At 44.4% G+C, this 57,671-nt stretch carries 50 protein-coding genes (1 of these 50 running past the window's edge); 28 read left to right on the top strand and 22 right to left on the bottom strand.

What is annotated here, in order from left to right; translation table 11 throughout:
* Window positions 1–457 (bottom strand): thioredoxin-dependent thiol peroxidase (bcp, locus tag M9194_RS13890; RefSeq protein WP_250613281.1); only part of this gene is annotated, 457 nt, incomplete at its 3' end.
* A 13-nt stretch (window positions 458–470) separates the two neighbouring features.
* A complete protein-coding gene (locus tag M9194_RS13895; RefSeq protein ID WP_250613282.1) occupies window positions 471–1,013 on the bottom strand; it encodes a glycine cleavage system transcriptional repressor in 543 nt (180 codons plus the stop codon).
* 288 nt (window positions 1,014–1,301) lie between these two features.
* Here M9194_RS13895 and dapA point away from each other — a divergent pair, with 288 nt between their 5' ends.
* Together dapA and bamC are read left to right on the top strand one after the other, a co-directional pair.
* A complete protein-coding gene (dapA, locus tag M9194_RS13900) occupies window positions 1,302–2,180 on the top strand; it encodes a 4-hydroxy-tetrahydrodipicolinate synthase (RefSeq protein ID WP_250613283.1) in 879 nt (292 codons plus the stop codon).
* A gap of 47 nt (window positions 2,181–2,227) precedes the next feature.
* A complete protein-coding gene (bamC, locus tag M9194_RS13905) occupies window positions 2,228–3,265 on the top strand; it encodes an outer membrane protein assembly factor BamC (RefSeq protein ID WP_250613284.1) in 1,038 nt (345 codons plus the stop codon).
* A 33-nt stretch (window positions 3,266–3,298) separates the two neighbouring features.
* Here the strand turns inward: bamC and M9194_RS13910 are convergent, their stop codons facing one another.
* The 4 genes from M9194_RS13910 to M9194_RS13925 are packed head-to-tail and all read right to left on the bottom strand — an operon-like array spanning window position 3,299 to window position 5,706.
* A complete protein-coding gene (locus M9194_RS13910) occupies window positions 3,299–3,523 on the bottom strand; it encodes a DUF2897 family protein (protein ID WP_250613413.1) in 225 nt (74 codons plus the stop codon).
* Window positions 3,524–3,525: 2 nt separating this feature from the next.
* Window positions 3,526–4,212, bottom strand: coding sequence for a M15 family metallopeptidase (locus M9194_RS13915; protein ID WP_250613285.1), 687 nt, complete (start codon window positions 4,210–4,212; stop codon window positions 3,526–3,528).
* 2 nt (window positions 4,213–4,214) lie between these two features.
* Window positions 4,215–5,348: a succinyl-diaminopimelate desuccinylase gene (gene dapE, locus M9194_RS13920; RefSeq protein ID WP_250613286.1), complete on the bottom strand. Its 1,134-nt coding sequence runs from the start codon at window positions 5,346–5,348 to the stop codon at window positions 4,215–4,217.
* A gap of 10 nt (window positions 5,349–5,358) precedes the next feature.
* Window positions 5,359–5,706, bottom strand: a complete 348-nt coding sequence (locus tag M9194_RS13925; RefSeq protein ID WP_250613287.1) for an ArsC family reductase — start codon at window positions 5,704–5,706, stop codon at window positions 5,359–5,361.
* A gap of 220 nt (window positions 5,707–5,926) precedes the next feature.
* Between M9194_RS13925 and M9194_RS13930 the strand changes: the two genes are divergently transcribed.
* The gene (locus M9194_RS13930) at window positions 5,927–6,214 is read left to right on the top strand and encodes a winged helix-turn-helix domain-containing protein (RefSeq protein WP_250613288.1); all 288 of its coding nucleotides are present in this window, start codon (window positions 5,927–5,929) and stop codon (window positions 6,212–6,214) included.
* A 16-nt stretch (window positions 6,215–6,230) separates the two neighbouring features.
* On the opposite strand, the gene M9194_RS13935 is transcribed toward M9194_RS13930, so the two are convergent.
* Complete coding sequence (locus tag M9194_RS13935) at window positions 6,231–6,578, bottom strand: DUF2956 domain-containing protein (RefSeq protein ID WP_250613289.1); 348 nt, start codon at window positions 6,576–6,578, stop codon at window positions 6,231–6,233.
* Window positions 6,579–6,829: 251 nt separating this feature from the next.
* Here M9194_RS13935 and M9194_RS13940 point away from each other — a divergent pair, with 251 nt between their 5' ends.
* Together M9194_RS13940 and M9194_RS13945 are read left to right on the top strand one after the other, a co-directional pair.
* On the top strand, window positions 6,830–8,155 hold the full coding sequence (locus M9194_RS13940) for a GGDEF domain-containing protein (RefSeq protein WP_250613290.1): 1,326 nt from the start codon (window positions 6,830–6,832) through the stop codon (window positions 8,153–8,155).
* A gap of 203 nt (window positions 8,156–8,358) precedes the next feature.
* Window positions 8,359–9,654 (top strand): hypothetical protein, encoded by a 1,296-nt coding sequence (locus tag M9194_RS13945; protein ID WP_250613291.1) that lies wholly within the window; start codon window positions 8,359–8,361, stop codon window positions 9,652–9,654.
* A 174-nt stretch (window positions 9,655–9,828) separates the two neighbouring features.
* Here M9194_RS13945 and M9194_RS13950 read toward each other — a convergent pair whose 3' ends face one another.
* Complete coding sequence (locus M9194_RS13950) at window positions 9,829–10,179, bottom strand: hypothetical protein (protein WP_250613292.1); 351 nt, start codon at window positions 10,177–10,179, stop codon at window positions 9,829–9,831.
* A gap of 501 nt (window positions 10,180–10,680) precedes the next feature.
* Between M9194_RS13950 and M9194_RS13955 the strand changes: the two genes are divergently transcribed.
* Together M9194_RS13955 and M9194_RS13960 are read left to right on the top strand one after the other, a co-directional pair.
* Window positions 10,681–15,525: an RHS repeat domain-containing protein gene (locus M9194_RS13955; RefSeq protein WP_250613293.1), complete on the top strand. Its 4,845-nt coding sequence runs from the start codon at window positions 10,681–10,683 to the stop codon at window positions 15,523–15,525.
* A gap of 354 nt (window positions 15,526–15,879) precedes the next feature.
* A complete protein-coding gene (locus M9194_RS13960) occupies window positions 15,880–16,110 on the top strand; it encodes a hypothetical protein (RefSeq protein WP_250613294.1) in 231 nt (76 codons plus the stop codon).
* A 170-nt stretch (window positions 16,111–16,280) separates the two neighbouring features.
* Here the strand turns inward: M9194_RS13960 and M9194_RS13965 are convergent, their stop codons facing one another.
* From M9194_RS13965 to cobA, 5 genes are all read right to left on the bottom strand, one after another.
* Entirely contained in the window at window positions 16,281–18,032 is a 1,752-nt protein-coding gene (locus tag M9194_RS13965; protein ID WP_250613295.1) for a bifunctional protein-serine/threonine kinase/phosphatase, read from the bottom strand.
* A gap of 133 nt (window positions 18,033–18,165) precedes the next feature.
* Window positions 18,166–19,635 (bottom strand): NarK family nitrate/nitrite MFS transporter, encoded by a 1,470-nt coding sequence (locus M9194_RS13970; protein WP_250613296.1) that lies wholly within the window; start codon window positions 19,633–19,635, stop codon window positions 18,166–18,168.
* A 12-nt stretch (window positions 19,636–19,647) separates the two neighbouring features.
* On the bottom strand, window positions 19,648–19,980 hold the full coding sequence (nirD, locus tag M9194_RS13975) for a nitrite reductase small subunit NirD (protein ID WP_250613297.1): 333 nt from the start codon (window positions 19,978–19,980) through the stop codon (window positions 19,648–19,650).
* Between the two features lie 43 nt (window positions 19,981–20,023).
* The gene (nirB, locus tag M9194_RS13980; RefSeq protein ID WP_250613298.1) at window positions 20,024–22,600 is read right to left on the bottom strand and encodes a nitrite reductase large subunit NirB; all 2,577 of its coding nucleotides are present in this window, start codon (window positions 22,598–22,600) and stop codon (window positions 20,024–20,026) included.
* Between the two features lie 30 nt (window positions 22,601–22,630).
* The gene (gene cobA, locus M9194_RS13985) at window positions 22,631–23,488 is read right to left on the bottom strand and encodes a uroporphyrinogen-III C-methyltransferase (RefSeq protein WP_250613299.1); all 858 of its coding nucleotides are present in this window, start codon (window positions 23,486–23,488) and stop codon (window positions 22,631–22,633) included.
* 408 nt (window positions 23,489–23,896) lie between these two features.
* On the opposite strand from cobA, the gene M9194_RS13990 reads away from it, so the two are divergent.
* The 4 genes from M9194_RS13990 to M9194_RS14005 all read left to right on the top strand — a co-directional run bounded on the left by M9194_RS13990 (window position 23,897) and on the right by M9194_RS14005 (window position 30,162).
* Window positions 23,897–26,404 carry a molybdopterin oxidoreductase family protein gene (locus M9194_RS13990; RefSeq protein ID WP_250613300.1) on the top strand — a complete coding sequence of 836 codons (2,508 nt, stop codon included), beginning with the start codon at window positions 23,897–23,899 and terminating at the stop codon, window positions 26,402–26,404.
* Between the two features lie 201 nt (window positions 26,405–26,605).
* Window positions 26,606–27,511 carry a Dyp-type peroxidase gene (locus M9194_RS13995; RefSeq protein ID WP_250613301.1) on the top strand — a complete coding sequence of 302 codons (906 nt, stop codon included), beginning with the start codon at window positions 26,606–26,608 and terminating at the stop codon, window positions 27,509–27,511.
* Window positions 27,512–27,659: 148 nt separating this feature from the next.
* The gene (locus tag M9194_RS14000; protein ID WP_250613302.1) at window positions 27,660–28,793 is read left to right on the top strand and encodes a flagellin; all 1,134 of its coding nucleotides are present in this window, start codon (window positions 27,660–27,662) and stop codon (window positions 28,791–28,793) included.
* Window positions 28,794–29,028: 235 nt separating this feature from the next.
* Window positions 29,029–30,162, top strand: coding sequence for a flagellin (locus tag M9194_RS14005; protein WP_250613303.1), 1,134 nt, complete (start codon window positions 29,029–29,031; stop codon window positions 30,160–30,162).
* Between the two features lie 76 nt (window positions 30,163–30,238).
* Here the strand turns inward: M9194_RS14005 and M9194_RS14010 are convergent, their stop codons facing one another.
* Complete coding sequence (locus tag M9194_RS14010) at window positions 30,239–30,613, bottom strand: hypothetical protein (RefSeq protein ID WP_250613304.1); 375 nt, start codon at window positions 30,611–30,613, stop codon at window positions 30,239–30,241.
* Between the two features lie 369 nt (window positions 30,614–30,982).
* On the opposite strand from M9194_RS14010, the gene M9194_RS14015 reads away from it, so the two are divergent.
* The 7 genes from M9194_RS14015 to M9194_RS14045 all read left to right on the top strand — a co-directional run bounded on the left by M9194_RS14015 (window position 30,983) and on the right by M9194_RS14045 (window position 38,548).
* Window positions 30,983–32,113, top strand: a complete 1,131-nt coding sequence (locus tag M9194_RS14015) for a flagellin (RefSeq protein WP_250613305.1) — start codon at window positions 30,983–30,985, stop codon at window positions 32,111–32,113.
* A 76-nt stretch (window positions 32,114–32,189) separates the two neighbouring features.
* Window positions 32,190–32,621, top strand: a complete 432-nt coding sequence (gene flaG / locus M9194_RS14020; RefSeq protein WP_250613306.1) for a flagellar protein FlaG — start codon at window positions 32,190–32,192, stop codon at window positions 32,619–32,621.
* 23 nt (window positions 32,622–32,644) lie between these two features.
* Window positions 32,645–34,645, top strand: coding sequence for a flagellar filament capping protein FliD (fliD, locus tag M9194_RS14025; RefSeq protein WP_250613307.1), 2,001 nt, complete (start codon window positions 32,645–32,647; stop codon window positions 34,643–34,645).
* 3 nt (window positions 34,646–34,648) lie between these two features.
* Window positions 34,649–34,954, top strand: coding sequence for a flagellar protein FliT (fliT, locus tag M9194_RS14030; protein ID WP_250613308.1), 306 nt, complete (start codon window positions 34,649–34,651; stop codon window positions 34,952–34,954).
* A 13-nt stretch (window positions 34,955–34,967) separates the two neighbouring features.
* Window positions 34,968–35,378 carry a flagellar export chaperone FliS gene (gene fliS / locus M9194_RS14035; RefSeq protein WP_250613309.1) on the top strand — a complete coding sequence of 137 codons (411 nt, stop codon included), beginning with the start codon at window positions 34,968–34,970 and terminating at the stop codon, window positions 35,376–35,378.
* Between the two features lie 177 nt (window positions 35,379–35,555).
* Window positions 35,556–37,028, top strand: a complete 1,473-nt coding sequence (locus M9194_RS14040) for a sigma-54 dependent transcriptional regulator (protein ID WP_250613310.1) — start codon at window positions 35,556–35,558, stop codon at window positions 37,026–37,028.
* 245 nt (window positions 37,029–37,273) lie between these two features.
* Window positions 37,274–38,548: a DUF2066 domain-containing protein gene (locus tag M9194_RS14045; protein WP_250613311.1), complete on the top strand. Its 1,275-nt coding sequence runs from the start codon at window positions 37,274–37,276 to the stop codon at window positions 38,546–38,548.
* Between the two features lie 85 nt (window positions 38,549–38,633).
* Here the strand turns inward: M9194_RS14045 and M9194_RS14050 are convergent, their stop codons facing one another.
* From M9194_RS14050 to bepA, 4 genes are read right to left on the bottom strand one after another with little or no spacing between them, the layout of a single operon-like run.
* Window positions 38,634–39,053, bottom strand: coding sequence for a DUF2069 domain-containing protein (locus tag M9194_RS14050; protein ID WP_250613312.1), 420 nt, complete (start codon window positions 39,051–39,053; stop codon window positions 38,634–38,636).
* A gap of 8 nt (window positions 39,054–39,061) precedes the next feature.
* On the bottom strand, window positions 39,062–39,631 hold the full coding sequence (gene wrbA / locus M9194_RS14055; RefSeq protein ID WP_250613313.1) for an NAD(P)H:quinone oxidoreductase: 570 nt from the start codon (window positions 39,629–39,631) through the stop codon (window positions 39,062–39,064).
* Window positions 39,628–39,972, bottom strand: a complete 345-nt coding sequence (gene arsC, locus M9194_RS14060) for an arsenate reductase (glutaredoxin) (protein WP_250613314.1) — start codon at window positions 39,970–39,972, stop codon at window positions 39,628–39,630. Before arsC ends, wrbA begins: the two co-directional genes overlap by 4 nt.
* Before the next feature lie 19 nt (window positions 39,973–39,991).
* A complete protein-coding gene (bepA, locus tag M9194_RS14065; RefSeq protein ID WP_250613315.1) occupies window positions 39,992–41,446 on the bottom strand; it encodes a beta-barrel assembly-enhancing protease in 1,455 nt (484 codons plus the stop codon).
* Window positions 41,447–41,684: 238 nt separating this feature from the next.
* Here bepA and M9194_RS14070 point away from each other — a divergent pair, with 238 nt between their 5' ends.
* From M9194_RS14070 to rsgA, 7 genes are all read left to right on the top strand, one after another.
* A complete protein-coding gene (locus M9194_RS14070; RefSeq protein WP_250613316.1) occupies window positions 41,685–41,921 on the top strand; it encodes a sulfurtransferase TusA family protein in 237 nt (78 codons plus the stop codon).
* 27 nt (window positions 41,922–41,948) lie between these two features.
* Window positions 41,949–43,013: an AI-2E family transporter gene (locus tag M9194_RS14075; RefSeq protein WP_250613317.1), complete on the top strand. Its 1,065-nt coding sequence runs from the start codon at window positions 41,949–41,951 to the stop codon at window positions 43,011–43,013.
* A gap of 232 nt (window positions 43,014–43,245) precedes the next feature.
* A complete protein-coding gene (locus tag M9194_RS14080; RefSeq protein ID WP_250613318.1) occupies window positions 43,246–45,117 on the top strand; it encodes a methyl-accepting chemotaxis protein in 1,872 nt (623 codons plus the stop codon).
* Window positions 45,118–45,278: 161 nt separating this feature from the next.
* Window positions 45,279–45,905 (top strand): NUDIX hydrolase, encoded by a 627-nt coding sequence (locus M9194_RS14085; protein ID WP_250613319.1) that lies wholly within the window; start codon window positions 45,279–45,281, stop codon window positions 45,903–45,905.
* A 168-nt stretch (window positions 45,906–46,073) separates the two neighbouring features.
* Window positions 46,074–47,399 (top strand): sphingomyelin phosphodiesterase, encoded by a 1,326-nt coding sequence (locus M9194_RS14090; RefSeq protein ID WP_250613320.1) that lies wholly within the window; start codon window positions 46,074–46,076, stop codon window positions 47,397–47,399.
* The gene (locus tag M9194_RS14095) at window positions 47,396–48,337 is read left to right on the top strand and encodes a chromosome segregation ATPase (RefSeq protein ID WP_250613321.1); all 942 of its coding nucleotides are present in this window, start codon (window positions 47,396–47,398) and stop codon (window positions 48,335–48,337) included. The genes M9194_RS14090 and M9194_RS14095 overlap by 4 nt, the downstream gene beginning before the upstream one ends.
* A 178-nt stretch (window positions 48,338–48,515) precedes the next feature.
* Complete coding sequence (gene rsgA, locus M9194_RS14100; RefSeq protein WP_250613322.1) at window positions 48,516–49,559, top strand: ribosome small subunit-dependent GTPase A; 1,044 nt, start codon at window positions 48,516–48,518, stop codon at window positions 49,557–49,559.
* 79 nt (window positions 49,560–49,638) lie between these two features.
* Here the strand turns inward: rsgA and yegD are convergent, their stop codons facing one another.
* Entirely contained in the window at window positions 49,639–50,991 is a 1,353-nt protein-coding gene (gene yegD, locus M9194_RS14105; protein WP_250613323.1) for a molecular chaperone, read from the bottom strand.
* An 87-nt stretch (window positions 50,992–51,078) separates the two neighbouring features.
* Entirely contained in the window at window positions 51,079–52,044 is a 966-nt protein-coding gene (locus M9194_RS14110; protein ID WP_250613324.1) for a D-2-hydroxyacid dehydrogenase, read from the bottom strand.
* Between the two features lie 103 nt (window positions 52,045–52,147).
* Here M9194_RS14110 and M9194_RS14115 point away from each other — a divergent pair, with 103 nt between their 5' ends.
* From M9194_RS14115 to M9194_RS14125, 3 genes are all read left to right on the top strand, one after another.
* A complete protein-coding gene (locus tag M9194_RS14115) occupies window positions 52,148–53,299 on the top strand; it encodes a glycerate kinase (protein WP_250613325.1) in 1,152 nt (383 codons plus the stop codon).
* Between the two features lie 165 nt (window positions 53,300–53,464).
* Window positions 53,465–54,787: an ATP-binding protein gene (locus tag M9194_RS14120; protein WP_250613326.1), complete on the top strand. Its 1,323-nt coding sequence runs from the start codon at window positions 53,465–53,467 to the stop codon at window positions 54,785–54,787.
* Between the two features lie 63 nt (window positions 54,788–54,850).
* Window positions 54,851–55,492: a MarC family protein gene (locus tag M9194_RS14125; RefSeq protein WP_250613327.1), complete on the top strand. Its 642-nt coding sequence runs from the start codon at window positions 54,851–54,853 to the stop codon at window positions 55,490–55,492.
* A gap of 89 nt (window positions 55,493–55,581) precedes the next feature.
* Here the strand turns inward: M9194_RS14125 and asnB are convergent, their stop codons facing one another.
* Together asnB and M9194_RS14135 are read right to left on the bottom strand one after the other, a co-directional pair.
* Window positions 55,582–57,246, bottom strand: a complete 1,665-nt coding sequence (gene asnB, locus M9194_RS14130; protein ID WP_250613328.1) for an asparagine synthase B — start codon at window positions 57,244–57,246, stop codon at window positions 55,582–55,584.
* Between the two features lie 189 nt (window positions 57,247–57,435).
* A protein-coding gene (locus tag M9194_RS14135) for a cation:proton antiporter family protein (RefSeq protein ID WP_250613329.1) crosses the window boundary here: on the bottom strand, window positions 57,436–57,671 show its end. 1,360 nt of this gene lie beyond the right edge of the window; 236 of the gene's 1,596 nt are visible here — the last part of the coding sequence; its start codon lies off the right edge, out of view; its stop codon occupies window positions 57,436–57,438.

The raw sequence follows: 57,671 nt of genomic DNA on the forward strand, positions 1-57,671 counted from the left end.
TTAAATAATCCAACACCACTTGGTGGTGATCTTTAGTTTTGAACTTATTGAACACATGCTCAATCGTGCCTTGTTCATTAATTAGGAAGCTGATCCGGTGCAGGCCATCGTATATCTTGCCCATAAACTTCTTCTCGCCCCACACGCCGTATTGTTCAGCCACGGTATGATCTTCATCCGATAGCAGGGTAAAGTTTAGGTTATCTCTCTCAATAAACTTGCCAAGACGCTTCACTGGGTCGATGCTGACACCTAGTACAGCTACATTAAGTGCATCTAGTTCAGCCTTAATATCCCTTAAGCCTTGAGCTTGAACAGTGCAACCCGGCGTCATTGCTTTGGGATAAAAGTAAAGCAGTACTTTTTGCCCCTTAAAGTCTGACAAGGTAACAGGCTGATCGTGTTCATTTTGCAGAGAAAACTCTGGGGCAGCAGCGCCTGCGGTGAGTGTGTTCATTGATTGAATCCTTCTATGGGGTGTGTTTGGTAAAATTGATTGTGCCGTTGACCGACAGCGTTGCGCATTTATCTTCGAACGCGCTCTTTAATTGTTGTAGGTCAATTTCCTCACCCAGTTTTGCTTCGATGGATAGAAAGCATTGGTCTTGGTCTTTTTTAATTGCTGACTTATCTATTGTTTGCGCACTTAAAGCGGAAAGCCCAATGTTCTTATCGGCAAAGAATTGTGTGAATTGTTCAGTAAGTCCTACTTTATCATCCGCTTCTATATGTGCATCCATGACATATGGGGTCGTTTGAGTCGGATGTGGGGTGGTGCGTTTGGTCATGGTGATGATGTCATTATCTTGTCCATATAAAGGCAGCATGGCTTCAATGCGTGTAATTGCATTCACTGTTCCTGACACAAGCATAATGAGTGTGCACTCTCCACCGAAAATGGCGATTCGGCTGTCGACAATATTGCCTTCTGCGTTAGCGACCAAACTAACGATCTCATTGCACATTCCTGGGCGATCGGTTCCAATCGCGGTAATCACTAAATGTTGACTCATAGTCATCTCTGAGAGCTTCTCCGGTGGGCCGTTAGCTTAGCATAGCTTGATAAGAAGAAAATACGCATAACGCATATGTTAGAAGCAGAGCTGATGAGCCATCAGCATGACCACTATGACTTCTTATTGACATCTTGTTCATCGACTTGTCATATAACGTTAGATCTGGCATAGGTATGCTGGCCGAATGACCGTATTCAGCCCCCCACATTATCTATATTAATTTCTTGTGTTTAACAATCGGCATACAGTACCATTCGAACAAGGTATTCAATTTTGGAGAGAGACATGTTTTCAGGAAGTATAGTGGCGTTAATGACACCTTTTAATCATGATGGTGAGGTGGATTTCATTAGCCTGAAGAAGCTAGTAGATTTCCACGTTGACGCAGGAACAACCGGCATTGTTGCTGTGGGCACCACTGGCGAATCTGCGACGCTAACTGTTGAAGAGCATGTTAAAGTCGTTAATAAAACGGTGGAATTCGCTGCTGGCCGTGTCCCGGTGATTGCTGGAACGGGCGCGAATGCTACTCACGAATCTGTTACTTTCAGTCGTTTGTTAAAGGACTCAGGTGTAGCAGGTTGTTTAAGTGTTACTCCTTACTACAATAAACCTACTCAAGAAGGGCTTTACCAACACTATAAAGCCATTGCTGAAGTTAGTGATGTTCCTCAGATTCTCTATAACGTCCCTGGAAGAACTGCAGTCGATCTGTTACCAGAAACTGTCGCTCGTCTATCTGAAATCGACAATATCGTTGCCTTAAAGGACGCAACCGGTGATTTAAGCCGAATTCAAATTCACCGTGAACTTTGTGGTGAAGATTTTATCTTACTGAGTGGTGATGATTCGACAGGCTTAGAGTTTGTTAAACGTGGTGGCCAAGGCGTTATCTCGGTGACCAATAATATTGCAGCCGCTGATATGGCTAAGATGATGCAGCTTGCTCTCGATGGAAACTACGAAGATGCTGAAATCATCAATCAACGTTTGATGACACTACACAAAAACTTGTTTATTGAATCCAGCCCAATTCCTGTAAAATGGGCAGCCCATCAAATGGGATTGATCGCTGAAGGGAATTTACGTTTGCCTTTGACGGAATTGTCGGAGCAATACAGACCTATCGTTGCGAAAGCTTTAACAGAAGCTGGCATTAATTAATCGATACAATAGCCGATGGGCGATCGTCGGCTCTTCTAGGAGTTTCAATGAAGTTTACTCATCAGCTAGTCATCAGTTCGCTAGCTGTTTTAATATTAAGTGGCTGTTCTGACAGTGCGGCTCAACGTCGTGAAGCAAGAGGCGATTTTGACTACCTGTCTACCGCGCCGATGCAAACATGGAAAGATCCCACTAACGCTCAACCACAGTTTTATACGAAGTATCAGATTCCGAAAGGGGATTATCAAGGGGCGATTGGCAAGCAAGTCGATATACGGCCTCCTCAAGAAGTTTTTGACCTTATTCCTGGTACTCAAGTAGCGCAGCGAAACGGTGACGCTATCGTTTGGTTCTACAGCCCTGACGAGGTGCCTAAGGTCTGGCAGACCGCTAAAAATGTCCTAGCGGAGCGCAAAGTGGCGACACCTGTTAGCACTGACAAAGACATTAAAACAGATTGGGTAACTTGGAACTCTAAAGACGAAGATACATCAATCGGTGCCAAATACGATATCACTATGCTCTCAACCGAGGAGCGATCTGGTATTCAGGTATCTTTAACCGATTGGCGCGAAGGTGGCAAAGAGTCCAAACCGACTGAGCTAGAAAAATCTCGGTACTCAGCGGTGATGATGAATTTGATTACCAATCAATATGATGCTGATAAACGTGAAGAAGAAAACAAACGTGCACAGGCATTGGTGAAGCAAATTCCAATCACAATGGGGACTGACCGTAGCGGTCTGCCTGTGATTATTGCGCGAATTCAGTACAACCTAGTTTGGTCTCGCCTACCAAGTATGCTGAAAACAATGGGCTTCACGGTGACGGACAAGAACCAATCGCAAGGTTCGATAAAAGCAGACTATAAAGCGAATGGCAGCGATTATTGGACTCGGGTCGGTGAAAAACCGATTAAACTGAAGAGTGGCAGCTATACCTTCTTGTTTGGTGATTTGGTTAACCGGACGTCAGTCAACCTAACCAACTCAGCAGGTAAACCTGTTGACGAAGCCGTACTAAAAGGATTGGTGCCTATGTTCAAAGATGCAGCCAAACATACTAAGACCGACCCAACCCCATAAATAGCTAACCTAGCTCAGCAACAAAGGCAGAGTTTACTCTGCCTTTGTTTTATCTGATTTTTCTTCCTTGTTTTGTTGAATCTGGTCTGCGTTTGACTGCTGCTCGCTGAGCTCATTGAGTTTATCCAGGTCGGATTTTCGTTTATCTAGATAATCGAGCTTCACTTTGGCTGAGTATTTTAAGGCTGCTATGTTACCTGCGATGATGCTAATAACAACAAACGCGATAACCCAAGGATTAAATAACCAATCTATGATATTCATTGACGTCCCGTCGGATTGATATTGATTATATATTGATTGTAGATTTCATCGAGCATGGTTGTAATGCTTTGATGGCCTAAAATCTCACTCTTTAGTAATTGATCTTTGAGCACTTGAAGCGTGAGCTGTGCTAGACATTGCTTTGATGTTTTTAGGTGACTGATATGCCAAGGTTCAAATGCTACGCCTCCACGGAAGGTATCGTAGGGAAAGAAGAAACCATAGCGCTCAACATTCGCTTTCAGCCATGTAGAGAATTTTGCCTGATGACCAGATTCGTATTCCCAAGGCTCTAGCAGCAACTCAGTATTACCTGTGATGGATGAGCCATCATAGACATCAAAATCCGTGCCCCAATGATGGCGGCTTGCACCAGGCAAAGCCGACCAATTTAAAATCGCTCTGATTTTTTCTGCTTCACTGAGGACATCCGTATCGAGTCGATTATTTTCTCTATCTCGGATCGCTAACTCTCCAGACATCTTACGTTGCCAAATTACGTTTTGCTGCTCGAAGCTGCGAAAGCCACTGGCAATGAAAAACTGAAAGCCAGCCTTTTCCGCAGCTAGCTGAAGCTTGATCAGATCTTGTTTCACGTCAGGGTTGAGCAAGAAGTGTTTATTGCCAACTTGTAGCGACGTTAAATGTGATGAATCAATGCCTGTTAGCTGCGTAGGGGTCATGGTTATCCTAGTAAGTTTTCCAGCGTTTTTTCATACATGTCGGTCAGCTTTTCTAAATCAGGAATGCTGACACATTCGTTGATTTTATGAATCGTCGCATTGACGGGACCTAGCTCGACGACTTGAGCGCCCATCTTTGCAATAAAGCGTCCATCCGACGTGCCTCCAGTTGTCAAAAGCTCAGGTGATTTGTGGTTGACTTCATCCACCGCTTTCACGACTGCCTCTAATAGGTTGCCTGAATCGGTGAGAAAAGGTTGACCACTTAATGACCAGTCTATCTCATACTCTAGCCCATGTGCATCGAGTATGGACTGAACTTTGTTCTGGATTTGTTCGCTGGTAATTTCAGTACTAAATCTAAAGTTAAATTGGACGTTGAACTCTCCAGGTATAACGTTAGCCGCGCCAGTGCCAGAATGTAAATTAGGGATTTGGAAACTGGTCGGAGGGAAGAACTCATTTCCGTTGTCCCACACGGTTTCCACCAACTCAGTCAATGCAGGCATGGCTTTATGCACAGGGTTATTCGCTAAATGAGGGTAAGCAACGTGGCCTTGTGTGCCTTTTACTTTCAAATCGCCAGTAATCGAGCCGCGTCTGCCATTTTTGATCACATCACCAATGTGATGAGTGCTAGATGGTTCACCAACAATGCACATGTCGATCAGCTCATTTCTCGCGGTTAGCGTATCAACCACACGTGTGGTTCCGTTGATAAACGGTCCTTCTTCATCAGAAGTGATTAAAAACGCAATAGAGCCTTGGTGATTCGGGTTGTTTTTAATAAAGCGCTCTACTGCAACTACCATACAGGCTAGGGAGCCTTTCATGTCGGCAGCACCACGCCCATGCAGGTAGTCATCGATGACTGTGGCTTCAAATGGCGGAGTATGCCATTGAGCAAGATCTCCAGGAGGCACGACATCAGTATGTCCAGCAAAGGCAAAAAGCGGTGCTGCATTGCCACGTCTTGCCCAAAAATTGGTTGTGTCATCAAACACCATAACTTCAATTTCAAAGCCGAGCTTTTTTAGACGCTCGATCATGACATCTTGACATCCTGCATCTTCAGGGGTGACAGACTGTCGGCTGATTAAGTCTTTGGCAAGGGATAAAGTAGGACTATCGGTCATTGTGTATACCTTATGAAAAGATGTTTGAATATTGCTCTGGCTTAAAGCCTATATGTAATTGATTATCGACCATTAAAATTGGGCGCTTAATCATGGCTGGCATTTCAACCATCAGTTCAATAGCACTTTTCTCGTCCAAAGTACTTTTTTGCTCGTCGGTCAGCTGTCTATACGTTGTTCCTCGTTTATTAAGGACGGTTTCCCAACCTAATTCTGAGCAAAACTGACTCACGAGTGCTTTATCGATGCCTTGTTTCCGATAGTCGTGGAATTGAAATGTAATATCTTGAGCGTCGAGCCATTTCTTTGCTTTTTTTATCGTATCGCAGTTTGGGATACCGAACATGGTGGTGTTCATTTACTTCCTTTATCTAAACGGGTGGGGCTGTGTTTCAAATCCTATCAGGAAGTGTAAACATACTCAAAAACTCGTCGATTTTTCTCGGAGCCTAAATCTGATACAGAGTGAGGGCAACTTGATCCGCCTCAATGCTTTCACGATGAAATTAGAAATAATATCGATAGATCCAAGCTACTCAGTTTTACATTTGCACGTTAGTTTTTGTGAGGAAAAATCAATGGACTTGAGTCCTGTATTTGCCAGGCGGCTTTACATAGCATTATTAGTTGAAAGCCTAGAAAGGCCCAACGTTCCCAAACTCATTGCGACGACGGGGTGGCCAAGGCGGACCATTCAAGATGTCTTAAAAGCGCTACCTGGCCTCGGTATTGAACTGATGTTCGTGCAAGATGGCAGACGTCATAACGATGGCTATTATCAGCTCTCAGATTGGGGACCGTTTGACAGTCAGTGGGTACTCGATCGTCACAAAGATATTGTTAATAGTGTCAGTCACTACAGTTAGTTGGATAGGCTGATAGTTATCGGTTGATAATAAAATAACCAATAAATAACCCCCAACTTAGTACCAGTAAAACCCAAGGCAATATTGTTGGGGATTGAGTAGGCGCTTGGTTGGCATCAGTATTAATGCTTTCGACGGGCGTTTCTTTGATTCCAGCTTCTTTTTCACGCTGAACCTTTTTCTTCGCTTTATCTGCCTTACGGTTTCTTTCTTTTTGCTGTTTTTTGTAGATGGCGATGCCTTTCTCAATGCCTTGGGCGACCAAGCGAGTTTGCTCTTTGGTTTGGCCCGGTTTTTGAGTCGCTTTCGCGATTTTCATTGCTTCTTTTTGGGTTTCTTCTGATGGGGTAATTTTATTTTTCATTGCTGTGGCAAAGTGACAAGTTTGCCGCTTAGGGTAACATGAAGCGCTAATGAAATTATCAACTATCTCTATCAGTTTTCTCCTTATTTGCTAATACCTTGCTTTAGACTTGGATTTATCGGCAGATATCAAGCTCGATTTTTCTACCACATTAGCTATCGTTTTATATGAGATGTCTTATTTATAAAGCTTGATGGCTATTGATATGGACTGCTCGCGTTAGGGGGATAACCACTGCTGCGAAACAGCCCATGTTAGAAAGCAAGGACGCATTGCTATCAAGTGTGATGATAAAACTGAAAGATGAAAAAAAATTAGTGAAAAAGTTCCAACACTTTTCTTTCGGTGCTCAATTTATGGTTATAGCCTACTTGGTTGCACTGCTAGTGATATCTTACAATATCAATGCCTTACAGGATGAAGTGAAAGAAGCGTTGGCGGACACTCAGCATACACAAAAGCTGGCAAATGATCTTCTACAGTCTTCAGAAGACCTCACCCGCATGTCTCGAACTTATGTATCGACAGGCGACCCAATCTACAAACATGCTTTTTTGAAAGTTCTGCAAATACGAAACGGACTAACGCCTCGTCCAAGCAATTACTCTCCCGTATATTGGCACTTAAATCTAGAAAATGGCGCTCACTTAGAAGGCGCTAAATCCCTGCCCATGGCCTCGTTGAGAGCTTTGATGTTAGATGCGAATTTTACGGCCAGAGAAATCTCATTACTTGATGAATCCCAGCATGCTTCAGATAAACTGGCCGAGATCGAACAAAAAGCATTTGCTCTTATTGCTGCCTCGGTAAACTTGCAAGACTTTGATGCATCCTCCCCCAATGCCAAACAAGCGTTAGCACTGCTCTACGACAAAGATTACGTCCAAGCCAAAAAAAATATTATGGTGCCTATTAGCCAAGTGATAGCCAGCGTGGAGAATCGTACGTCAAAGAAAATTGCGACAATCCAGTCAAATATTGACTTTCATATCAGACTGCTTTGGATATCAATACTGGCTGGAGCCGCAGGTTTCATGGCGGTATTTTTATATACTTACAACCGATTTGTCACTCCGTTGTCCCAACTCAGTGATTATGATGCGTTAACGGGTGTGTTTAATCGAAGAGGCTTCATGCTGATGGCTAAGCACGAGCTTCAACGCAGCCAGAAAGATGACTTAGCTCTATGCTTATTGATGATAGATATTGATCATTTTAAGATGGTTAACGATAACTATGGTCATATGGTTGGTGACCAAGTTCTGAAAAGCATCACCAAAAAGCTTCACATGAATTTGAGAGCGAGTGATTCACTAGGACGTTGGGGAGGGGAAGAGTTCATCGTTATCCTGCCCAATCAGGAATCCAGTCGGGCTTTGGTTATCGCCGAGAGGCTAAGGGAGTCGATAGAACAAAGCGAGCTACGCATTAACAAGAACACGACCGTTAAAGTCACCATCTCTATTGGACTTAGTTGCTTTAATAAGCACATAGCTAACTTGGAAGCTTTGATCTCGTCAGCCGATGAGCGGTTGTACAAAGCCAAACAAGGTGGGCGAAATCAGGTATGTCGGTGAACTGAAGATACATCAGTACATTTATTTTGTTGCAATTTGTGTAATCGGAACGGTGTGCGCTTGATGCGTCCCTTGTTTTATCAATAAATGAAAGGCTCTTACTTAAATCTGACCAAAAACCTCCATGAGCTTTTAGATTGTAGGCCTGTACATGCCGTTTATATAAGGCTAAGTGTTGCCTTGATTATCCTAAGAGTAATTCTATGAAAACAAATACTTTACTGACGTTGTCAGCCCTATCTGTGTTGTCCCTTTCTGGGTGTAGCCAGTTCCAAGCTTCCACAAATAAAACAGAGCCAAAGGTGAAAGTGAGCGTTGAAAGTGCATATCTAGCGCCTAAAGGAACCACGTTTGAAGGCCCGAACCTAGCTGATAATGGTAGAGAGATGGTGATTAGGGGTACGAGCTCTGGTGAACCAGCGATTTTCTTTAGTGCTCTGAAAGGGGATTTTTGGAATCATCCAGCACCTGTGATTACCACATCCAGTACAATCGAAGGCTCTGATGTTCAGTTCGTTAACTTTTCAAAGCAGATCACCTCTAATCCGTCGGTTAACTTCAATGGTCCTATGGTCTCCGGTGATCATATTGTGTTCTCTGCTGAACTGAACAACCATCAAAACGGAATATTTATATCCACGCTTGAAAACGGGAAGTGGGTGACGAAATCCATCCTACAGACCAATCAAGCAGTTGCTGGCAAAAAAGTGGTATCACTGAATGCACCATATATTAGTGATGGGGATGTGTACTTTATTGCCAAAATGAATGACGGAAAAAGCGATAGTGTGAACGTAGTGCGCTATATCATTAATACTGGCGATATGGATACATTACAGACTTCGCAAACTGAAGGTATTGGCGATTTTTGGGATCTGTCTTTAAACAAAGACAGATTCTCTGTTAGAGCCTTTAACGAGTCGACAAAACAACAAAATATTTATGTCTATGACCACAAAAATAGCTTTAAACCAGTTTATGGTAAGTTGAGCTACCCAAAAGGAACGGATGCTTTCACATTAGGTGGCCCTAGCTACTATAACTACGATGGTCATCAAGACTATGTGGCTAATATGGTTGTATTTAGCAAAAATAAACAACTCAAGGATATGGCCATTTTTTCCAATGTTTTGCCTAAGCTTTCATGGGTGGAAACGGGAGACAGTATCGTTGATGAAAGTAGTAAAATAGAGGCGGTTGGAAACCCCACTCTTTCCGTAAGTCAGCACTACGCTTCGATCGCATTTCAAGCAACCACGAGCCAATCACCAAAAGTGTCAGGTGTATACTTCTCTTCAGTAAACAGAGACAAGGCCACTAATGCAGGTACTGAGACAATACTGCCCGTTGTTGAGCCCCATACTCAAATTGCTCAACTAGGTAAAGTTGAACAAGTGATGCTAGGTTCAGTAAGTCTTCGTCACAATACTATTGCTACAGCGGTGAAGCTTGATTCTGGAGAATATGGGATTGTGGTTTCAGAGGTGACGAGAAGCTGAGTATAGGTATGTAGACAAAACGTGTGAATACTCACACGTTTTGTCAGAGAGTGTCTTTTGCCCCTTTCTAAGTTTCAAAGGTTAGGTTCGTAATTTACCTAGGTCAGTTTTCACCCTATTAAAACTAATCTCAGCTTAGAGTTGCTAAAAGGGGCCAAGAGTAGCGTAGTTGAACTATGACTGACCTAAAAAGGCAGCCACTACCTGGCAGTATGGATTATTGTTGCCTGGCCACATTGTATTTGAAACTTGGAATACGACTGGTTTGTTAGCTGCGTATGCTGTTAATGCAACCGAAAGCATAGACTTTAAGCCCGGAGAAGTAGCGGACAGCCATACTCCAGTCGGACATTGAGAAAGGCCTGTATTGAGTAGGATTACTACGTCGGAAGTGTCAGAACTTGAGCCTGAGTCAGCATATGCTCGAATTTGTCCAATGTTTCCGCTAGTAGTATATGTGCCAGCATAAGCCAGTGAGCTAACAGTTGAAGCTACAATTAGCACCAAAAATAAAATACGTTTCATAAGTTCTCCACAAAGAATAATTAAGACACCAAACGCGGCACACTCTAATTTTACAAGCCGTATTGTTCAAGATATGAATGTGATGAAATTTTGATGGAGCGGCTAACTAGGAGCTGCCCCGTTCTTCGCTAGAACATCAACTCAACAGCATGACACTGCTGATTTTTTGCCCTACAAAATGTCATCATCAAATTTCAAAATTTCGCGGACTATAAAAGAATCATTGGCTTACGTCTAGAGCCTATCACTAGAAACAATTGTTTTTGCTTTTAGTAATTATCTCCATTTATCTTTATAGATTAATGGGATACGTTCTTTTCTTTTCTCTGACATTTTTCTTTAATTATTTTTACATTTACTTACATATTACGTTTGTATATATTCTTCCCCGATTATTTCTGATGAATTAATCAGAATGGAATACTAAATAAAAACAACGTATTGGGGCTATATTCACCTTCTCCCCTGGCTTTTGATTTTCGATACAGACGTAAAATTACAATGACTAAGACGTTCAAATTTCTCCTGCTGCTGATGGCGGCATCTGTGTTTGTCGGCGCGCCCGCTTACGCCAAAATGACCAACCAACAGCTTCAGCAAGCACTGATAAGCAAACTCCATATTACAGACCATGACGCGCCAGTGATGCCTGAAAGCAAAACAGAAAAAGGGACAAAGCAGGATAAACGTTCGTCTGACAACTCGAAAGAGCAAACCAACACCCAAGCATCGAATCACAACGCCAAGGCAGCCACGGCCATGATGTCCGCATTGAGCTTAGGGTCAGGTGAGGAAATCGCGCCAGCCATGCCTGATTTTACAAAGCGTGGATACTCTAGTGCTGGAGACAATATTGCAGTGAGCGCATGGACTGGTTTGCCAACGGTAACCATTCCATTGATTCATGTACCTGGTAATGATGGACTGTCCTTAGACGTTGTTTATGCGTATGATAGTTACTCTAGCAACAATACTTCGAAACCGCATAAAACTACGAACCCGTCATTACACGGCGATATCTTTCCAGGCTTAATTGGAGGAGACACACCAAGTAAGAATGCATTCAGCTTTAGGGACGAAGAAGGCAATGTTCATGTAATGTACTATTCATCTAATGGGCACTATATGTCCAGAGATCATTGGCGTGCAATAGTTTCTAATGGTGTATACGACTTCCTTTCGCCAAATGGCGTTACCTATACTTGCTCAAAAGTGGGCTCTCCTAGTGTTCTTAGAGTTACAAAAATTACCAGCGCTCATGGAGGCGAGTTAATAACTTACACGTGGTCCAGTAACGGTGAGGTAAGCATTAAATTGGCTTCTTCTGGATACAAAGTTACGTGGAATCCTAATGATCATGTACTTAGCCAGACAGATGGGCACAGTATAACGCTTATCCCATCGAGTACGTTTGTACAAAATGGATGGTATAAGATATGTGAACATGAAAACCACGGTGATTATTACTGTCGGGCGTATAAGTACTACGATGAACAGGTAGGAACCGATACGATAAAGTTCTCTAATTCATATTACTGGAAGCTTTCCTTTCACGGAGCATTTCCTTTAGGAACGGCTAACTACGGCGTTGTAAATCACCCGCCATATGAATATGTTAACTATTTAACACAAGTACAAAGTCCTTACGGAGCGATAGCTAAGTTTAGTACTTCTATTACGTCTAGTTCATTTCGCGAACAAAGAAACAACTCAAGCTTTACCCCGCGCTTTGGTGCCTATCGTGTCAGTAGCTACACCAAAAGTGGTCCGGGCATGCCAACCAGCACTTGGAAATACCACTACGCCCAAGATGCCACCACGATCACAGGGCCAGTAAAAACTCAATTAGTTCACTTTGTGCCAGTTGGTGCATCCGATACGCCAGAAGTTCACCACGTCATGGTGCCGATTATGAATGGCGGTATCACCTTCTTTGTGCCATCGACTTACACTACGTATCAGCCAAAAAACCACTATATTGATGGGTTAACGCTCGATAGTTTGGTCACCGATACCAAAACGGGTGCATCACTGTTGTATACAAAATATCAGTACCATTATAGAAAGCTCGGTCCAATGCAAAGCAGTGGCAATGCACCAAATACCCGCTCGTATCAGTTAATACCGTACCAATCAGAGGCGACGCAAGTCACATACGCGACCAGCGCTGGCGCGACCCCAACGATTACCGATAACTATGAGTACAACGGTGATGGATTGGTGAGCTCAGAAACGTTGGGGTCGATGAACGGCGACGAGCAAAGCATTAGTAAAAGTTACTTCGATAAGCAGTACAAAGACAGCGCGGGCATGAGTCACTACCTCATTGCGACAACCAGCGATGTGACCGATGGCAATGATGGCTCCGCTGTGGATGCATCCAGCTCGGTAATTGATGAGAATGGCTACACCACGTCAAACACTCACAATGGCGTCACGACCACGTACACCTACGGGCCAACCGGTAACCTGGCCACACAAACCAATGCACTAGGCAACACCACCTCGTACTCGGATTACTATGCGGGTTTTGCTCAAGTTCAAATTGATGCCCTCGGCCATGTAAGTAAATTCAAAGTTAGTCCTGATGGGACGGTTGCCAACTTTACCAACCCTGCTGGGTACAGGACTTCGTATCGTTATGACTTTTTGGAACGTGTCATCAAAGCCAATTTACCTGATGGTGATATATATACTAGTTCCTATAAGCTGGTCAATAATCAAGAAGAGACAATAACAACTCACGGCAATGCCGTACAGACCACCGTTTTCAATGCCTTTGGTAAGCCTGAATCCATCACAGTCACTGCACCAGGCATCACTTCCTACACGCAAACCGATCAATACGATGCCTTGGGTCGCAAAGTCTTTACTTCGTATCCAGGTGATACACAAGGTACAGCAACCACTTATGATGGACTAGGCCGGGTTATTGAAACAGATTGGCCCGTATCAGGCCCAGGTGAAACGGGGAAATATCAAACCACCACCGCTTACCCGAGTTGGGACCAAGTTGAGCATACCGATGCGGACCACAACGTTATTGATACCACCAATGACATTGTAGGCAGTTGGGATAACAGCTTAGGCCCAATACAAATTGTGGTGCCACTCAATGATGGCCTGCCTCAGACCACCACTATTACCCGTGATGCCATGGGGCGTATGCTGTCTGTCGAGCAAGGCGGCTGGACTCGCACTTACCAGTACAACGGTAACTTCTGGGTCAGCGAAATCGATAACCCAGAGACCGGGGCAACCAAATACACCTATGACGCCATCGGTGAGGTCTTGAACTCTCAGGTTGGTGATAGTGGTGTGACGAAAAACACCTACGACAAAATTGGTGAGCTCACCACTACCACCTTCCCGGATGGTCAGGTGAATGCGTTTACCTATACGCCAACGGGCAAGAAAGCCACTGCCGATGTCACCGGAAATGGTATGCCCAATACGTGGACGTATACCTACAATTCACTCGATAAGTTGAAGTCTGCGAGTTTGTCCATCAATGGACAAAACCCCATGACGTTTAAGTACGCTTATGACAGCCATGGATTTATGTCTTCGGCCACCTATGCTGACGGTACTGAGGTAGACTATGCGCCCGATTCACTAGGAAGGCCAACCAAAGCCAGTGATTGGGTCACCAATGTCAGCTACATGGCCGATGGTCACGAAAAAAGCTTTACCGATGCCAGCGGTGTCACTACTGCATATACGCTGAACGCGCGCCACATGATTCAAACACTTGAATTGAGTAGCAGTCAGAGCATCAGTGAAGATTATCACAACATCACGTTGACCTATGGCTATGATGGCAACGCCAACATCAAGTCTGTGCAAGATACTAGGCCTGACCATGACAAGAGCTACTCATACAATGGTGCTAATTGGCTAACACATGCGTCTATCTATGGCCATTTCGTCAATATTGCGTATGACGCAACGGGGAATATCACGTCCAAGAGTTACGAAGGGCAAACGCTCAACTACAGCTATGATGAGAAGAACCGCCTTCAGTCTGTCTCTGGCAATATCACAGGAGCATTAACGGGAACCTGGCAAAGTAGTGACGTAAAACCACTGTCTGAGAGCTTTTCTTATGATGCGTATGGGGATGTGACAAGCCGTAATGGCAGTGGCACAACCTTTACTTATAACGATGCAAAGGAGCTCACCACCGCAAATGGGAGCAACCCAGCCACAGGCAGTAGGTTTGATTATCAATACTATTACGACGCAATGGGGAATCGTGTTGCCGTAGAGAACCTCAACACCAGTGCGCTGCACTATGAGGTATACAATCAAAAGAACCAACTGCTGTATAAGAGCGATGGACAGACGGCGACCAACTACATTTACCTAAACGGTCGAAAGATTGCGGAAAGTACACACCCAATAACGACGACAGCCGACACCACAAGCTCTACGTTCTTCCACAATGACTTGCAAGGCTCGGTCATTTTTGAAACCAAGCCCACTGGAACGATTGTAGACTCAGATGGGGAAGGACAAACCTATCTGCCGTATGGCTCAGAAGTTAACCCAGGGATCTACAAAGATACATTAACGGGTGAGATTGGTGAGCATATTGGCTTTATCAATAAACCGTATAACAGTGAGACTGGCCTGTCTTACTTTGGGGCGAGATATTATGACCCACTGATTGGGCGCTTTATGGGGATTGACCCGAAAGGGTTTGACCAAACTCGGCCAATGACGTTCAGTCGGTACGCCTATGCTGCTGATAATCCGCTTCGATATAAAGACCCTGATGGTAAAGAATGGGTTGATGAAGAAACGAGATATAATATTGAAGTCGATTTGGATGCGTTTGGACCCGAATTTGATGGATTAGAGCATATGGGCGAAGAAGCTATTGTTGGAGGAGGAAAGCTTCTGGGGAAAGCAAAGCAAGCCTATAATGATTTTGTTAAAGACAGTGAAACCGAAGCTAAAGTAGTAACTAAGGGCGGAGCTTATGGCAAAATCAAAGGTATCGCGGGTAACGAAGCTCACCATATGCCTGCAGATTCAGTAAGCTCCTACTCTTCTTACTCAGGGCCAGCCGTATCTATGTCTGCTGCTGACCACGCGAAAACAGCAAGTTATGGTAGTACCAAGACAGCGAAGGGTTATCGAGCTATGCAAGCTAAGCTTATTGCGGAGGGTAAATTTTTGGAAGCTCAACAAATGGATATAAGTGATATTCGGTCTAAGTTTGGCTCAAAATATGATAAAGGAATACAGCAGATGCAAGCATATACTAAGAAACTCTTAGGGAAAGGTAGTAAAGGAACGGGGGGGAAAGGTATCAATAAAGTGTCCAGTAAAATTTACTAATACCTAGAAAAATGTCTATGGACTACCGTGTTGCTACTTTCTATATTCATTAACAACAGTATCGATAGTAGAAACTGTAAGATGACAGCTGTAACATATGGTAGATTGTGGGGAGACTTACGCCTCTGGAACGATGAAGAAGTAGTTTGATATTGTATGAAAATGAATTTTGTAGTTACACCACACATCGGTGTAAATCCAGTAAGATTTAATATGTCACGAGAGGACGTTAGAAGTTGTTTGGGTGGTTCATTTACGAGTTTTGCAAGAACTCCTATGGATGTAGAGCCTTGTGATCACTATGAATCTTTGGGCCTTTTTGTTTATTACAACTCTCATAGAGCAGTTGAAGCTATGGAATTTACATTGAATTCTGGCTTAGAATTCAATGGCCGGAAGTTACTAGAAATTTCCTATCAAGAGTTTGAGCGGTTAATGTTTGGTATAGACTCAGATCTGGAAGTCGAGGTAGATGGCTGTACTTCCTACAAGCTAGGCATAGGTGCATACGCCCCAAGGAAGACCGACGACCCTAAATCTCCAGCAGCTACGGTTATCATATTTGGGGAAGGATACTACGATTAAAGTATCGAATTTTGTGTGTGATTCATAGAATTTCTCATCCTAGACCAGCGATTTAGAGTAAGAACTCTAAATCGCTTCTGTCCAAAAGTTTCTCAGAAACCGCGGTAATGACAAACCGCGGTAATGACAATGTGATCACCAAGCAATATGCCCAAGTAGCGACGGAGTTGCTACCGACCCATCAACGCCAAAAGCTCTAAGAAGGCAACCAGTGCAAGCAATATACTAGTGCTTTTCCAAAACAGTATTGGATTTCTTTTAATCAAAGGTTTGCTTTGTCTGTTTTTTTGCAGTTGGGCATTAGGGGTATGAAGATCGGTGACGAACTCACTTAATACCTGATAGCGCTGTATCATTGAGGGGTGGCAGGCTTTTTCAAAGGTTAAGTTTACCCATTCTGGGATGTCTGGCCTCAAGGACTGAAGTGATAGGTAGTGCCATTTCAGGTGACGAGCGGATTGGATGGACTGAATCGTGCGTGTTTTGAAAGGTAATTCCCCCGTTAGCATTTCATAGCCAATGACGGCAACAGAGAAAAGGTCCGATTGGGTTGTTGCGCTACCTGTATTGATGTATTCAGGTGCTATGTAATTCACATCGCCAAGGGGGAGATCTGACGGGTTAGAGAGTTGTATTTCGTCAATGCCTTCGACTTGAGTTGAGCCAAAGTCTATCAGCTTAATATCGCCTTGTTCTGTCATCATGATATTTTCGGGTTTAAGATCGCGATGAACCATCCCCGCACGCTGAAATACTCGTATTGCCTTGATTAACTCATCAAGGATATTCCTTACTTTTGCGAGTTCAGGGCTAGGGTTGTCCAACATCCATTGTCGCAAAGTCATCCCTTTAATGGGCTCGCAAAGTTGGTAGGCGAACTTTGAGTCTTCTGGGGGCATGAAGACTTTCATTACCATGGGGCTATTGAGCTTCTGTCCCACCCAATACTCATTGGAAAAGCCTTTTAGGTAAGCGCTATCCTCGCTCATACATATGGATGGGGCTTTGAGTACATACCGCTCTTGATTAATGCTATTTTCCACCTCGTAGACGTGGCTTCGGTTACTGGTATGCAAGACTTTTTTGACAACGTATCGATCAATTCTATTGCCCACTTTCATCGCGGGTGGAATCGCTCGGCGAGTCATGAGTGCTTGGTGTTCAAGCAGCGTTGGCTTAGGTAAGTGGGTTATCTCAATCATCAAACAGGACACATTGTCGTCACTGCCATGTTTGATTGCTCGATGGCAAATATCTTCACACAGATCTTCTAAGTTTCGAAATCTCTCATCGCAAAGAGACGCCAAATCTTTGTCCACTAGCGTCGAGTGAACACCATCTGTGGTCAGTATAAACCTGTCGCCACTTTGTAACACAATGGTTGAATAGTCGATGTCGACTTTGCTATCTATGCCGAGGGCTCTTGTGAGATAGGAGTCTCCAGCCAATGGCTTTCTTTTGTGGTCTTTGGTAAGCAGTTGGAGTTTTTGGTTTCTTAATAGATAAATTCGGCTATCACCAATGTGGAAAATATGCCCCGTATTCGACTTGAAGATGATGGCGCTCAGTGTCGTAACAAGACCGTTGTGATTGAGTGATTGTGTTTCTCCTTGATGGAATAGCCAAGAGTTGAGTGCGTCTAATACTTTGCTCGCAGAGCGCCTGACACCCCAACTATCTGGTGTGGTGTAGTAATCTAAGACAAATTGAGTCACACCGGTATGGCTTGCTTGTTGCCCAAAGTCGCTGCAACTGGCCCCGTCCGCAATACAGGCGGTGACGCCTTTTAATTCAAGCTCCGTACGCAGAGTGGGCGATTTGACGATTAACGCATCCTGGTTTTGATGCTTCGCTCCAGCCAGTGATCGTCCTCCAAATCGAACGGCCAGTTTAGTTGGTTTTTCAATTTGAGTTACGATCATAGAGTGGACCTACTACTCCTTATTAAACATAAAGATATGTTGCGTGATAATTGCCTAAAATAACCTCAAAGCGATATAAAATTTTCTCTTTCTGTGTACGATTTCTAGTGCTAAACGTCTAATCGGTGATCTATTAGTTAGAAACATCGATTAGCGTCACACTGCCGTCTTCATTGACTTCAGCAATTTGTCCTTTTGGTTCTTCCATGAGTAATAACACCAGAAAGCCAAGGACAGCGGTGCCAGCGATCACAAAAAAGAAGGTGTGGTAATCGACAAAAGATAACACAGTGAGATAAACCACCGCCCCCACGTTCCCGTATGCGCCAGTCATTCCGGCGATTTGGCCAGTCATTCTGCGTTTAATTAAAGGCACGGTCGCAAATACAGCCCCTTCTCCTGCTTGGACAAAGAAAGAGCATGCCATGGCGGCGAGCACCGCAAGCCAAACGGGCCACTGTGCGCCAATTTGGCCCATCACAAAGTAACCAGCGGCTAAACCTGCGGTTAGTATCAGCAAGGTAGGTTTGCGACCAAATTTATCAGAGATCCACCCACCACCAGGTCGAGACATGAGGTTCATAAATGCATACGCGGAAGCGACCATTCCAGCCACGACGGGCGACAATGAAAAGGTATCTAAGAAAAACAGCGGTAACATGGACACAACGGCGAGCTCAGAGCCAAAAGTGGCAAAATAAAGCACATTAAGAATAGCGACCTGTTTAAATTTGTATCGATGGATTGGCGCCGTGTCATATTGAAATACGGTTTTATTGATTTTCCATAACTGATTGACTTCATATAGATAGAGCGCAGTGAGGCCTATGTAAATACTATGTACGGCGCCATCGGATAGCATATTGACACCGCTTGGCGACAGCTTCCATGCCAATAGCGCTAGAGCGGCATACATAGGGATTTTCATCAGTAAAAGCAAAAAAAAATCCCCTGTGCTGGTGACTTCTATGCCTGATAGGTGTTTAGGCCTAAAATACGTTGATCCTTTTGGTGTGTCGGAGACATTTTTAAAGAAAACGACGGAGAAAAGTAGACACATCACTCCCGTCAGGCCAATGGCATAGCGCCAACCATCCTCTCCGCCAAAAAGAAGAGCTAGGGAGGGAAGCGTAAAAGCGGCAGCGGCAGAGCCGAAATTACCCCAGCCGCCATAGATGCCTTCTGCTGTGCCCAGTTCGTGGTGTGGGAACCATTCAGACACCAGTCGAATACCAATCACAAAGCCTGCACCGATAAACCCAAGTAAGAAGCGGGCAATCGCCGCTTGTGTGTAGTTATCTGCAAGGGCAAACATAAAGCAGGGGATGGAACAAAGAACGAGCAGAGCGGTGTAGATTATTCTGGGGCCGTATTTGTCGGTAAACATTCCTATGATGACCCGAGCAGGGATGGTGAGGGCAACGTTGAGAATCAGTAAGGTAGTGATTTGCTCTTTATTTAACCCGAGTGAAATCTTGACCATTTCCAGTAGAGGCGCGAAGTTGAACCAGACAAGAAACGTGATAAAAAAGGCCATCCAGCTTAGGTGCAGAACTTTCATTTTCCCTTTGAAGGATAGAATCGAAAATGGGACATTATTCATGATGGTATCCTTCTAGGTAGAGGTGTGTATTTGAACTTGGCCTTCTAGAGTTCGAATGCCATAGGTTTGAATTTGTACGGCTGGATCTTCTAGACAGGTTCCGTCTTCAAGATGAAAGTGATGTTTATATAGCGGGGAGGCGACATAGGGCGAACCTTCAATTGATCCCATGATGCCTCTAGAAAGTACGTTTGCCTTGCCAACAGGATCGAAGTTGGACAGAGCGTAAAGTTGTTCGGTGCGTTTGCAGTAGAAAATAGCCACTTGTTCACCTGCGACTTTGGCACAGATACCCGTTTGCGGAATTAAGTCCTCTATGGTACAAATAGTCAGCCAGTTGCTCATGATGTTCTCCTTGCTCGTCGAGTGGATTCGAGGGCTGGTGTGATTAACGTACTTCGATGATATTGATATGATCTGAGTCTTTTGTATCGGCCTGCTGCTCTTGGCTAGGAGGCGTGGCTGGTATACGTTGCCCTCGGACCGTTTGGTAGCGAAGCGAATCATCCACTTCATCGCTATTGATAAAGTGGTTGAAGCGTTTCAGCTTTTCGGGGTCATTGATGGTGGTTTTCCACTCGCATTGATAATGAGCGATACTATTGGCCAGCTCGCTTTCTAGTTCATTCGCTAACCCTAGTTTGTCCTCAATGATGATGGATTTGAGATACTCTACGCCTCCTTCCATATTCTCTAGCCATACCGAAGTACGCTGCAGCCTATCTGCGGTGCGGACGTAGAACATGAGTAAGCGATCGATGTATTGTATGAGGGTGGCTTCATCTAAGTCGGTAGCGAATAAGGTGGCATGTCTTGGTCGCATACCACCATTGCCACATACATAAAGGTTCCAACCCTTGTCCGTCGCAATCACGCCAATATCTTTGGATTGAGCTTCAGCGCACTCCCGTGTGCACCCTGAAACGGCGAACTTCAATTTATGTGGCGAACGTAAGCCCTTATAACGATTTTCAATGTCCAGAGCGAGTTGAACACTATCGCCAACCCCGTATCGACACCATGTTGTACCAACACACGACTTGACCGTCCGTACGGATTTGCCATAGGCGTGGCCTGTTTCAAACCCAGCGTCAATCAACTTTTTCCAAATGTGGGGCAGTTCATGAACTTGAGCACCAAACAGGTCGATACGTTGGCCTCCGGTAATTTTGGTATACAGATCGTACTCTTTTGCAATTTCGCCAATGGCGATGAGTTTATCCGGGGTGATCTCTCCAGCAGCCACACGAGGTACCACAGAATACGTCCCATCTTTTTGCATATTGCCCAGATAGATATCGTTGGTGTCTTGCAGTTCCATATGCTCCTTTTTAAGAATGTAATCGTTCCAATAAGAAGCCAGTATAGATCCAACCGCCGGTTTACAAATATCACAGCCAAGGCCTTGGCCATATTGATCAAGAAGGGTGTCAAAATTCTCAATATTGTTGATGCGAATAATGTCGCTAAGCTCTTGTCGTGAGTAATGAAAGTGTTCACATAAGTGATTGTTTACCTCTACGCCCAATTGACTTAGCTCGCTGTCTAGAATTTGTTTAGCCAGAGCACTGCAACCGCCACAACCCGTTGATGCATTGGTGGATGACTTGAGTTCTACCATTGAGATGCAACCATTTGTAACGGCTTGTTTAATAGTAGATTTGGTGACATCAAAGCAGGAGCATATTACCGCGGTTTCCGGAAGCGCATCCACACCCAGAGCGGAGGTGTCATCATCAACCGTGTTGGGTAGAATCAGAACGGACGGGTTTTCTGGAAGCGGCATGTCATTGAGCTTAATTTGCAGCAGAGAGCCAAAAGCTTCTGTATCTCCGACTAGCACAGCACCAATGATTTTACGGCCATCTTCTGAAAGAATCAGTCGCTTGTATACTTGGTCAATTTCGTCACTGTAGGTGTAGGATTGCGCGCCTGCTGTCTGGCCATGGACCTCGCCAATGCTGGCGACATCAACCCCGAGCAGTTTGAGCTTGGTGCTCATATCAGCACCAGTGAAGGTCGTCGCACCGTTTTCATCGCTATCACTAAGGATGTGATTGACAGCGACTTTGGCCATTTGGTAGCCGGGAGCCACGAGACCAAAAATTCGATTTTCCCATAATGCACATTCACCAATAGCGTAGATATCTTCAATGCTGGTTTGGCAGTGGTTATTGATGATGATACCGCCGCGCTCGCCTATTTGAATACCCGCTTGTTTGGCAAGTTCATCTTGGGGCCGAATGCCAGCTGAAAAGATGATCATATCTGTATCAAGGCAAGAGCCATCAGCAAAGTTCATCCGATAGCGCGATTGCGTACCTTTAGTGATCTCTGTGGTGGCTTTTTGCGTATGAACTTTCACGCCCAGCGCTTCGATTTTTCGTTGCAGTAACTCCCCGCCGCCTTCATCGAGCTGCATAGCCATAAGCCTTGGGGCAAACTCAACGACATGAGTCTCTAGGCCAAGGCTTTTTAATGCATTCGCAGCTTCTAGCCCCAACAGGCCGCCACCAATCACCACGCCAGAGCGACTTTCTAAGCTTGATTTCTCAATGGCATCTAGATCTTCAATGGTTCGATATACGTGACAATGTACTTGGTTTCTTCCAGGAATCTCAGGTACAAAAGGGTAGGAGCCAGTAGCCAGTACGAGTTTGTCATACGTTTCTACGCGGCCATTTTGGCTGCGTATGAGTTTATTGGTAATGTCTATGCTGGTCACTTTGTCATTGAGAATAAAATCGACGCCAAGGGTTTGGTAGTGGTTAGCATCCGTCAGGGCGAGATCTTCGGCTGTGTTTCCGCCAAGATATGAGGTAAGTTGAACCCTATCGTAGGCAAGGCGCGGTTCATCTGAAAACGTTACGACCTGATAATTGTGATGCTCATGTTGCAAGAGCAGGTCAATGAACTTGTGGCCAACCATGCCATTACCGACAACAACGACTTTTTGCTTTTCCATTATTTTAATCCTTTTTAATAATGTGCTTTACTACGCCGATTTTGATAGCGGTGAGACCGGGGGTAAGTTAATAATCGGGGCGAATTGGTTGTCCAAAGACGTCAATGGGGAAGTGCTTGGCCTATCAATAGTATGCGATTCTTTATATATAGAGACGACCTTGCCAATGACGATGATGGCGGGTGATTGTATGTGATATGTGTCTTTCAATTGAGTGAGCTGGTGCAGCTTGCCGACGACATTCCTTTGTTCTGGTGTACACCCGTTCTCAATTAGCGCTGCTGGGGTATTTCTGTCCAATCCAGCGGATATTAACTGCTTGGTTATCAACTGGGTTTTACTCAGTCCCATATAAATCACTAACGTTTGATTTAAATTGGCGAGTGATGTCCATTGAATATCCAGTTTGTCTTGAGCATGGGCGGTAATAAAAGTGCAGCCTTGTGCTAGGCCACGATGTGTTAAAGGAATTCCTGCGTACGCGGTGCACCCGGATGCCGCGGTAATGCCTGGGATAACTTGCACGGTAATTCCCTGCTCGCTCAAGTGGATCATCTCTTCTCCTCCACGGCCAAACACAAACGCATCGCCTCCTTTCACTCGGCATACCGTTTGGCCAGCGACAGTAAACTCGGCCATCAAATGGTTGATGTCTTCTTGAGAGTAGCTGTGTTTACCCTTAGCCTTGCCCACGTAAATTGCGCGTGAATGTACCGGGAAGGTGTTTCTGATCTCTTTACTCACCAAGTGGTCATAGACAATGACATCTGATTGCTGAATTGCGTTGGCCGCTTTGATGGTGAGCAATTCAGGGTCGCCAGGACCTGCACCAACGAGATAGACCATGCCTAATTTGGTCTGATTACTTAGTTTGGACATCTCAGTCATCTCTTCACTCCTGTGTTGAGCTTGAACTTTGAATAAATGATGCAAATAAAGCGATAAGAGCAAGGACAGTGCCAGTCAAGTATGAATTTAGGGTGTCTCGATATATTTTTCATTAAAAACAAATGTATAAGACAAATTATTGCTTGCTCCAAAACTGAAAACGTTTGGCCTCGAAATATTTATTTCTACAATAAATGAGCGCCTTTGGTGCAAACTGATTAAAAATGGTGCAAATATTTATCTTTATTAGGAGGTTTAGTTAGTAAATGGATATACCACTTTAGTGGTAATTATTTTAACTAATTGTTTATTCGATATTTTTATCCAATCATCCTGCTTTTCTATGCTTGGCGTACAAATTGCAAATTTTCTACCACAATTGATTTCTCAATCGCGATAAGGTGAGTAATGACAGATTCCAAGGATGGCTGGATAAAAACGACTTGTGCGTATTGTGGGGTGGGCTGTGGAGTAGAAGCTCGTCCGTTGTCTTCGGGCCAATTAGAGGTCCGGGGCGATAAGGAACACCCAGCCAATTATGGCAAGCTTTGCACGAAAGGCATTGCCTTGGGAGAAACAGTGACCAGCATAGGGAGGCTATTGGCTCCGACGATTCGTACCCCTCATGGTGAGCAACAAACCGACTGGACAACTGCGCTTGAATTGGTTGCAGATAGATTGAACGATACGATCGCAAAGCATGGGCCAGACTCAGTGGCATTTTATGTTTCTGGTCAGCTGCTTACAGAAGATTACTATGTAGCAAATAAGTTGATGAAAGGCTTCATTGGTAGTGGCAATATCGATAGCAACTCTAGGCTGTGTATGGCTTCTGCAGTCGCTGGACACAAAAGGGCATTTGGCGCAGATGTCGTTCCGGTATGCTATGAAGATCTGGAATGTACCGATATGGTCGTGATTGTGGGCTCTAACTTAGCTTGGTGCCACCCCGTGTTATTTCAAAGATTAAGGCATGCAAAACAAACCAATCCCAGTCTTGTTATTGTCGTGATTGATCCAAGAGAGACCGAAACCTCATCAATTGCCGATACCCATTTATCTATCAAGTCTGGCTCTGATGTTGCTTTATTTAATGGCTTATTGGCCTATTTAGATAAGCATCACTTGCTTGATGCAAGGTTTGTTGAACAGCATACACAGGGGTTAGAAGCAGCGTTACGTTCGGCTTATGAAGAGAACGGTGTTGAAGAAACTACGGGATTAAGCACGCAAGAGCTAGCAAGCTTTTATGCCAGCTTTTCTCGTTGCGACAAGGTGGTGACCATTTATTCACAGGGGGTCAATCAATCTATCCAAGGTACGGATAAGGTGAATAGTATTATCAACTGCCATTTAGCCTCGGGTAAAATTGGTGAGCCAGGCAGTGGTCCTTTTTCTGTTACAGGGCAGCCAAATGCGATGGGAGGCAGAGAAGTGGGGGCGCTGGCTAATATGCTTGCCGCTCATATGGATTTTGCTAATCCTCAACACCAGAAGCTCGTTGCCAACTTCTGGGGAACAGATAATGTCGCCAGTCAGCCTGGTTTAAAAGCCGTAGATATGTTCAACGCTATCAATGAGGGTAAGATCAAAGCCATTTGGATTATGGCAACCAATCCTGCCGTCAGTTTGCCAGACAACAGAACAGTGCAACAAGCATTGGAAAAATGCCCATGTGTTATTGTTTCAGATTGCATCAAAGATACTGATACCACTCGTTTTGCCGATGTATTATTACCAGCTCAAGGGTGGAGTGAAAAATCCGGTACGGTCAGCAATTCTGAACGGCGAATTTCAAGGCAGAGAAGGTTGTTGCCTTCACCTGGAATGGCCAAACCTGATTGGTGGATTATCTCTAAAGTAGCTCAGAAAATGGGGTTTGAGCAGGCCTTTGACTATCTGCATGAAGGGGAAGTGTTTAAAGAGTACGCGAACCTGACGTCGGTGAAACAAAATGAGTGTCCAAGAGCCCTTAATTTGCAAGGTTTAAACACGCTTAGTGAAGCGCAGTATTCAAAAATGCTACCCCAGCAATGGCCAGTTTCAGAGTACCAGAACCACATTTGCCAAAACAGGTTATTGACTAACAAACAGTTCTATACCTCTTCGAAAAAGGCACAATTTGTCGCGGTGAAAAAGTTACCTCTTGCCCAACTCGCCACGGCTACTTTGCCGCTTCAGCTTAATACTGGGAGAGTAAGAGACCAATGGCACACCATGACTCGCACGGGACTATCGAGCCGTTTAGCAAACCACACTCCTGAGCCTTTCGTAGCAATACACCCAGAAACGGCCAAACACTACCACTTACCGCAGCATGCTCTCGCTGAGGTGTCGAACCAAAACGGAAAAATCATCGCCCGAGTTGAAATAAGTGCTAGCATGTCGCTTGGACAGATATTCGTGCCGATTCATTGGAGCTGCACTAATACTAATGCTGGTAAGCCTAGTCAGCTAATAGACGCACACTGTGATGCGATTTCTGGGCAACCAGAGTTTAAATCGACTCCTGTAATGATTAAACCGTTTGACTATCGCTCGATTTCTATTGTGTTGTGCCGAGAAAAATTGGCAAACTTTAGCCCAGATTACTGGTGTCAACAGACTATACCACAAGGCTATTTGTACAGAGTGGCCAGTCAAGATGATCGCAATCAACTTGTTGACCAGATACTTTTGAGTTTGAAAACGAGTACGAGTACAGCCACTAAACAATTTGAAAGCCAACAAACAATGGAGTGGGAATATGTCCGATTATCGGATACCTTGTGTCACGCCATTGTAGTGGTAAGAGAAGATGCGATGTGTTTTAGCGAAGAATACATCAGTAATAAAATAGAACAGTTTAATCAAAAATTAGATGGTGAGAATGAGGCAGAAAGGTTTAATTTTTCTGAAGTCTCAGTCGCCCAATAGTATACCCGTCACTTTAAGATGAAAGATTTAGAACGAGGTGAAGTGGGGATAAATATTTGCACTTTTTGTGTTGGTATAGGACAGTGATGGGCATCTAGGCTATTCAGTCAACTCGCCTACAGGTTGCTTGGATATTGCTCGGTACATATACTCCAGTATGGATTCATCATTGTCTTTACTCGCCAACAAAGGGAACCGGTTATGTTGCAGCCCCAGAGTGCCATTCTTCCTGAAGCAGGGCCATTTGCTCAGTTCACCCTCATTAAGATCAACAGTCATTTCGATGTCGTCCTTGAACAGCTTAAATCGCTGACATCTTTGGTGGACGAAGTAAATCAAAGCCAACCAGAAGCCAATGTTAAGCTCGCGATTGCTTTTACCAAGCAGTGTTGGCAGCGATTCGACACGCCATTACCGGATCAACTTATTGAGTTTCCTGAACTTGGCTCAGGTAAGGTACATGCGCCGAGCACCGATGTCGATGTGCTTATCCATTGCCATTCACCTCGTCACGACTTACATTTTTATCTGCTTAATTCGTTGATGTCTAATGTAGCTGACTATGTGGAAGTTGTGGATGAAACACACAGTTACCGCTATCTCGACTCGCGTGATATGACTGGATTTGTCGATGGCACAGAAAACCCTAAAGGTGACGATAGGCGAGAAGAAGTCGCTATCATACCCGAGGGAGAGCTCAAAGGTGGTAGCTATGTCATGTTGCAAAGGTTTGTCCATAACCTAGAGCCTTGGAACAAACTGGCTATGCGGCAGCAAGAGAAAATTATTGGCCGTACTAAGCCAGATTCGATAGAGCTTGAGGATGTACATGCCGCGTCCCATGTCGGCCGAGTGGATTTGAAAGAAAATGGAAAAGGCTTAAAAATCGTGCGTCATAGCTTGCCTTATGGAAGTGTAAGTGGAGAGCATGGCTTACTGTTCATTGCTTACTGCAATACTCTAGATAATTTTACAGCCATGTTAGAGAGCATGTATGGCAAAACAGACGGAAAGACCGATATGTTATTGAACTACACCAAAGCGGTAACCGGGGCTTATTTTTTTGCGCCATCCATGGCGTTACTTGACGCACTTCAACTCAAATAAGTGAACTATCTTGGGGATCGCTTTTGCGAAGCGGATCAAAACTACGGCAATTGTCCCTCATCGATCCGCGACATTTTATTTTTTTATTAAAGGATCAAACTTGCTCGCCGATACGAAAACTAGGAAGTTGTAATTGTAGGCGAGTCATATGCCCATCACTGTTAATACCAATGTCTCAGCATTGGTTGCGCAAAAGAATTTAGGTAACGCAACCGAATTGCTGAATCAATCTCTGGAGAGGCTCTCTTCAGGGTATCGTATTAATAGTGCCAAAGATGACGCGGCTGGTTTGCAGATTTCAAACCGTCTTGAAGCACAAATGAGTGGCTTAGATGTCGCCGTGAGAAATGCGAATGATGGGATTTCTATTCTGCAAACGGCAGAAGGTGCGATGAGCGAATCAACGTCGCTATTGCAACGAATGAGGGATTTGTCGCTGCAAGCGGCCAATGGTTCAAACAGCCAATCTGAGCGCTCCGCTCTCCAGCAAGAAATCTCTGCACTCAACGACGAATTGAAGAGGATCGCTGAAACTACCTCTTTTGGTGGCCGCCGGCTTCTTAATGGCTCGTTCGATAATTCTTCTTTTCAAATAGGAGCCAGTTCGGGAGAAGCTGTGCAATTCTCATTGAGGAATATGCGCCCTGATGGAATTGAAATGGGGGGCTTTAGCTATGTGGCGCAGCAACCCGTGGATGCCAACTGGAAAGTCAGCCAGGGTAAACAGATGTTGGTCATGAACTATGTGGATGCATTTGGTGAGCAGCAGAGCATTAGCATTGAAGCGAAAGTGGGCGATGATATTGAAGAGTTGGCCACGTATATTAATGGGCAAACCGACGATGTGTCCGCGTCAGTGAATCAAAGTGGTCAGTTGCAAATCTTTATGGCAGGTAAAGAGACCGCAGGGACAATATCCTTCTCTGGCAGTTTGGCAGGCTCGCTCAATATGGCGGTCTCAGGTTATGAGACGGTGGATAATATCAATGTCACGGATGTCGGCGGTGCGCAGCGAGCCGTGTCTATTATTGATACCGCACTAGAATACGTCGACAGCCATCGAGCAGAGATGGGGGCGATGCAAAATCGCTTTGGTCACGCTATATCCAACTTAGAAAATATTCACGAAAACTTGGCGGCATCAAATAGCCGAATCAAGGATGCTGACTATGCCAAAGAGACAGTACAGATGCTGAAACAGCAAATTTTGCAGCAAGTCAGCACCAGTGTATTAGCGCAAGCTAAGAAGCAACCGAATCTCGCCTTGAAGCTGCTAAAATAATTGGCAGGTTTTCGGCAGAAGAAATTAAAGCTTTAGAAAAAAATACAGTCAATTTACCACTTCTTTTTACTTCATCACGTTTACTCCCTGAATCCATATTTTTCGATAAAAAAACGCATTAAATAGTTAAAGAAATCGCCAGAAAAGTCGTTAATAAAAGTAACGCAAACAGAACAACTTGGTTTTCCGAGACGTCGGAAAACGGAATTTCGGAAAATCAATTGGAGAAACTATCATGGCAGTCAACGTAAACACTAATGTCCCAGCAATGACAGCTCAACGTTATTTAAATATCGCAAATCATAAGCAGGAAACGGCGATGGAACGTTTATCTTCTGGCTTTAGGATTAATAGTGCAAAAGATGATGCTGCAGGTTTGCAAATTTCCAACCGACTTACTTCTCAAAGCCAAGGTTTAGGCACCGCGGTACGTAACGCCAACGATGGTATCTCTATTGCACAAACCGCAGAGGGTGCGATGGCAGAAAGCACAACCATCTTACAAAGAATGCGAGACCTTTCACTTCAATCCGCTAACGGTTCGAACTCAAAATCAGAGCGTGTCGCGATTCAAGAAGAAGTCACCGCTTTAAATAAAGAACTTAACCGTATCGCCGAAACAACCGCATTTGGTGGACTAAGACTGCTTAATGGACGATTTGGTACCGAATCTTTCCAAATTGGTTCCAATAGTGGTGAAGCCGTTATGCTAACTCTGATGAATTTGCGTAGCGATGATCCATTGATGGGTGGGACAAGCTATGTGGCAACCAATGCCAAGGATGCAAAATGGGGTGTGCCCGTTGGTGCCAGTGATATGACCATCAGCTTCACGGATGACGAAGGTATGGAGCAAAATGTGGTCATTAATGCTCACCCAGGTGATGATATCGAAGAGCTGGCGACTTTCATCAACGGTCAAAACGAATATGTGGACGCGTCCGTAAACGAAGATGGTCAATTACAACTGTTTGCTGGCAACAATAAAGTCAGCAGCCCGATAACAGTATCAGGGAGTTTAGCGGGTGAGTTTGGTTTCCAAGAAGGACAAACCGTTACGGTAGATACCATAGATGTAACGACCGTAGGTGGCGCGCAAGAAGCGGTAGGGATTATTGATTCAGCATTGGTGCTAGTCGATAGTAGTCGAGCTAACCTAGGTGCCTTTCAAAACAGAATGTCTCATGCAATCAGTAATTTAGATAACATTCATGAGAATGTTAATGCCTCTAGAAGCCGTATCAGAGACACCGACTTTGCCAAAGAAACCACGGCATTGACTAAATCGCAAATCTTGACTCAATCTTCGAGCACAATTTTGGCTCAGGCTAAACAAGCTCCGAATGCAGCGCTAGGATTGCTTCAATAACAATTATGAACAGTTGAAGCACACCAAAAGGGCCAAGTGGCCCTTTTGGTGTTTTATAGATCTAAATAACGATCAGTTAGTTGAAGTTCTGGATAGTGAAATTCTGTAAAGTTGCTCTCGAGCCTGAGCAGGTATAGTCGAGAATTAGATTGCCCTGAGAATTGTTTCTCATATTGATAAAGTTTTTGTACCAATCTTGCTTGGCACCACTGGTGTCGTTATTCAGACTAAAATATAAAATATTCCCGCCACCACACGGACCACTGTCAGCATCACTTCCCCAGAGCACCGAGGCGTCCCCGGACTGATCGAGCTTGATGTATGAAATATTGGTCCCTTTGAATTTTACATAATTACTGCTGCTATTTATGCCCTCATCGGCAAAGCTAGATACACTTACTCCAAAAGACAGTGCGAAAGTTGTCACGATGAGGCTTGCTTTTTTGATCATAGATAACTCCTTAATCTATATAACTCGCTACTTTTTCTACAAAATGTTTGTGGTTGTTGTCGCGGAATGGATGATGGTATGTTTGTTTAATTTAAGCAATTGATTTCATATTTTTTGGGTGTTCAGTACCCATAGTTGGTTAGACTCTAGCCAGTGAAATCAAAAAAATTATCAATTTTTTTAATCTATTTATGTTATTGATATTTATTGATATATGAGTAATAAACAATCTTCTTAAGCTATGTCACTAAATTTTTTTCTAAAGGTTATTTTTCGATCGCCGTTAAAGGACTGAGAGAAATGAGATATGCCAACGTGAGGTGAGAGACACGACGGTATGTCATTCTTAAGCCAAAGGAGATCAACTATATGTCGATTAACGTAAACACGAACGTGGCGGCGATGACGGCGGAGCGCTATTTAAATAAAGCGACCGAAGGCGTCGACAAGGCCATGGAACGCCTATCATCAGGGTATCGGATAAACAGTGCCCGAGATGATGCGGCAGGTCTACAAATAGCCAACCGATTGACTTCACAAAGTCGCGGCTTGGATATGGCGGTGAAAAATGCCAATGATGGTATTTCCATTGCTCAAACGGCTGAAGGTGCCATGAGTGAGTCCACTAATGTCCTTCAACGTATGCGCGACCTCGCGCTACAGTCCTCAAACGGTTCTAACTCTCGTTCTGAACGGGTAGCGATTCAACAAGAAGTCTCAGCGTTGAATAAAGAACTCAATCGTATTGCCGAAACGACCTCTTTTGGTGGTAATAAGTTGTTAAACGGTACTTACGGAAATCAATCTTTTCAAATCGGTGCGGCGGCTGGTGAAGCGGTCATGTTGTCGATGGGCAATATGCGATCGGACACCCGCGACATGGGCGGTACCAAATATGTAGCGACGGAAGGAAAAAGTGCTGACTGGACAGTGACATCTGCAACTGATTTATCACTGAACTATACTGATAACAATGGTGAAGAGAAAGAAATCACGATTAATGCTAAGCAGGGAGAGGATTTAGAAGAACTTGCAACTTACATTAATGGTCAGACTGCTGATGTACAAGCTTCGGTCGGTGAGCAAGGCAAATTGCAGCTCTTCGCATCATCGCAAAAAGTCAGCAGTGATTTATCGATCAGTGGTGGATTAGCCTCTGAAATTGGATTTGGTTCTGGCCAAGATGTTACGGTCTCGGATATTGATGTAACAACAGTTGCAGGTTCGCAATTAGCGGTATCGGTTATTGATGGTGCATTGACTACGGTGGATGAGCAGCGAGCGTCTTTGGGTGCATTCCAAAACCGGTTTAGTCACGCAATCAGTAACCTTGAAAATATTGACGAGAACGTGAATGCGTCTCGAAGTCGGATTCAAGATACTGATTACGCCAAAGAAACAACGGAAATGACCAAGCAGCAAATATTGCAGCAAGCGAGTACCTCCGTTTTGGCGCAGGCGAAGCAAACACCATCAGCAGCTCTTAGCTTATTAGGTTAATCGGTGAGCTCTAATCGAGCTTATTGGGAAGGGCGATATGATGATTGCCAACCTATAAGGTGGAAGGGAGATTGTTATGGAAATACCATCCAACACATCGAACATCCAGCCTTACGGCTCACAAAGTGGCATTAAAGTTGCTTCGGAAAACGATAGTGCTCAACGTACTTCCTCGCAGAAAGAAAGTGTTGATGTCGCTTCAGAGGTGAATCAAAGGCACAAGCAGTCGGTTGAAGCTGCAATTGATCTTGCTCAACAGAGAGAAAGACTCAATAAAGCTGAGCGTGCCAAGATGATGGAGCAGATGAACGAGTTCATCTCATCAATAAACACTGGTTTGTCATTCCGATTGGATGAAGAATCCGGGAGGGATGTAGTGACGATCTATGAAGCGAGTACTGGCGATGTAATTCGTCAGATACCAGAAGAGGAAATGCTAGAGGTGTTACGACGCCTTAAAGCTCAGTCAGGTCGATTCTCATCAGGCTTGCTGAATGATAAGGTTTAATCGTAGTTTTTTGAGGTGATTTGATGAGCTTAGGCCCAATGGGTATGAATTCTGGCATGGACATTAATTCCATGGTCAGCAAGATTGTAAATGCGGAGCGTGTTCCTAAACAGCAACGTATTGACGATCAGCAGGCTAAGAATGATGCCAGTATTAGTGCTTATGGTCGGCTCAGAGAGTCGCTGGATACGATGAAAAATCTCATGATGAAGTTTCGTCAGGAGAAGGCGTTTGCCGCCAGAAAAGTGGAAACCACGAATGACAACGTGGTTTCCGCGACGGCAACGACTGATGCAATCGCAGGTAGATATGCCATCGATGTGTTGCAGCTTGCTCAGAGCCATAAAGTCGCGTCAGATGTGTTACCAGAAAACGCGAAGTTTGGTCCGGGTAAGCTGCAGATTTCCTTGGGTGATCAGCAGTTTACTGTCGATGTTAAAAAAAATTCCAAATTAGTTGACGTCGTTCGTGGTATTAACGACGCAAAATCCAACCCAGGCGTGAGAGCCTCCATCATCAACGATGTCGATGGCCCTCGGCTAATTGTTGCCTCGACCACTTCTGGTCAAGAAAATCGAGTTAAAATTAATGCTCAAGCTGAAAGAGGCGATTTGCTTAAGAAGCTTGAATATAAAACCTTAGAAGAGCGGGTTAAAGATCTAGAAAAGGCACGTGCCAACGCGCAAGAACTGATTAGCCCTCTGACAGAAAAGGAAAAAGAGCTAGCACAAAAAATTGCCGATAAAATCAGTGCGGCGGCAAAGCAAGTGGATGAAGACATTGCCCAGGAAGTGGAGCAAGTTGCCCAAACGGTTCAATCCAAGGCCGCACAACCGGGTAGTGAAACCGGCGATCTTTCCAAAGCTGCAGTAACGGCTGCAGCCGCCGCGGCGGAAGCGGCAAAAAGCCTCAAGCCAGAAGATAGAATTCCTGGCTGGTCAGAGACGGCGTCCGGTACGCTACTTGATTCTTACTGGGAGCCAGAAGTTGAGCTGGATGAGAAAGCAATAGAGAAAGCTCCAGATGTACCTGGTTGGTCGAACACCGCATCGGGGACATTGACCTCTTCCTATGTGACTCCCAAAGAAGCTCAAGAGATTCTAGAGCAAAAAATCGCTAAAGAGGATGCTGAAATTCAGCGCGCAGTGAAGGCGGGAGAGCTGACGCCAGAGCAGGCCAAGGAAAAAGAAAGAGCGAGACTCACGCCTGAAGAGCGAGCGTACTTGGAAAAAGTTGATAAAGCTGATGCGGATCTCAGAGCGGCGCAAGAGTCCTTTGATACGTACCGGGGGATGTCAGAGGTCCAGGCGGCGCAGGACTCGAAAGTGGTGTTGGATGGCGTTGCGCACTTATCGAGTGAAAATAATATCATCGAAGATGCGATAGAGGGTGTAGACTTAACATTGAAAGGTAAGTCTGAACCAGATAAAGCGCCTTCAGAAATAGACATTGAGTATGATAGACAAGGTGTTAGGGAAGATATTGAACAGTTTGTGGCTGCATACAACCAGTTTTATCAACTGTCTCAACAATTGGGTGGTGTCGACCCAAGGACAGGACAAGCCGGACCTTTGTCGGGCGACAGTGTGGTACGTAGCTCGGATTCGAAATTGAAACGGATATTCTCAACCGATATTGAACCTGCGCCCGAAAATCTTAAGACCTTAACAGAATTTGGCATTACCACCACCAGACAGGGCACATTAGAGATAAACTATAAGTTGTTAGATAAGCAGATAAATAACAACTTTAATAACCTATCTGACTTTTTTGGTGGTAATGAGGGATTTGCTAAACGTGTGGAAGACACCATACAGCAAATGACTGGGGTGACAGGTTCAATACGCACACGCGAGAAAAGTTTAACGGAAAGTAATCGACGCTTAGGTGATGATCAAGTGGCGCTCGATAGAAGAATGGACAGTTTGGAAAAGCGTACCCATGCAAAATTTGTCGCCATGCAAGATGCAACAGGGAAGATGCAGACTCAGCTTTCTGGAATGATGAATGCCTTAGGTGGGTAATAGATGAAATCTGAGCTTGAGCAAATATGTGATTTAAATAATAAAATCAGGCAATGCATTACAGAAAGTGAAATTAATACTGAAGAACTTACTCAATTTGTCGATATAAGGGAACAGATACTGCATACAGTTATTTCAGGGATTAAAGCGGATCCTAGCTGTGTAGATAAAGAAGAGTGGCAATCTGTCATTCTTGAGACACAATTGGTAGTAGAACTGATGCAAACGAAAACTGCCGAACTAGGACAAGCTTTAAAAAAGTATCGACATGGCAGTAAATCGGTACAGCAATATAAGAAGTTTTTATAGCAAGAGGGAAATTATGCGTGGTTCGTTACAGGCATACAAGAAGGTATCCGTTGATAGCCAACTCAGTGCGGCCTCTCCGCATAAAATCGTGCAAATGCTCATGGCAGGTGCTATTGAGCGCTTGATTCAAGGAAAAGCGGCGATGCTACAAGGCAACATCCCCTCTAAAGGAGAGCGCCTTGGTAAAGCATTGGATATCATCATAAGTTTAAGAAGTTGTTTGTCCATGGATGATGGCGGCGACGTGGCGAAGAACTTAGATCAGTTATACGAGTTTATGATTACTCAAATAGCTGACGCAAATCATAAAAACGATCCTCAATTACTCGATGATGTGATTGAGATTGTGCGAGAAATTAAGTCAGCTTGGGACAAAATACCCACAGAGTTCCACAACCTGACGGCATCTGACGCAAATGCATAAATGGGTTCCATAGATTTAACTAATGTCACATAGCATAATTGCTTGGTTGCCTTATTTTTTTTATCAAATAGAATGTAATTAACTAACAGGACTAGTGGTTATTTTGGGGTTGCACTGCGAAGTTATCTATTTTGAGGCAAGCACAAAATATCAAGATGAAGGCAATCATTCTTCCCTATGCAAGGTATCGCAAAACTACTTGTGATTGAAGATGACGCTCAACAGCGTGTCAATCTAAGTAATATATTAGAGTTTGTTGGAGAGCAGTGTGAAATTGTCTCTTCTAACCAATTAGAGGATCAGGACTGGTCGCAGGTCTGGTCAGGTTGCATTATCGGTTCTCTTGCTGGCGGCGAATTACCTTCAAAGTTAAGTGAAAAGTTGTCTCAGTCCCACCATATCCCCCTCCTAAAAGTTGGAAACATCGCCTACTCCCTAGAAAATTACCCACAGTTTGTCGGAGAATTAGCACTCCCTCTTAATTATCCTCAGCTAAGCGAAGCTCTAAGATATTGCAAAGACTTTTTAGGTCGACAAAACACCAATGTAGAGTCTCCGAGTCAAGGCTCTGAGCTATGTCGAACCCTAGTAGGGCAAAGCCCTGAAATCGAGGAAGTTCGTCATCTGATTCAACAGGTAGCGCAGACTGATGCCAATGTATTGGTGTTAGGTGAATCAGGTACAGGTAAAGAAGTGGTGGCCAGAAATATTCATTATCACTCAGCACGAAAAAAGGGCCCATTTGTACCAATCAATTGCGGTGCCATCCCACCTGAATTGCTAGAGAGTGAACTGTTTGGTCATGAAAAAGGCGCATTTACTGGCGCAATTACAGCCAGAAAAGGGCGTTTCGAACTCGCCCAATCTGGAACCATCTTTTTAGATGAAATTGGCGATATGCCAATGCCAATGCAGGTTAAGCTATTGCGGGTATTGCAAGAGCGAACTTTCGAGCGGGTAGGTGGTAACACAACAATCAAAGTCGATGTACGTGTGGTTGCCGCCACACATCGTAACTTAGAAAACATGATAAAAGACGGTGAATTCCGTGAAGACTTATATTATCGGTTGAACGTCTTTCCAATTGAAATGCCTGCCTTAAAAGATCGCAAACAAGATATTCCCCTGCTATTGCGTGAGTTAATGGCGCGCTTAGAGTCTGAAGGTGGTCGCCCAATTTGCTTTAGCCCTCGCGCTGTCAGCTCTTTAATGGAGCACCCTTGGCCTGGTAATGTGCGTGAATTGGCCAATTTAATTGAGCGGATGATCATTTTACATCCCGATAAGCTGGTGGATGTGAATCATCTTCCAGCAAAGTATCGTTACGGCGATATTCCTGAATTTCAACCAGAGAATAACGCCAATCAAACGGTAGAAGAGCTAGAGCGTGAAACTTTAGCAGAAGTCTTTTCAGAAAATTTTCAGTTTGAGCTTGATCAGCAATCTAGCGGTATCAATGGTTCTCAGTCGCTGCAATCGATTCCCCCCGAAGGCATCAACTTAAAAGAAATGCTTGCCGATCTTGAGATAGGGTTAATTAATCAGGCACTTGACTTACAAAGTGGTGTGGTTGCTAGAGCAGCAGATATGCTCGGTATGCGGCGAACGACTCTGGTTGAGAAAATGCGCAAATACAATCTACAGCGTTAGCATGGTTATTTGGTGCTATGCATCGCAGTTATTCGAACTTTATCCTATGCTTGGGAATAACGATACGTGCTATTGAGTGAGCATACTTTCTGGCCACATTGAAGTGCAGCACAGTAAGAGTAGTGGTGACCGTAGCAAGTTTTCTAACTTGCTGTTAATTCTAACCGTATCTTGAAGTGCTTTTCTTGCCCGGGCTCAGATAGTTGCTTATTATCACAACTCGCAATGAACGATATAGGATAAACATGCGTAATTTAGCTTTATTGGTGATGATGTTATTAGCGCTTCCGGCCTATGCGCTAACTAAAGTGGATTTATATAGTTCACATATATTGTTGGGCAAAGACGCGAAGGATGCCAGATTCACCGACGAAAATGCCCGTCAGCAAGGGATGAAGAATGTCATTATCCGAGCTTCAGGTGATCCTAACGCTATTGACAATGCGGTTATCACTAAAGCCCTTAACGACAGTGCTCGATATATAACTCAGATCAGCTATGCGACCAAAGATCAAAATACCTATCTTGATATGCAGTTTGGTGCTCCACAAATTCGTTCTCTGCTGACTCAAGCTAAATTGCCGTTTTGGCCTTCAATGAGACCAAATCTTCTCGTTTGGGTGATCGAAGATAATGGCTATGAGCGTCAGATAGATTGGGAACATTCTGATTCCCCTGTGCTAAAAGAAATACGTGAGACAGCTAAGCTAAGAGGCTTACCATTAACGGTTCCGGTTGGTGATTTTGATGACATAACTGGTACTTCAGCGTCAGACTTTTGGGGTGGATTCGTTATCCCTATGAGTAAAGCTAGCCAGCGCTATCCGGCCGATGCGGTATTAGTCGTCAAAGTGGAGCAGGGCGCTAAGCTGTCTTGGACATTGTACGATCAAAAACCATCGGCAATGATTGATACCACGGCAGTACCAGTGACTGGGAAGGACTCAGGAGATAACGCTGGCGCACAAATGATCAATGAAATTAGTAATTACTATGCCAAGAAAAGTGGTGTTGTGATTGCGAGCGAATCGTCTGAATCCGTTAAAACCCAATTTACTAATATCAATACAGCGGATGACTTTTTTCGATTAGAGGATAAGTTGAAGGGACTAAGCTCGGTTGCGTCTTTAGATGTGCTAAGCATCCATGGCTCTACGGTATTGTTCCGAGTTCACCTATTGGCGTCAGTAGATAGCTTTGAACAAGAAGTGACGCGCATGGGCAATGTGACGCAAATAGAGCCAGAAGACTTGCCTCTACCCGCGACAGGGCAACTTCCTGACTCATCATCTGATTCATCTAACGCTGTACCGCCTTCCAGCACAGATGCTTCAACGCCAGCTCAATCGGATAATTCGACCAACAACTCAGCGTCTCCCATACAGGCTGGTCAAGTGGCGGATAACCAATATGTAGTGGATACTACGGCTGATTCTATAGAGCACAACAGCTCATCAGATGCTGCAGTGACGCCACCACCGACAAATCCGACTTTGGCCTATAAATGGCAAGATCAGTAGTTCGGTAAAAACAGATAAGAAATAGCGAGCAGGTCATGCTCGCTATTTTTATGCGTGAGTGATTTTATTAACCTCATATATGAGACTAATTACCAAACTTTTGCTTTTCAATTTTTTCCACTTCAGACAACTTTTTAAGCCGTAGCCCAAGCTCTTTTCCGCGTGAGCGAGCATATAGGGTATTGCCTACAAATGCGGTTAGGGTCAACAGAAGCTCAACCGCAGCTAACCAACGTTCTCCCAAGTCGATATATAAAATGGTTAATGCATGCAAAAAATACAGCATTAAGACAAAGTTTGCCCAAGCATGGGTATAGGGCTTGCCAACGAGGATACCTGGTAGTGGTAGCAGTAGCGGTAAGCACCATGCGATTGCAACGTAAAAACTGCTAATGTGCTGATGTGGTGAAAGATAAAACTGCCATACCGCCACCCAAATTAATAGAGTGATGTTTCCCAATAACGCGATATAGCGGTGTTGCTTCGTCCTTGATGCCATTTCCATTGTTATGCTTATTCCTTGAGCTTTAATGCTGTTGTCGCCAATCGCTTACCTAGCTGAATGGCTAACTCACTTTCTTCTTTTGACAGGTTGTTAGTACCTGCAGATGTCGTCGATGCGCCGTATGGCGAGCCACCACTTTGCGTACTGTGAAGCTGGGATTCTGAATAGGGTATGCCCATGACGATCATCCCGTGATGAAGAAGAGGTAGCATCATCGATTGTAAAATCGTCTCTTGCCCACCATGTAAGCTGGATGATGAGGAGAACAAGCAAGCTGGTTTGCCAATCAGAGCACCGCCTACCCAAAGCGATGTCGTATGATCCCAAAAGTGTTTGAGTGGGCCTGCCATGTTACCAAACCAAACAGGGCTCCCCATTGCCAAACCATCGCAGCATGATAGCTCTTGCATGGTGACAATCGGATCGCTTGGCTCATCTGATCTATCGCCAATTTCTTCAACCGTTCTAAGGATGGCTTCGCATCCGCTGACGGACTCGACTCCCCTAGCAATATGTCGCGCTAATGTTTGCGTACTACCATGGCGGCTGTAGTAGAGTACTAATAGTTGACAGCTCATAGGATCTCCAAGACTTGTTCAGGCGGGCGGCCATGCTTTGCTTTTCCGTTAGCAACCACGATAGGTCTTTCAATGAGTTTTGGGTTGTCGGCCATGGCTTGGAAAAGCTGGTTGTCATCCGCACTGGCTAAATTCAGTTCTTGATAGATGTCTTCTTTTACTCGCATCATCTCTCTTACCGAAGATAGGCCAAGTTGCGCGTAGAGGGCTTGCAATTGATCCACGCTAGGCGGTGTATCGAGATACTTAATGATTTTAGGCTGAATCCCTTTTTCTTCTAACAAGGCAAGTGTTTGTCGGCTTTTAGAACAGCGAGGATTGTGATAAATCGTGACAGACATTAGTGACTCCTAATTAATTTCATTTCAATGCGTTAAACTGATTTCGCCGTAAGATTAATTGATCGATTCGAGCGTCGTAACGGGCTTGAGATAAGCTGCCCAACTTAGCAATTTTACTCGCTTCGGTGTAGCGCTGTATCGCTTTATCCCAATTCGCTCTAAGTGCTAACAACTCGCCTTGCGCGGCAAGCTCTTCAGCCCTATGTCCTGCTTTGCCATTTGATTCAGATAAAAGTTGCCAGCCGACCACATCTTCGGGGTTGTCATGGGTATAGCGTTGCAACAGCCGAATAGCAGGCTCAAACTTATCCTCTTGAATCAGTACATTGGCGTAGTTGATGGTAATAACTTTGTTGTTCGGCTTAACCTTTAAGGCTTTTTCTAGCATTTTCTGTGCTTTATCTGCTTGTTTCAACGCGAGATAAGTGTCAGACAAAGCATCGAGATAAAAGTCGTTGGTGGGATCTTCTAGATACAGTTTATCTAGAATCTTCTCCGCTTCTTTAGGTTGACGGTTATCGAGATACAGCAGTGCGTGGCCATATTGAAATGCAGGTTTGAGAACGGCTGGGGCCTTTTTCTCATTTCTATTTATCCAACCTTGTGCCGCATCATTGTCCATATTGACGTAACGGACAATGACTCTCACTCTGGCTAGATAATAGGCCAGAGAAGGTTTGACTTTGTGCAAAGGATATCGATACGCTCGTATACGTGTATCGGTAATCCGTTCATCGGGTAATGGGTGGGTAAGGAGCATCGGCGGCGGTTTGCTAGCATAACGGTATTCATCGGCTAATCGACCGAAAAAGCGAGGCATAGCTCTAACATTGAAGCCTGCTCTTTCCAACGTCGCCAGACCAAATCTATCGGCTTCAATTTCATTGCTACGAGTGTAGTTTATTTGACTTTGCATACTACCAGCAGTCGTTGCAGTAATGGCAGCAACTCCCGCCTGGGGAGCGGCAATGGCAAGCAGTAACGAGCCTGCTAATGCCGCAACTGTAGCTGGTGTCCGCCGAGCTCGTTCTTCCATGCTCCTAGCAAGGTGTCGCTGGGTAACATGAGCAATTTCGTGCGCCATAACCGAAGCAAGCTCACTTTCGGTATTGGCATCGAGAAAGAGTCCAGTGTGTAAGGCAACATGCCCGCCGAAAAAGGCAAACGCATTAATGCTTTGATCTTGAATAAGAAAAAAAGTAAACGGCGTTTTTACGTCATCGGCATTGGCAACCAACCGGTGACCTAAACTATTGATAAACTCACTGAGTACCGGATCATTAATGATGGGTTTACTGGCTCTGAGTATCCTCATATAGGCATCACCGTAGATTTTCTCTTGATCTATGGTAAGAGTTCCGGCCGCTGCCGTGCCAATATCGGGCAGTTGTTGATCGTGAGCAATTGAGTAGCTAGGCAACCCTACGGCAGTAACAACACTAAGGTAAACGAGATAACGCCAGCGTTTGAACATATTGCTTGATTCTACTCCATGTAATCTAAACGTATGGACAGTGCAAACAGACAGAGGTTCTGATATTTTTGCGAAAAATCTATCTGGGGTGTATTGGCAGCAAGTCTTCGCTCTGTCCAACAATTTATGCGGTGCTTGCTGGTCTGTAACAGAAAAGTCGATACAATATACCCGGTACAGCACTAAGAACATACGTTACACGGGTATTTACCTTATATAATAAACGTCGAAAAAAAGAATGGAACCCCAATTACTCGATTTGAGAGAGGAGCGATGCCCGAGAGCTTTGCTGCTTGCAAAACGACATGTCATGACATTGTCCCAGGATGAAGTTGCTAAGATATATGTTATTGAGCATGGCTCTCTGAAAGACATCGAAAGATATTTGCAATCGTCAGGTTACGACTATCAAAAAGTAGCGTTTGACGACTACTGGTCTATTGAAAATATTGCTAGGCCGTGCCCTAAAGTTTAAAACGGAAGATAAAGGGAATTTTGTTACATGTTTGAAATGGTTGTTCGCTGGTACAAACGGCGATTTTCTGATCCCCACGCGGTGAGTCTTGTTGCGATCCTTTTATTTGGTTTTATTACCATCTATTTTTTTGGCGATTTAATTGCGCCTCTTCTCGTGGCCATTGTACTTGCTTACCTGTTGGAGTGGCCTGTTGCTAAACTATGTCGCTGTGGCGTTAATCGAACCCTTGCGGTTGTGGTTGTTATCCTGACCTTTACTGGAGTGATGTTCCTTGCAGTGCTTATTGTTGTGCCAACAATCTGGCAGCAAGTGGGCAACCTGATTAATGACATTCCCAATATGTATTCAGCTACCCAACATTTTATCGCAGCAATCCCTGAACGTTACCCTGATTTAGCCGATCTCAAAATCGTTGAAACAGTGATGACCAATGTGAAAAACCAAGTTATCGGGGCTGGTGAAAGTGTCGTAAAAGGTTCGGTTGCTTCATTAGTGAGCATCGCAACGTTAGCCATATATTTGATACTGGTTCCTTTATTGGTTTTTTTCTTACTGAAAGATAAAGATGAAATGATTTCAATGGCCAGCGGTTTGTTACCTCGAAATCGTAAGTTAGCGAATAAAGTGTGGATCGAAATGAATGAGCAGATCACCAACTATATTCGTGGTAAAGCATTGGAAATTCTTATTGTTGGTGGCGTAAGTTATGTCACCTTTATCGTCCTTGATTTACGTTACTCAGCGTTGCTTGCGGTGGCGGTCGGCGTTTCGGTGCTTATCCCCTATATTGGCGCGGCAGCGGTGACTTTGCCCGTTGCTATCGTTGGCCTTTCCCAGTGGGGGCTCACCCCACCATTTTATTGGTTATTGGTTGCCTACGGAATTGTGCAAGCGTTGGATGGTAATGTGTTAGTGCCGATACTGTTCTCTGAAGCTGTGAATTTGCATCCTGTGGCCATCATTGTCGCCGTGCTGGTATTTGGTGGTCTATGGGGCTTCTGGGGGGTCTTTTTTGCTATTCCTTTGGCCACTTTAGTGAAAGCGGTTTGGAATGCGTTGCCAAGTCACGAAGAAGAAGAGATCAGCTAGAATTTGCGATCGCGCTTAAAAGGCTCTTTCATTTAGAAAGAGCTTTTTTATATCCGCACTATACTGTTCAATAAGCCATCGTCTCACTGGCGTATAAAGTTAGCGCGTTTCGATATTCATCTTTTGGTCAAGTTAATTGCATTTAACGGGCAGAAAACGCTTAACTTTTATCTAAATAGGACGATAAAGGCTTTATAAAAAAGTCCGAGTTAAAGAGTCAAAGGATAGACACATGAAATTTAGCCAAAAAATCGTTGCCGCATCGGCTTTACTTCTTTTTGTTACGGTATCGCTGTTATCGTTACAGCAACAACGAACCGTTCGCGCTGAGGTTGAAGCCATCGTAGGCAGCAGTTTATTAGATATGATTCGAGGTGTGAAAAACACGGTGACGGCGGACATGAAAGATAAACGAGGATTGGCTCAATCCGTCGCAGAAATTATCGAGCTCAATCCTGAAGATCAACAATACGTGACACGTATTTTGGAATCACCCAACTTGAAACGAAGCTATATCACCACGGGTTTAGGCTACCAAAGTAATGGTAAGGTATTAGAAAACGACGACTCATGGAATCCCGGCTCCGATTATGATCCACGTGTTAGACCTTGGTATAAAGATGCACAATCGAGCAACAAATTGATTGTGACCGATCCGTATATTGATGCTTCAAGCAAGAAAGTAATCATTTCTATCGCTACACCAATTAAAAAATCTGGCAGCTTTATAGGTGGCATGTTCTTCGATGTTGATCTAACGGGATTAGCCGATGTGGTAAACAGTATCAACTTATTCAATGCGGGTTACTTGTTCATCATCACAGCCGATGGCACCACCATAGCTCACCCTGATGCTAAGTTTAATGGTCAGAATATTTCTAAGTACTTGCCTGGAGTATCAGTCAAGGAAGGCCCTCAGCAGGTAGATCTGGATGGAAAAGAGTTCTTAGTAGACTTGATAAAAGTACCGTCTGAGAACTGGTATGTGGGCGCTGCTGTAGACGAGTCCATTGCGTTTGCCGCGATCAAGGATTTGCGCAACAGTTCAATTATTTACGTGATCATAGGGGTAATTTTAAGTGTCACCATACTGACCTATCTTATCAAGTACTTAATGCGTCCGTTGGGTGAGCTTAATCGTGCCATTAAAGATGTGGCGTCAGGACATGGTGATTTGACCCAGCGTTTAGACACCAATACCGATGAAGAATTTGCAGAACTGGCGAGAGGGTTTAATACCTTCACCGAAACGCTGCAGCAGCAGATCACTCAATGCAAAGCGATTGGCTCGGAAATTATGCACAGTGCGGACACAACAGTAAGAGGAGCCGAAGAGTCCTCTGAGGCAATGCGCAGCCAACTTTATGAACTCGAGCAGCTTGCCACTGCGATGAACGAGATGGCGGCTACCGCGACAGAAGTGGCCAATAATGCCCAAGGTGCAGCGAGCGCGGCGCAAAACGCAGATAACGCAACAGAAGATGGCTCTCGAGTTGTCGGTGAAACGACGACTTCCATTGACAATCTTTCAGCTCGAATCGATCAAGCGGTCGAAGAGGTACAAGGTTTAGAAACGGCGACTGCCAATATTGAAACCATTCTTAAAGTCATCAATGATATTGCCGATCAAACCAACTTGTTAGCACTGAATGCTGCGATAGAGGCGGCGAGGGCTGGTGAGTCCGGGCGAGGCTTTGCGGTTGTTGCCGATGAAGTAAGAACACTTGCGCAAAGGACCCAAGAGTCGACCACTGAAATTCGTAGCATGATCGAGCAGCTGCAAGCTGGTGCGAGCGCGGTATCGGCTGCCATGGATGAGAGTAAAAATACCGCGGTAGAAGCGGTCGATAAAGCGCAGTTAGCCAACACGGCCCTTAGCCAAATTCGAGATGCCATTCAGCAGATTACTGACATGAACTTGCAAATTGCTTCTGCAGCAGAAGAGCAAAGCTTGGTGGCAGAAGAAATTAATAGCAACACCGTGAAAATAAAAGACCTATCGACCCAAGTGGCTGAGTCTGCTGATGGATCCAACTTGGCGATGCAAGCGCAGCGAGAAAATGTGCAAGAGCAAGGCGCGATATTAAATCAGTTTATCGTTTAGCACGCCCTAATCACAAGGCCCCTATAGTGTTGCTATAGGGGCCTTATCTATTTTTCTGAAGCGCGCATCTTGAAGAAATTTTCAATACAAGACTCGCACTTGTTTGCCATCATGGTTTTTGCATAATAGGGGGCATTAAAAAGATTAAAGAGTGACAAGCAATGAACCCTGAATCTCCTTGGTTGGATTGGGCAATACAAATTCAGTCTATAGCGAAAGCTGGCGAAATTTATAGTAAAGATAAATACGATAAAGAGAGGTTTGAGCAATTAACCTCGATAGCCAATCAAATGTTGGCGTTTTTAGGTGATACGCCAGTTGCGGCAATTGAGAAAATTTTCATTCCTGAAACGGGCCACCCCACACCCAAAGTGGACTTGCGTGCAGGTATAGTAAAAGACAACCAAATTTTACTCATTCAAGAGAACGAAGAAGGAGGCTGGAGTATACCTGGCGGTTGGGGAGATATCGGCATGACGCCTTCTGAAGGCATCACACACCGCGTGTTAGCTCAAACCGGACTCAAGGTAGAAAATCCGAAACTCATTTGTGTTAGAGACCGATCCGCTCACCCATACCAACCTAAATTCCCTTTTCATGTTTATAAGCTTTATTTTGTGTTTGACTCGGTTTCTGAGCAGCCAGTTCAAGATGCGACTGTACCGGGTATGGAATTTTTCTCATTCGATGATTTGCCACCGCTAGCGCCAAATCGAGTGCTACCAGATGACATAGAGCTCATTGCCCATCACTTTAGATCAGGAGACAAGGGGATAGCGGTAGACTGATATCAGCGATCTGGATGAGTTGTCTCTAGCAGTTTTATGCATTTCAAAGTTCTGTATCATTAGCTTTATGAATTAAGATCATGAATTGTATCTTTTAAATCATATTTAACAAATATGAAACATGTCTGGTTTAATTTTTAGCCAGACATGTAACTTAAGGAAGATAACATGAGTCTTAAGCTGTGGACGATTCTGCTCGTTTCTTTCATCGCTGCACCTGTGATGGCAGATACAGATGTATACTTGACCAACAATTCCGCTCAGCCACTCATCATACAGGTGAGCCATGACGGCTCTGACACATTGGAGTATGGCAAAGAGTGGCAGCAACACACCGAGACACTTGGCCCGTGGGAAACGAAATTGGTGCTGAGTTTTAATCGTTGGGAAGGCGTCAAGTCTGGGCAAACATACAGATTTAACACGGTCGTTTCCAATCCTGATGGAGAAAGTGTTGAACTTAGCCAAGTAATGGAAGGCCACTGGTACAACTCTACCATCCAATACGGTGTGTCTTCTGTCGATGTACCACTTGCTTTACAAGATGATCGAGAAATCCACCGCTTTAACACCTCCGCATTTGCTGAGCGTCAAACTGAGCTGAGCTTTAAGTCTTCTAAAACGGCTCGCTATGATGATCTCCACTATACGATTACACCAGAAAAAACGCTAGAGACAGTAGAGCCGGACGAAAATACGTTAAAGATCATGACGTATAACATATGGGCATTACCCGTCATCGCTTCCTATATCGGAGAGCGATTCGACATTATTCCTGATTTTGTTTCGGGGTATGACGTATTAGCCTTGCAAGAAGTGTTTGCCAGTGGCCGCAGTGAGTTTTTGCGGGAGTTAGCGAAAGAATACCCTTATCAAACGGAGATGTTGGATAAGCAAGGGGCGAACATATACGATGGTGGTGTCATCATTGTCAGTCGCTACCCAATTGTTAAGCAGGCCCAGTACGTATTTCCAGATTGTACCGGAACAGATTGCTTTGCCGATAAGGGGGTTAACTATGCGGAAGTGATAAAAGGAGGCAAGGCCTATCATGTTTTTGCGACACATACTGCCTCTTCCGACACAGATAAAGCCAGAGAATACCGTCAGCGTCAGTTCAGACAAATTCGAGCTTTGGCTACATCACTAGAAATCCCTGAGCATGAAACGGTTGTGTACAGCGGCGATTTTAATGTCAATAAGCGAAAATTTCCGGTGGACTATCAGCATATGATGGAAAACCTAAGAGCAATAGAGCCAAGTTATTCGGGATATACGGAATCTACGTTTGATCCTCGCATCAATGACTTTGCCGGTACAGCCACACCAGATGGAGAGGGTATCGAATACCTCGACTACGTGATGGTCAGCAGCGAATATGCCGTTAAATCACACAATAACAATCGTGTTGACGTCCCTCGTACTACCGATGAGAGGCTTTGGAAACGTTACAATTTGTCTGATCATTTTCCCGTTAGTGCAGTGATTAAGTGATGAACTACCGCTTTGTTCTAGGTGGGCTCACTGTCATCGTGGGTATCTATCTGTGGTTAGAAAAGGAAGTGCGGGTTGAGCCTTCGGTTAGTGCGAAGGCACAAAAGGTGACGTCATTCACCAAGGAGGTGAGTAGGCCGTTAGGGAGTCCGCCCATTGATGCAAGTGGTGCTGTTTCAGAGAGGGGGTCGACATCGTTATCAATGTCCCGATTAAATCACATTCAAGGCCGAGAGCTAGTCATGGCTTTGGAGAGCTTTTGGCAAGAATGTCAGCGCCTAAGTGACTGTGCCGATAAATTAACGACTCTAGAGCCCCAGTTAGCCGACTCTCGATACCAACTTTTCTTACGCTACCCCAGTCTAATCAGAGAATGGCAACAAGTGTGGGGAGACACTGAACTTAACAAATTTTCTTCTCTATCGGATAAGGTGGCAGAGTTTAAACGCTTGGCGGCTCTGGTTTGGGGAGAGTTTGCAGAGCAGATTTTTGCTGACGAACTTACCTTCTATGATTTTAGTCTCGGGCTGCAAAACGTTTCTAATGGCCCCGCAGAAGATTTTGCTGAAGGTTATCAAGCGTATTTAGATAAATGGCAGAATGAGGAGGTAACATTAGAGCTGCAAAATAATAGCGCAAAATATGACAAGGGGGTGAGCCTGATTCCTGACACCTATTCATTTGAGCAAGTGCAAGTGATAAAACATCAATTGGCTCAGCAGTATCTTTCTGCTCAAGAGATCCAGTCCATTGCTAGCCGAGAACGGCAGATAGTCGAGCAAGATACCCAGGTTAACCAATACCAAATCAAGCTGTCAGAGTTACAGACATCTCTTGAGCAGCAAAGACTTAGCACAAGGTTGTCGGACACTGAATGGCAAACTTACGCTGAGCAACAAATCAGCCAATTTCGTCGAGACTATTTCACTTTTCAATAGGCAAAGCTTCAGTTATGTCGTAGACTTACTTGGTCAATTTACTGCTAGTTAGGAGGAATTTCATGATTGTAGTAAACCTAACCGGGCATCTAATCTAAACATTAGACTTCTCAGCCCGGATTTTAAGCCGGGGTCATAGGCCCCAAATTGTTATTAACGATTTTGTTAAGGGTCTGCTATGAGTAATTCATACTCGTTAGCCAATTTAGGTTGGCATCCTTTTTTTCAGCAACAGCTATCGCTTCAAGAATGGGAAGAAAATTTCCCTGCTCGGGTTATCGAACAACACAAATCTATGGTGACCATAGCAGGAGATAACTCGATTCATCATCTAGATTTACATCACCATATGCCTGAGTTGGTTGTGGGCGATTGGATGTTAGTTGATGAGAATCGGGCCTTTGTAAGGCTTTTAGAGCGAAAGTCTTGTTTTCGCCGTAAAGCGCCAGGGAGCAAAGTACAATACCAGCTAATTTCAGCCAATGTTGATAGTGCCTTTATTGTTTGTTCAATGAATGAAAACTTCAGCTTAAACAGGGTTGAACGGTATCTGGCTTTGGTCAATGAAGCTGGTGTCGAGCCTGTTGTCGTCTTAAGCAAGAGTGATTTGGTTGAGGCTCCTGAGGAATATATTGCTAAAGTGCAAAGCTTGGATCCATTGTTATGTGTTGAGGGAGTAAATGGCCTCGATTCAGAAAACTTGGATAACTTGAAGCTCTGGACGAAAACCGGTAATACGGTTGCCGTTTTAGGCTCCTCTGGTGTTGGCAAATCTACGCTTGTGAATGCATTACTTGGTCTAGATGTGCAAGATACAGGTGAGGTGCGAGCAGGAGATGACAAAGGGCGTCACACCACAACAGGTCGCTCATTGCACGTTTTCCCGTCCGGTGGATTAATTCTAGATACGCCTGGAATGCGTGAGCTTCAGCTTTCTGATTGTAAGGAAGGCATTTCTGCTACCTTTAAAGATATTGAGCAGCTCAGTGAGCATTGCCGTTTCGCCAATTGTCAGCATTCATCTGAACCGGGCTGCGCGGTACAGGACGCTGTTGATGATGGGCGTCTTGAGCAAAGGCGACTAGATAGCTATTTTAAATTACTAAGAGAACAAGCCAATAACTCTGCAAGTTTTGCGGAGAAACGGGCTAAATATAAAGCTCAGAGTAAATTTTACAAACGTACTCAACATGATGCTCAACGGTTAAAAGGGCGTTTCTAAGCTTTATCTTAATCTTGTAAATAGAAAGCCAGTTAGAGTCTATGGACTTTAACTGGCTTTAGTGTTGAACGAGAGTAAGTTAAGCAAATAACTGCTTGGCATAGCGCGCTAAGCCTGCGGTGACTGAGCCAAAGTAATCTCCAGATACGATAGGCACCCCCGGCAGTTCAGCTTCAATGAGCGCGCGTAATATTGGCGAGCGAGCGCTACCGCCCGTTACATAGATAATATCTGGCTTGTCGTTGGCATCACTTAACGTACTGCGAATTAAGTGAACAATTTTGTCGACTGGATTGCTGATCGCGCTTTCTAGCTGTTGTTGGCTAAGCTCAAACTCGATAACTTGCTCTCCTAGCGCTAATGTAGCCGCTAGCTCTTTATTATCTGACATGGCAACTTTAGCTTCTTCAGCACGCCTAACTATTTGATAGCCTAATGTTTGCTCATGAACAAGTAACAACCGCTCTAACATCTCGGGATGCTCAGCCTCGCTTTTCAGTTGCTCTAGCACTTTTCGGTTACTGGCCATATAAAAATCGGTTTGCGCGGCAATATTGTTTATTGCAATCGGGTTCCAAAACTGAACTTGTGGCATGTAGATGCCGTTGTGTGTTCTGGAGCCTCGACCTAATTTTGGCATAAACTGTTCAAATGCCAGGTAGATGTCGAGGTCATTGCCTCCAACACGATAACCGCTGTGGCCTAAGAGGCTGTTTTTCCGGTCTGCTTGTGTCTTGTAGCTTGGGCCCATTCTCATCAATGAGCAATCCGTTGTTCCACCACCAATATCAACCACCAAAACGGTTTTGTCTGCGGTTAATTGGCTTTCATAATCTAAACCTGCGGCAACGGGCTCAAACTGAAACGCAATATCAACGAAGCCCGCTCGTTTAGCCGCATTGGCTAGAATCGCTTCAGCTTGTTGGTTGGCTTTTTCTCCACCTAATCCTTGAAAGTTAACGGGTCGGCCAATAACGGTTTGCATGATGTCTTTTTGTAAACACGACTCAGCGCGTCGTTTAATGTTAACCATCATGGCGCAAACGAGATCTTCAAAGAAGCGTATTTGCAGATCTCTTAGGCCATTTGCGCCTAAAAAGGATTTTGGTGATTTGATGTAGTAAACATATTCCGGATCGTCGAGATATCTCTCCAGCGCCGCTTGACCAAATATTAGATCATCTTGTGCTAACTCCATGCCTTCATGCCGATTGGCAACAATGGCACTACGTAGAAGCTGTTCACCTAACGAGTCTGAGGGAGAAACACTAAAGAATCGATACAGATACTCGCTTACCGACTCACGTGTCGGTGCGCATAAAGTGGAAGGAATGAAAAAGTTATCGCCTTCCAGTGGCACCATGGTTGGCGTATTCCCTTGCATGGTAGCAACCGAGCAGCTTGCAGTTCCATAGTCGAATCCAATATACATTACTCACCTATCTCACTGAAAAATGGGGGGAGGTATTCTAATGAAATCCTACTTATTAGCAAGTAAATAACCCTCATAGCACAGGCTCTAGTTGACGACGTTTTGTGGTGAGCCCACGAGGAATGATTGAATATTATGGGCCACAATCTGTGTAATTCGTTGGCGAGCATCAAGTGTTGCCCAAGCAATATGAGGAGTAATAAAGCAGTTTCTGGCTTGTAGTAAAGGGTTGTCCGCCTCAGCAGGTTCTTTCCACAGTGAGTCTAATCCTGCACCTGCAATGTGCTCAGAGTTGAGTGCGTGAGCTAAATCTTGCTCATTGACCAGTTGGCCGCGAGCGGTATTGATTAGCCAAGCCGTTTTTTTCATTTTGGAAAGCGTTTCTACGTTGATAAGATTTTCAGTCGTGGCTAAAGCAGGACAGTGCAACGAAACAATATCCGATTGCTCAAGTAGGCTGTCTAGATCTACCGCTTGATGTGGATAGCTAGGAGCTTGTTTTGAAAAGTGATTGAGCGCTAGTACTTTCATTCGAAATGCATGGGCTATTTCTCCCACACGCTGACCTATGGCACCAAAACCTATGATGCCGATGGTTTTACCTGCCAGCTCTATTTGCGGGTTTAACCAGTACGTCCAATCGTTGTTTTGCGTCCAACCAAGTTTGCTTTTTACATCTTCGCTGTTTAATGACACATTGCGTGCCAGCTGAAAAATGTGTGCAAACACCATCTCGGCAACGGTATCTGTTCCGTAAGCGGGCACATTTTGTACCACAATGCCCTTTTGTTTTGCGTACGCAATATCGACGACGTTGTAGCCTGTAGCCAGTACAGCGATGCATTCTAGGTCTGGGCATGCGTTGATAATGTCTTGAGTGATCGGCGTTTTGTTAGTGAGTAGAATTTGGGCAGATTTGGCCCTGTCGATAATTTGGTCAACTCCGTCTGTGGAGCGATCATAGCAGGAAAAATGTCCTAGGCTGGCTATGGGCTCCCAAGAGTTATCGCCAGGGTTTAATGTGTATCCATCTAAGCAAACTATGGATTTCATCTCATTTCCTTATGTTGGTGCACAATTGAAGGTTGGAGTTAGATGTAATCACAGCGAGAATAATTGTAAAGCGATTTAAGTAGATAAAAGTTAAAACAAAGACATGAAAATAGTGATAGCTCCTGATTCTTTCAAAGAGTCTCTTAGTGCCAAGCTGGTATGTGATTGCGTTGAGAAAGGGTTCAAACAAGTCTTGCCCAAGGCTGATTATATTCACCTTCCATTAGCCGATGGTGGAGAGGGTACAGTCGATGTAATTTTACAAAACCTTGCTGGTAGCCGCCAAAGAGAGCAGGTGGCAGGGCCGCTTGGTCATCCACTTGATGCGAGCTGGGCACTGATCGATGATGGCAATACTGCTGTTATCGAGTTAGCGGCCGCGTCAGGGTTAGACTTAGTTCCGCACAAGCAAAGAAACCCAGAGTTGACCAGTAGTTATGGGACAGGGCAACTAATTAAAGCGGCTCTTGATTTGGGTGTGCAAAAAATAATAATAGGGCTGGGGGGGAGTGCGACCAACGACGGAGGATCGGGCATCGTTCAAGCGCTTGGCGGTCAGCTGCTTGATGAAGCGGGTAACGAGCTAAAGCCTGGCGGAGCAGAGCTATCTCGTATCAGTTCTATTAATCTGACCAACCTGCATTCGCGCTGCCATGAGGTGGAAGTTGTCTTAGCGTGTGACGTCACGAATCCGTTGACTGGACATAACGGAGCGAGCTTTATATTTGGACCACAAAAAGGCGCTTCAAAGAAGCAAGTGGAGCGTTTAGATCTTGCGCTGCAGCGCTTTTCCAAGGTTGCTCAACAGCAAACCGGTAAAGACTATAGCCAGACAACGGGATTTGGTGCTGCAGGCGGAGCGCCATTGGGACTGTCGTTGTTGTTTGATATTCGAATAGAATCGGGGATTGAAATGGTTCTCGATCTATTACATGTGGACACTGTCCTAGCTCAGGCAGACTTGCTGATAACAGGAGAGGGACGGATGGATAATCAAACCCTAAATGGTAAGACGCCTATTGGCATTGCGCGCAGAGCGAACGCAAAGAAAATTCCAGTCATCGCTATTGCCGGATCGCTGGGAGAAAATATTGATACATTATATGGCTCGATGAATGCGGTGTTTGGTAGTGTACGTGCTGCTCAGGATATCAAGCAGGTACTTGAAGAGGCAGAAGCTAATGTGATAAGAGCATCTCGCAACATTGCTGCGAATTTAGTGTTAGGGCACCAGCTAGGGAGTCGACTCCCATGAGCCCAATTTTGGACAAAAGTGACCTAGTAATCGAGTTAAACTCTCATTTAATTGCGCATGTAAAGGTGTTTCATACACTTATTGGCGCAATAAAATGTAATAACTTGCTTTTTTATGCGCAATAAAGTGTAATCATAGACACTGTTTACTGAAAATGAGTCGTCCATGCAACGATTGCTTTTAGAAAAGCTCTTAGACTGGAAAGCAAAAAAACAGCGAAAACCTTTGCTGATTGATGGAGCGCGCCAGACAGGGAAAACATATTTACTGCAATCTTTGCTAGGTGATACTTTTGGGAAAGTGCTCCGAGTCGATTTTTTGGAATCGCCACAAATGTCTGAGGCTTTCGAAGGTTCACTATCGCCAGAAGATATTCTTTCTAATCTAGAGTTGTTGACGGGCGAACTTTTTAACCCTGCTACTGATTTATTGATATTGGATGAGATTGGTGAGTGTTCAAAAGCGGTGGCATCATTAAAGTACTTTGCTGAAAAAGCACCGCATTTTTTTGTGGCGGCAAGTGGCTCGAACATTGGTTTACTCAATTCATTTCCAGTAGGAAAAGTGGAGCAGCACTACTTACGCCCTCTTACATTTCGTGAATTTCTCATGGCTGCAAATGAAGTACCACTCATAAAAGCTTTTAATGCTCAGGTCAACTCGGCAGCAGCGCACAGCAAACTGTTTGAAAGGCTCACAGATTACTATTTTACTGGTGGTATGCCCGAAGCCGTTAGCACTTGGTACAGCCTAGCTGATAGCAGTATTGTAGAGCGTGTCCAAGCTGTGACGGCGATTCATCGCGATTTGGTCTTGGGCTATCAGCGTGACTTTGGCAAGTACTCGGGGAAAATGGACGCGGGATTGATCGAGGCTGTCTTTAACAGCGTACCCTCTCAGTTATCATCAGTACTGGATGAATCGGTAAAGCGCTTTAAATTTAAAGGTGTGTATGAGCGAAAATCACGATACGGCGATTTTGAGGGGGCCATTTCATGGTTGGATAAGTGCCGCTTGATTCTCAAAAACTACCCTATTGATGGAAGGCCTAAAAGTCCACTGGCCGCTTACCGTAAAGACAATATGGTGAAATTATTTTTGTTCGATGTTGGACTCTTAAACCATATGCTTGGGGTGAGTTATAAAGAAATTAAGCAGCAAGGCTACCAATACAAAGGGTTTGTTGCGGAGAACTTCGTTCAGCAAGAGTTGGCCGCGCAAGGAGTGGTTCCCACTTTTTCTTGGGGAGATGCTCGCGCTGAAATTGAATTTGTCGTATCGGATAGCAGTGGTAATGTGATTCCTATTGAAGTGAAGAGTGGTAAACGTACTAGAGCGAAATCTCTTCAATCATACATTACAAAATGTCAACCAATAAAAACAATCAAATTAACAGGGACCCAAGGCTCGTCTCCGTTAGAACAACGAGATCTCGTATTGCCACTTTATTATAGTGAGTATGTAGTCAGCCGATATTTAAAAACGTAATCGTTTCTCACTCGCTCAAGCACGGCGAGTCATCACAAAGGTATTGATAAATAGAAGGAAAGCATGCTAGATATTTTAATTACTCAGTTTGTACTACTTTGGGCTGTTATTGATCCCATAGGTTCGGTGCCCGTTTTCTTATCTCGAACCTCTCATTTAAATAAGAAGCAAAAACGTATTGTTGCTCTTGAAGCTGTGGGGATATCCGCCGCAATTTTAATTTTCTTTCTTGTGGCAGGGCAGTTTTTACTGGAAGCGATGCAGGTCCCTTTGCCTGCTTTTCAGGTTGCCGGTGGTCTCGTGTTGTTATTGTTTGCCCTAACGATGATTTTTGGTGAATCAAAACCCGATGTTGAAAAGAAACTGTGTGAGAAAGGGATGAATGACGTATGTCGTAGTCAGTTATCTCAGTTAGCGGTGTACCCTCTTGCAGTCCCTTCTATAGCAAGCCCCGGCGCGATGATGGCGGTTGTACTTTTAACTGACAATAATCGATACAGCTTTATCCATCAAATGATGTCAGGTGGCATCATGATGTTGGTTTTGCTGGTCACTCTTGCACTGTTACTTTGTGCAAACATGATTGATAAAATCATCGGTAACGTAGGGGCTATGATTATTAGTCGGGTGATGGGACTTATCCTAGCGTCAGTTGCGGTGACTAACCTTCTGGAAGGGATTGTGAAGTTCTATCAATCAATTTAGAGGTGCGCTTCGTTAAAGTTGAGGTGGCTAATTCTAGTCCATAAGGGGCAAGAATTAGCCTTCGGTTGTGGAGGGGTTATTGACTTTTCTCAATAAGCATCATTGTGAACAGCTTGAACAGCCCGCCCAGAGGGGTCGACACAGTTTTTGAAGGTTTCGTCCCACTCTATCGCTTTGGCAGATGAGCAAGCCACAGATGGGCCACCTGGTACACATTGTGCTGCGGACTCTAATGGAAAGAGCTCTTCAAAAATTTCACGATATACATAACCTTCTTTGGTAGTCGGCGTGTTATATGGGAAACGATATTTAGCGCTACTCATTTGTTGCTCGGAAACTTTAGCTTCAGCCACTTCTTTTAGCGTATCTATCCAGCTATAACCCACTCCGTCAGAGAATTGCTCTTTTTGCCGCCATGCAATGGCGTCAGGAAGGTAGTCTTCAAAGCATTCACGTAGAATGTGTTTTTCCATTTTGCCGTTTCCACACATCTTGTCTCTTGGGTTTAGGCGCATGGCCACGTCAATGAACTCTTTATCCAAGAAGGGTACTCGACCTTCCACGCCCCAAGCGGCCAGTGATTTATTAGCCCTTGCACAGTCAAACATGTTCAATGCCAACAGCTTACGTACCGTTTCTTCATGAAATTCTTTTGCGTTTGGTGCCTTGTGAAAATACAGGTATCCGCCAAAAATCTCATCAGCTCCCTCTCCAGATAACACCATTTTTATGCCCATGGCTTTAATTTTTCGACCCATCAGAAACATAGGCGTTGAAGCACGTATCGTGGTGACATCATAGGTTTCAATATGGTAGATAACATCACGAATAGCGTCCAAACCTTCTTGTATGGTATAGGTCATCTCGTGGTGCACAGTACCAATTTTCTCAGCGACTTCCCGTGCCGCTTTTAAATCTGGCGCGCCCTCTAGGCCGATAGCAAAGGAGTGGAGTTGTGGCCACCAAGCTGCAGATTGTTCGTTGTCTTCTATGCGCATAGCGGCAAATTTTTTCGCCACCGCTGAAGTAATAGAAGAATCTAGCCCGCCAGATAGCAGGACACCATAGGGTACGTCCGTCATTAATTGGCGTTTCACTGCGGCTTCTAATGCTTCTGTAAGCTCTTGTTTACTCGTTGTGTTGTTTTCTACTTCAGCGTAGCTGTTCCAGTCGCGTAGATAGTAACGCTGCGGCTCACTATCGCCAGAGGCGTAGTGGCATCCCGGTGGAAATTCACTGATGGTTTTGCACACTGGCACCAAGGCTTTCATTTCGGAGGCAACGTAATAGTTACCGTGTTCATCATAACCCTGATACAGAGGGATGATGCCTATATGGTCCCGGCCAACCAGGTATTGATCTTTACTTTCGTCGTAAAGAACGAAAGCAAAAATTCCGTTGAGCTCTTCTAAAAGATCAGCGCCTAAGTCTTGGTAAAGGGCCAAAATCACTTCACAATCAGAATCGGTTTGAAAATCGTACTTATCTTGATATTTTTCACGTATCTCTTGGTGGTTATAAATCTCGCCATTGACCGCAAGGATCAAGTTTTTATCTGAGTTATAAAGAGGTTGAGCTCCACTATTTAAGCCGACAATAGCCAGTCTTTCATGTGCCAGAATAGCGCGATCTGATGCATAAATACCTGACCAATCAGGACCGCGGTGGCGAAGTTTTTTCGACATTTCTAAGGCGATAGGCCTTAGTGTTTTCGCGTCACTCTTAATATCTAGAATCCCAAAAACCGAACACATGCTCATTCCTCTCTACTTCAATTCTGTTTGATATGCTCAAGTTACCGTTGAGTTAAAAAAAATCAAGTAATGATGGCGAAATTAAAACTAAATTGCCTACGTTTGTTGAAATTTTTTAATAAATACCAATTTTAATAAATTTTTTCTAATATAAGGCCGTTTGGTATTCGTTTTCTGTACATTTAATGACTAGGGTGACGACACTTTATGAAAGTTGGGTTTGAGTTTTTCGTACACGTGTTGTGCAAAACCACTGCCTGCTTCGTGATAGATGTTAAATGCGGCGTCCGCACCACTTTCAAGTAATGTATCGATTTGATCGCTATACGCTGCGATAGCGGCGATCTGGCCACTAAAACCATTTTTTTGTAGTTGCTCAAGCGCTGCTTGATTACCTTGATGGTGTGGCATCGCGAGTAGAATGA

Source organism: Vibrio sinus, from assembly GCF_023634645.1.
In the GTDB taxonomy this organism is placed as follows: domain Bacteria; phylum Pseudomonadota; class Gammaproteobacteria; order Enterobacterales; family Vibrionaceae; genus Vibrio; species Vibrio sinus.

Bases quoted from the DNA above. Each gene is read 5' to 3' on its own strand.
- M9194_RS13895 (WP_250613282.1), bottom strand. From the start codon at position 1,013: ATGAGTCAACATTTAGTGATTACCGCGATTGGAACCGATCGCCCAGGA.
- dapA (WP_250613283.1), top strand. From the start codon at position 1,302: ATGTTTTCAGGAAGTATAGTGGCGTTAATGACACCTTTTAATCATGAT.
- bamC (WP_250613284.1), top strand. From the start codon at position 2,228: ATGAAGTTTACTCATCAGCTAGTCATCAGTTCGCTAGCTGTTTTAATA.
- M9194_RS13915 (WP_250613285.1), bottom strand. From the start codon at position 4,212: ATGACCCCTACGCAGCTAACAGGCATTGATTCATCACATTTAACGTCG.
- dapE (WP_250613286.1), bottom strand. From the start codon at position 5,348: ATGACCGATAGTCCTACTTTATCCCTTGCCAAAGACTTAATCAGCCGA.
- M9194_RS13925 (WP_250613287.1), bottom strand. From the start codon at position 5,706: ATGAACACCACCATGTTCGGTATCCCAAACTGCGATACGATAAAAAAA.
- M9194_RS13930 (WP_250613288.1), top strand. From the start codon at position 5,927: ATGGACTTGAGTCCTGTATTTGCCAGGCGGCTTTACATAGCATTATTA.
- M9194_RS13935 (WP_250613289.1), bottom strand. From the start codon at position 6,578: ATGAAAAATAAAATTACCCCATCAGAAGAAACCCAAAAAGAAGCAATG.
- M9194_RS13940 (WP_250613290.1), top strand. From the start codon at position 6,830: ATGTTAGAAAGCAAGGACGCATTGCTATCAAGTGTGATGATAAAACTG.
- M9194_RS13945 (WP_250613291.1), top strand. From the start codon at position 8,359: ATGAAAACAAATACTTTACTGACGTTGTCAGCCCTATCTGTGTTGTCC.
- M9194_RS13950 (WP_250613292.1), bottom strand. From the start codon at position 10,179: ATGAAACGTATTTTATTTTTGGTGCTAATTGTAGCTTCAACTGTTAGC.
- M9194_RS13955 (WP_250613293.1), top strand. From the start codon at position 10,681: ATGACTAAGACGTTCAAATTTCTCCTGCTGCTGATGGCGGCATCTGTG.
- M9194_RS13960 (WP_250613294.1), top strand. From the start codon at position 15,880: ATGGAATTTACATTGAATTCTGGCTTAGAATTCAATGGCCGGAAGTTA.
- M9194_RS13965 (WP_250613295.1), bottom strand. From the start codon at position 18,032: ATGATCGTAACTCAAATTGAAAAACCAACTAAACTGGCCGTTCGATTT.
- M9194_RS13970 (WP_250613296.1), bottom strand. From the start codon at position 19,635: ATGAATAATGTCCCATTTTCGATTCTATCCTTCAAAGGGAAAATGAAA.
- nirD (WP_250613297.1), bottom strand. From the start codon at position 19,980: ATGAGCAACTGGCTGACTATTTGTACCATAGAGGACTTAATTCCGCAA.
- nirB (WP_250613298.1), bottom strand. From the start codon at position 22,600: ATGGAAAAGCAAAAAGTCGTTGTTGTCGGTAATGGCATGGTTGGCCAC.
- cobA (WP_250613299.1), bottom strand. From the start codon at position 23,488: ATGACTGAGATGTCCAAACTAAGTAATCAGACCAAATTAGGCATGGTC.
- M9194_RS13990 (WP_250613300.1), top strand. From the start codon at position 23,897: ATGACAGATTCCAAGGATGGCTGGATAAAAACGACTTGTGCGTATTGT.
- M9194_RS13995 (WP_250613301.1), top strand. From the start codon at position 26,606: ATGTTGCAGCCCCAGAGTGCCATTCTTCCTGAAGCAGGGCCATTTGCT.
- M9194_RS14000 (WP_250613302.1), top strand. From the start codon at position 27,660: ATGCCCATCACTGTTAATACCAATGTCTCAGCATTGGTTGCGCAAAAG.
- M9194_RS14005 (WP_250613303.1), top strand. From the start codon at position 29,029: ATGGCAGTCAACGTAAACACTAATGTCCCAGCAATGACAGCTCAACGT.
- M9194_RS14010 (WP_250613304.1), bottom strand. From the start codon at position 30,613: ATGATCAAAAAAGCAAGCCTCATCGTGACAACTTTCGCACTGTCTTTT.
- M9194_RS14015 (WP_250613305.1), top strand. From the start codon at position 30,983: ATGTCGATTAACGTAAACACGAACGTGGCGGCGATGACGGCGGAGCGC.
- flaG (WP_250613306.1), top strand. From the start codon at position 32,190: ATGGAAATACCATCCAACACATCGAACATCCAGCCTTACGGCTCACAA.
- fliD (WP_250613307.1), top strand. From the start codon at position 32,645: ATGAGCTTAGGCCCAATGGGTATGAATTCTGGCATGGACATTAATTCC.
- fliT (WP_250613308.1), top strand. From the start codon at position 34,649: ATGAAATCTGAGCTTGAGCAAATATGTGATTTAAATAATAAAATCAGG.
- fliS (WP_250613309.1), top strand. From the start codon at position 34,968: ATGCGTGGTTCGTTACAGGCATACAAGAAGGTATCCGTTGATAGCCAA.
- M9194_RS14040 (WP_250613310.1), top strand. From the start codon at position 35,556: ATGCAAGGTATCGCAAAACTACTTGTGATTGAAGATGACGCTCAACAG.
- M9194_RS14045 (WP_250613311.1), top strand. From the start codon at position 37,274: ATGCGTAATTTAGCTTTATTGGTGATGATGTTATTAGCGCTTCCGGCC.
- M9194_RS14050 (WP_250613312.1), bottom strand. From the start codon at position 39,053: ATGGAAATGGCATCAAGGACGAAGCAACACCGCTATATCGCGTTATTG.
- wrbA (WP_250613313.1), bottom strand. From the start codon at position 39,631: ATGAGCTGTCAACTATTAGTACTCTACTACAGCCGCCATGGTAGTACG.
- arsC (WP_250613314.1), bottom strand. From the start codon at position 39,972: ATGTCTGTCACGATTTATCACAATCCTCGCTGTTCTAAAAGCCGACAA.
- bepA (WP_250613315.1), bottom strand. From the start codon at position 41,446: ATGTTCAAACGCTGGCGTTATCTCGTTTACCTTAGTGTTGTTACTGCC.
- M9194_RS14070 (WP_250613316.1), top strand. From the start codon at position 41,685: ATGGAACCCCAATTACTCGATTTGAGAGAGGAGCGATGCCCGAGAGCT.
- M9194_RS14075 (WP_250613317.1), top strand. From the start codon at position 41,949: ATGTTTGAAATGGTTGTTCGCTGGTACAAACGGCGATTTTCTGATCCC.
- M9194_RS14080 (WP_250613318.1), top strand. From the start codon at position 43,246: ATGAAATTTAGCCAAAAAATCGTTGCCGCATCGGCTTTACTTCTTTTT.
- M9194_RS14085 (WP_250613319.1), top strand. From the start codon at position 45,279: ATGAACCCTGAATCTCCTTGGTTGGATTGGGCAATACAAATTCAGTCT.
- M9194_RS14090 (WP_250613320.1), top strand. From the start codon at position 46,074: ATGAGTCTTAAGCTGTGGACGATTCTGCTCGTTTCTTTCATCGCTGCA.
- rsgA (WP_250613322.1), top strand. From the start codon at position 48,516: ATGAGTAATTCATACTCGTTAGCCAATTTAGGTTGGCATCCTTTTTTT.
- yegD (WP_250613323.1), bottom strand. From the start codon at position 50,991: ATGTATATTGGATTCGACTATGGAACTGCAAGCTGCTCGGTTGCTACC.
- M9194_RS14110 (WP_250613324.1), bottom strand. From the start codon at position 52,044: ATGAAATCCATAGTTTGCTTAGATGGATACACATTAAACCCTGGCGAT.
- M9194_RS14115 (WP_250613325.1), top strand. From the start codon at position 52,148: ATGAAAATAGTGATAGCTCCTGATTCTTTCAAAGAGTCTCTTAGTGCC.
- M9194_RS14120 (WP_250613326.1), top strand. From the start codon at position 53,465: ATGCAACGATTGCTTTTAGAAAAGCTCTTAGACTGGAAAGCAAAAAAA.
- M9194_RS14125 (WP_250613327.1), top strand. From the start codon at position 54,851: ATGCTAGATATTTTAATTACTCAGTTTGTACTACTTTGGGCTGTTATT.
- asnB (WP_250613328.1), bottom strand. From the start codon at position 57,246: ATGTGTTCGGTTTTTGGGATTCTAGATATTAAGAGTGACGCGAAAACA.